At 61.2% G+C, this 57,671-nt stretch carries 46 protein-coding genes and 2 tRNA genes (1 of these 48 running past the window's edge); 26 read left to right on the top strand and 22 right to left on the bottom strand.

From position 1 onward, the window contains the following. Positions 1-14: 14 nt before the first annotated feature. Both HWW83_RS20695 and HWW83_RS20700 read left to right on the top strand, forming a co-directional pair. Positions 15-91: transfer RNA gene (locus tag HWW83_RS20695), tRNA-Asp, on the top strand. A gap of 51 nt (positions 92-142) precedes the next feature. Next, positions 143-218: transfer RNA gene (locus tag HWW83_RS20700), tRNA-Trp, on the top strand. A 269-nt stretch (positions 219-487) separates the two neighbouring features. Here HWW83_RS20700 and hdfR read toward each other — a convergent pair. After that, positions 488-1,315 (bottom strand): HTH-type transcriptional regulator HdfR, encoded by an 828-nt coding sequence (gene hdfR / locus HWW83_RS20705; protein ID WP_033645382.1) that lies wholly within the window; start codon positions 1,313-1,315, stop codon positions 488-490. A gap of 119 nt (positions 1,316-1,434) precedes the next feature. Between hdfR and HWW83_RS20710 the strand changes: the two genes are divergently transcribed. Then, the gene (locus HWW83_RS20710; RefSeq protein WP_004929946.1) at positions 1,435-1,773 is read left to right on the top strand and encodes a MaoP family protein; all 339 of its coding nucleotides are present in this window, start codon (positions 1,435-1,437) and stop codon (positions 1,771-1,773) included. A 28-nt stretch (positions 1,774-1,801) separates the two neighbouring features. Here the strand turns inward: HWW83_RS20710 and HWW83_RS20715 are convergent, their stop codons facing one another. Then, positions 1,802-3,325 carry a YifB family Mg chelatase-like AAA ATPase gene (locus tag HWW83_RS20715; RefSeq protein WP_089195299.1) on the bottom strand — a complete coding sequence of 508 codons (1,524 nt, stop codon included), beginning with the start codon at positions 3,323-3,325 and terminating at the stop codon, positions 1,802-1,804. Positions 3,326-3,666: 341 nt separating this feature from the next. Between HWW83_RS20715 and HWW83_RS20720 the strand changes: the two genes are divergently transcribed. The 10 genes from HWW83_RS20720 (at position 3,667) to HWW83_RS20765 (ending at position 14,041) form a co-directional block, all read left to right on the top strand. After that, positions 3,667-4,899 carry an MFS transporter gene (locus HWW83_RS20720; RefSeq protein WP_033645380.1) on the top strand — a complete coding sequence of 411 codons (1,233 nt, stop codon included), beginning with the start codon at positions 3,667-3,669 and terminating at the stop codon, positions 4,897-4,899. Positions 4,900-5,032: 133 nt separating this feature from the next. After that, positions 5,033-5,131 carry an ilv operon leader peptide gene (gene ilvL, locus HWW83_RS20725; protein ID WP_013814970.1) on the top strand — a complete coding sequence of 33 codons (99 nt, stop codon included), beginning with the start codon at positions 5,033-5,035 and terminating at the stop codon, positions 5,129-5,131. Between the two features lie 142 nt (positions 5,132-5,273). Beyond that, entirely contained in the window at positions 5,274-6,920 is a 1,647-nt protein-coding gene (gene ilvG / locus HWW83_RS20730; RefSeq protein WP_176589525.1) for an acetolactate synthase 2 catalytic subunit, read from the top strand. Continuing rightward, positions 6,917-7,174 (top strand): acetolactate synthase 2 small subunit, encoded by a 258-nt coding sequence (ilvM, locus tag HWW83_RS20735; protein WP_004929955.1) that lies wholly within the window; start codon positions 6,917-6,919, stop codon positions 7,172-7,174. The genes ilvG and ilvM overlap by 4 nt, the downstream gene beginning before the upstream one ends. 23 nt (positions 7,175-7,197) lie before the next feature. Beyond that, on the top strand, positions 7,198-8,124 hold the full coding sequence (locus HWW83_RS20740; RefSeq protein WP_033645378.1) for a branched-chain amino acid transaminase: 927 nt from the start codon (positions 7,198-7,200) through the stop codon (positions 8,122-8,124). Positions 8,125-8,231: 107 nt separating this feature from the next. Beyond that, entirely contained in the window at positions 8,232-10,082 is a 1,851-nt protein-coding gene (gene ilvD / locus HWW83_RS20745) for a dihydroxy-acid dehydratase (protein WP_096242675.1), read from the top strand. Positions 10,083-10,087: 5 nt separating this feature from the next. After that, positions 10,088-11,632 carry a threonine ammonia-lyase, biosynthetic gene (gene ilvA, locus HWW83_RS20750; protein ID WP_015379394.1) on the top strand — a complete coding sequence of 515 codons (1,545 nt, stop codon included), beginning with the start codon at positions 10,088-10,090 and terminating at the stop codon, positions 11,630-11,632. A gap of 112 nt (positions 11,633-11,744) precedes the next feature. Further along, the gene (ssp4, locus tag HWW83_RS20755) at positions 11,745-12,740 is read left to right on the top strand and encodes an Ssp4 family T6SS effector (RefSeq protein WP_033654501.1); all 996 of its coding nucleotides are present in this window, start codon (positions 11,745-11,747) and stop codon (positions 12,738-12,740) included. Further along, positions 12,740-13,318 carry an immunity protein Sip4 gene (gene ssi4, locus HWW83_RS20760; protein WP_099784568.1) on the top strand — a complete coding sequence of 193 codons (579 nt, stop codon included), beginning with the start codon at positions 12,740-12,742 and terminating at the stop codon, positions 13,316-13,318. Before ssp4 ends, ssi4 begins: the two co-directional genes overlap by 1 nt. A 21-nt stretch (positions 13,319-13,339) precedes the next feature. Then, positions 13,340-14,041 (top strand): DUF2461 domain-containing protein, encoded by a 702-nt coding sequence (locus HWW83_RS20765; RefSeq protein ID WP_033645375.1) that lies wholly within the window; start codon positions 13,340-13,342, stop codon positions 14,039-14,041. A gap of 10 nt (positions 14,042-14,051) precedes the next feature. Here HWW83_RS20765 and ilvY read toward each other — a convergent pair whose 3' ends face one another. Further along, entirely contained in the window at positions 14,052-14,942 is an 891-nt protein-coding gene (ilvY, locus tag HWW83_RS20770) for an HTH-type transcriptional activator IlvY (protein WP_004929971.1), read from the bottom strand. 168 nt (positions 14,943-15,110) lie between these two features. On the opposite strand from ilvY, the gene ilvC reads away from it, so the two are divergent. After that, on the top strand, positions 15,111-16,586 hold the full coding sequence (ilvC, locus tag HWW83_RS20775; RefSeq protein ID WP_033636408.1) for a ketol-acid reductoisomerase: 1,476 nt from the start codon (positions 15,111-15,113) through the stop codon (positions 16,584-16,586). Between the two features lie 54 nt (positions 16,587-16,640). Here ilvC and kdgK read toward each other — a convergent pair whose 3' ends face one another. Then, positions 16,641-17,576: a 2-dehydro-3-deoxygluconokinase gene (kdgK, locus tag HWW83_RS20780; protein WP_033645373.1), complete on the bottom strand. Its 936-nt coding sequence runs from the start codon at positions 17,574-17,576 to the stop codon at positions 16,641-16,643. Positions 17,577-17,812: 236 nt separating this feature from the next. On the opposite strand from kdgK, the gene pdeH reads away from it, so the two are divergent. Together pdeH and HWW83_RS20790 are read left to right on the top strand one after the other, a co-directional pair. Further along, a complete protein-coding gene (gene pdeH, locus HWW83_RS20785; protein WP_047573347.1) occupies positions 17,813-18,604 on the top strand; it encodes a cyclic-guanylate-specific phosphodiesterase in 792 nt (263 codons plus the stop codon). Between the two features lie 91 nt (positions 18,605-18,695). Further along, positions 18,696-20,735, top strand: a complete 2,040-nt coding sequence (locus tag HWW83_RS20790) for an AsmA family protein (protein WP_033645371.1) — start codon at positions 18,696-18,698, stop codon at positions 20,733-20,735. On the opposite strand, the gene HWW83_RS20795 is transcribed toward HWW83_RS20790, so the two are convergent. The 3 genes from HWW83_RS20795 to yhjD all read right to left on the bottom strand — a co-directional run bounded on the left by HWW83_RS20795 (position 20,736) and on the right by yhjD (position 24,276). Further along, positions 20,736-21,503, bottom strand: coding sequence for a CDP-diacylglycerol diphosphatase (locus tag HWW83_RS20795; RefSeq protein ID WP_033652698.1), 768 nt, complete (start codon positions 21,501-21,503; stop codon positions 20,736-20,738). It lies immediately after the preceding gene. A 101-nt stretch (positions 21,504-21,604) separates the two neighbouring features. Beyond that, positions 21,605-22,927: an MFS transporter gene (locus tag HWW83_RS20800; protein ID WP_016930463.1), complete on the bottom strand. Its 1,323-nt coding sequence runs from the start codon at positions 22,925-22,927 to the stop codon at positions 21,605-21,607. A 329-nt stretch (positions 22,928-23,256) separates the two neighbouring features. Then, positions 23,257-24,276, bottom strand: a complete 1,020-nt coding sequence (gene yhjD / locus HWW83_RS20805; protein WP_021505224.1) for an inner membrane protein YhjD — start codon at positions 24,274-24,276, stop codon at positions 23,257-23,259. 341 nt (positions 24,277-24,617) lie between these two features. On the opposite strand from yhjD, the gene HWW83_RS20810 reads away from it, so the two are divergent. After that, positions 24,618-25,484, top strand: coding sequence for a crotonase/enoyl-CoA hydratase family protein (locus HWW83_RS20810; protein WP_033652699.1), 867 nt, complete (start codon positions 24,618-24,620; stop codon positions 25,482-25,484). A gap of 16 nt (positions 25,485-25,500) precedes the next feature. Here HWW83_RS20810 and pdeR read toward each other — a convergent pair whose 3' ends face one another. Beyond that, on the bottom strand, positions 25,501-27,495 hold the full coding sequence (gene pdeR / locus HWW83_RS20815; protein WP_033645368.1) for a cyclic di-GMP phosphodiesterase: 1,995 nt from the start codon (positions 27,493-27,495) through the stop codon (positions 25,501-25,503). A gap of 542 nt (positions 27,496-28,037) precedes the next feature. Here pdeR and spy point away from each other — a divergent pair. Continuing rightward, on the top strand, positions 28,038-28,529 hold the full coding sequence (gene spy, locus HWW83_RS20820; RefSeq protein WP_033645367.1) for an ATP-independent periplasmic protein-refolding chaperone Spy: 492 nt from the start codon (positions 28,038-28,040) through the stop codon (positions 28,527-28,529). A 91-nt stretch (positions 28,530-28,620) separates the two neighbouring features. Here spy and HWW83_RS20825 read toward each other — a convergent pair whose 3' ends face one another. Continuing rightward, on the bottom strand, positions 28,621-29,838 hold the full coding sequence (locus HWW83_RS20825; protein WP_042785546.1) for a Tm-1-like ATP-binding domain-containing protein: 1,218 nt from the start codon (positions 29,836-29,838) through the stop codon (positions 28,621-28,623). Between the two features lie 263 nt (positions 29,839-30,101). On the opposite strand from HWW83_RS20825, the gene HWW83_RS20830 reads away from it, so the two are divergent. From HWW83_RS20830 to HWW83_RS20845, 4 genes are all read left to right on the top strand, one after another. Beyond that, positions 30,102-30,740 carry a TetR/AcrR family transcriptional regulator gene (locus HWW83_RS20830; RefSeq protein ID WP_033645365.1) on the top strand — a complete coding sequence of 213 codons (639 nt, stop codon included), beginning with the start codon at positions 30,102-30,104 and terminating at the stop codon, positions 30,738-30,740. 480 nt (positions 30,741-31,220) lie between these two features. Next, the gene (locus HWW83_RS20835) at positions 31,221-34,244 is read left to right on the top strand and encodes an autotransporter serine protease (RefSeq protein ID WP_218035860.1); all 3,024 of its coding nucleotides are present in this window, start codon (positions 31,221-31,223) and stop codon (positions 34,242-34,244) included. Positions 34,245-34,362: 118 nt separating this feature from the next. Continuing rightward, positions 34,363-37,467 carry an autotransporter outer membrane beta-barrel domain-containing protein gene (locus HWW83_RS20840; RefSeq protein WP_439794917.1) on the top strand — a complete coding sequence of 1,035 codons (3,105 nt, stop codon included), beginning with the start codon at positions 34,363-34,365 and terminating at the stop codon, positions 37,465-37,467. Positions 37,468-37,923: 456 nt separating this feature from the next. Continuing rightward, entirely contained in the window at positions 37,924-38,775 is an 852-nt protein-coding gene (locus HWW83_RS20845) for a helix-turn-helix domain-containing protein (protein WP_033645361.1), read from the top strand. Here the strand turns inward: HWW83_RS20845 and HWW83_RS20850 are convergent. From HWW83_RS20850 to HWW83_RS20865, 4 genes are all read right to left on the bottom strand, one after another. Next, positions 38,765-40,549, bottom strand: coding sequence for an ATP-binding response regulator (locus tag HWW83_RS20850; protein WP_116286893.1), 1,785 nt, complete (start codon positions 40,547-40,549; stop codon positions 38,765-38,767). The two genes, HWW83_RS20845 and HWW83_RS20850, sit on opposite strands and share 11 nt — an antisense overlap. After that, positions 40,546-41,040, bottom strand: coding sequence for a putative pterin-binding protein (locus HWW83_RS20855; protein WP_033645359.1), 495 nt, complete (start codon positions 41,038-41,040; stop codon positions 40,546-40,548). Before HWW83_RS20855 ends, HWW83_RS20850 begins: the two co-directional genes overlap by 4 nt. Before the next feature lie 159 nt (positions 41,041-41,199). Beyond that, entirely contained in the window at positions 41,200-42,552 is a 1,353-nt protein-coding gene (gene gorA, locus HWW83_RS20860; protein WP_033645358.1) for a glutathione-disulfide reductase, read from the bottom strand. 130 nt (positions 42,553-42,682) lie between these two features. Beyond that, positions 42,683-43,525: a 23S rRNA (adenine(2030)-N(6))-methyltransferase RlmJ gene (locus tag HWW83_RS20865; RefSeq protein ID WP_033636386.1), complete on the bottom strand. Its 843-nt coding sequence runs from the start codon at positions 43,523-43,525 to the stop codon at positions 42,683-42,685. Between the two features lie 135 nt (positions 43,526-43,660). Here HWW83_RS20865 and HWW83_RS20870 point away from each other — a divergent pair, with 135 nt between their 5' ends. The 4 genes from HWW83_RS20870 (at position 43,661) to rsmJ (ending at position 47,459) form a co-directional block, all read left to right on the top strand. Continuing rightward, a complete protein-coding gene (locus HWW83_RS20870; protein WP_047026522.1) occupies positions 43,661-44,065 on the top strand; it encodes an ASCH domain-containing protein in 405 nt (134 codons plus the stop codon). Positions 44,066-44,081: 16 nt separating this feature from the next. After that, entirely contained in the window at positions 44,082-44,543 is a 462-nt protein-coding gene (locus HWW83_RS20875; protein WP_176589527.1) for an HIT family protein, read from the top strand. 118 nt (positions 44,544-44,661) lie between these two features. Continuing rightward, positions 44,662-46,704, top strand: coding sequence for an oligopeptidase A (prlC, locus tag HWW83_RS20880; protein WP_033645356.1), 2,043 nt, complete (start codon positions 44,662-44,664; stop codon positions 46,702-46,704). 8 nt (positions 46,705-46,712) lie between these two features. Beyond that, positions 46,713-47,459 carry a 16S rRNA (guanine(1516)-N(2))-methyltransferase RsmJ gene (rsmJ, locus tag HWW83_RS20885; RefSeq protein ID WP_099784600.1) on the top strand — a complete coding sequence of 249 codons (747 nt, stop codon included), beginning with the start codon at positions 46,713-46,715 and terminating at the stop codon, positions 47,457-47,459. Between the two features lie 28 nt (positions 47,460-47,487). On the opposite strand, the gene HWW83_RS20890 is transcribed toward rsmJ, so the two are convergent. The 9 genes from HWW83_RS20890 to HWW83_RS20930 all read right to left on the bottom strand — a co-directional run. Continuing rightward, a complete protein-coding gene (locus tag HWW83_RS20890) occupies positions 47,488-48,087 on the bottom strand; it encodes a KpsF/GutQ family sugar-phosphate isomerase (RefSeq protein ID WP_170853399.1) in 600 nt (199 codons plus the stop codon). Beyond that, positions 48,087-49,724 (bottom strand): FGGY-family carbohydrate kinase, encoded by a 1,638-nt coding sequence (locus HWW83_RS20895; protein ID WP_042785537.1) that lies wholly within the window; start codon positions 49,722-49,724, stop codon positions 48,087-48,089. Before HWW83_RS20895 ends, HWW83_RS20890 begins: the two co-directional genes overlap by 1 nt. A gap of 10 nt (positions 49,725-49,734) precedes the next feature. Beyond that, positions 49,735-50,688 (bottom strand): ABC transporter permease, encoded by a 954-nt coding sequence (locus tag HWW83_RS20900; protein WP_015379368.1) that lies wholly within the window; start codon positions 50,686-50,688, stop codon positions 49,735-49,737. 1 nt (position 50,689) lies between these two features. Further along, on the bottom strand, positions 50,690-51,679 hold the full coding sequence (locus HWW83_RS20905; RefSeq protein ID WP_015379367.1) for an ABC transporter permease: 990 nt from the start codon (positions 51,677-51,679) through the stop codon (positions 50,690-50,692). Beyond that, positions 51,672-53,171 carry a sugar ABC transporter ATP-binding protein gene (locus HWW83_RS20910; RefSeq protein WP_176589528.1) on the bottom strand — a complete coding sequence of 500 codons (1,500 nt, stop codon included), beginning with the start codon at positions 53,169-53,171 and terminating at the stop codon, positions 51,672-51,674. Before HWW83_RS20910 ends, HWW83_RS20905 begins: the two co-directional genes overlap by 8 nt. Positions 53,172-53,276: 105 nt before the next feature. Further along, positions 53,277-54,263, bottom strand: coding sequence for an autoinducer 2 ABC transporter substrate-binding protein (locus tag HWW83_RS20915; RefSeq protein WP_033636379.1), 987 nt, complete (start codon positions 54,261-54,263; stop codon positions 53,277-53,279). 329 nt (positions 54,264-54,592) lie between these two features. After that, positions 54,593-55,936 carry an NADP-specific glutamate dehydrogenase gene (gene gdhA / locus HWW83_RS20920; RefSeq protein WP_016930438.1) on the bottom strand — a complete coding sequence of 448 codons (1,344 nt, stop codon included), beginning with the start codon at positions 55,934-55,936 and terminating at the stop codon, positions 54,593-54,595. Positions 55,937-56,136: 200 nt separating this feature from the next. Next, complete coding sequence (uspA, locus tag HWW83_RS20925) at positions 56,137-56,574, bottom strand: universal stress protein UspA (protein WP_004930988.1); 438 nt, start codon at positions 56,572-56,574, stop codon at positions 56,137-56,139. A gap of 267 nt (positions 56,575-56,841) precedes the next feature. After that, a protein-coding gene (locus HWW83_RS20930) for a LysR family transcriptional regulator (RefSeq protein WP_033645350.1) crosses the window boundary here: on the bottom strand, positions 56,842-57,671 show its 3' portion. It continues 79 nt past the right edge of the window; only the last 830 of its 909 coding nucleotides appear in the window; its start codon lies beyond the right edge, outside the window; the stop codon is at positions 56,842-56,844.

A 57,671-nucleotide genomic window follows, 5' to 3' on the forward strand; every position in this document is an offset into this window, starting at 1 on the left:
GTAAAAGAATCGGTGGAGCGGTAGTTCAGTTGGTTAGAATACCTGCCTGTCACGCAGGGGGTCGCGGGTTCGAGCCCCGTCCGTTCCGCCACTTATTTAATTGTGCCTGCTTTTTTAGCAGGCATAATGTTAAGCGAGATTTAGGGGCGTAGCTCAGTTGGTAGAGCACCGGTCTCCAAAACCGGGTGTCGCGAGTTCGAGTCTCTCCGCCCCTGCCATATTAAGAACCCTTTGCGAAAGCAAAGGGTTTTTTTTTACCTACTATCCCTTCCCTTGGAGCATTCCCGCTTTGGAAAAGAGCGCATTGGCTGCTCTATGCTGATGTCTATCTGATCCGAGTTGCCTTATGATCTTTCGATCTTTACCCCCGCAGACCTCCTGATTCTCCTACCGTTTTGCATTTTCTTCTCTCAGAAGCCGATGGGCGGTTTTTGGCATGATAGACAGCCATGACCACGGCGGCGGCTTTTAAGGCCGCCATAGCGCTTTAGGCTGCGGTATTTAAAGGTATTTTAAGTAATTGCCGAATCAAAGGCTGTTGATCGCTGTTTTGCAACCAGACGGCATACAGTGGGCGGACAATCGGCGGGATCTCGGCGGCGGCAAGCAACTGCGGATACTCTTTTTCCCACTGGCTGGGCAGGAAAGCGCATCCGCCTGTGGTTTCCAGCAACTGACGCGTCAGGTGTGCCGAGGTGGTCGTGAGTACCGGCACGTTATCACCTTCCAACATGCGGTTTTCCTGTTGGTGGAAGTCGGCCCCCCATTCCAGCTTGATGTACGGCATGGGGGATTGCTTGTCACGACGCGCGGATGAGAACAGGCGTAATGAGAAATTGCCCAGCTGCTGGCTGGCCAGTTCGTCCATCTTTGGCGGCTCAGTGGTGATCAGTAAATCGAGCTGCCTTTCATGCAGTTGCTTTACCAAAGAGTGCCTTAAGGCCACCCTGGCTTCGAGCTGCAGCGCCTCTCTTTGTTGATAGAGAGATTGCAACCAGGGGGTCAAATAAGCCTCCCACAACGAGGCAGTGGCGCCGATCGACAGCTCGGTATGTTGCAGTGAACGCACGACCTCTTTCTTCGCCAACTGCCAGGTGTTCATCAGGCTTTCGGCATAGGGCAGAAGCCGCTCGCCGGCAGGCGTCAGGCGGATGTTATTGCGATGACGGGTAAATAAATTTGCGCCCAACTGGTTTTCTAACTGACGGATGCGGAAACTGACCGCGGACTGCGTTAAGTACAAAGATTCTGCGGCTCTGCCAAAGTGACGCGTTCTACTGACCTCCAAAAAGGTTTTCAGTAATTCGGTATCCACACCTATCTCCAAAAAAATTTGTCGTTAAGATTTAAATGTTTTGTTTTACACGCTGTCAAGCCTATCTAATACTCCGCGCCATAAACAGCACGGCCATAAGAGAATTAGGAGCGTGTCAGATGGCGGATAGCTTCACCACGACCAATCGTTTTTTTGATAATAAACATTACCCTCGCGGGTTCTCCCGTCACGGCGATTTCACCATTAAAGAGGCGCAATTGCTAGAGCGCTTCGGCTACGCGTTTAACGAGCTGGACTCGGGCAAACGCCAGCCGGCCACTGAAGAAGAACAGCTGTTCGTCGCAGTGTGCCGCGGTGAGCGCGAAGCGGCTACCGAGCAGGAAAAAGTATGGGCTAAATATCTGGCGCGCACACGTCGCCCGAAGAAATTCCATACGCTGTCCGGCGGTAAGCCGCAGGCTGACGCAGTAGAAGATTACAGCGACAGCGAAGACTAAAGACGATGGGGCCTTCGGGCCCCATTTTCTATTCCAGACTACGATGCAGTTGTAACAGCAGACGGTCCATACTGCGATAGCTCAGCGCTTCGCTGAGGTGGCGCCTGCCGATCTCGGCATCCCCCGCCAAATCCGCCAGCGTGCGCGCCACTTTCAAGATGCGCTGCCAGGCGCGGACCGATAACCCCAACGCGTTTAATGTCGCTTCCAAAAACTCGGCGTCTGCCGCCTGCAACACGCAATCCCGTTCCACTTCACGGTTGGTTAACAGCGCGTTGATTTTACCGGCGCGTTCGAGCTGCCGGGTGCGTGCCTGTCGCACTCTTTCCCGCACCTGCTCGCTGCTTTCTCCCTGAGTTTGCCGCTTACTGAGCGTACCTGGAGGTAACAGCGGCACTTCGATAGACAGATCGAAACGATCGAGAAAAGGCCCTGACAGCCGGGCCAGGTAGCGCAGCACCTGCTGCGGCGAGGCGCGATTATGCATACCCTGGTAATGCCCGGTTGGGCTGGGATTCATCGCCGCGATCAATTGCACCTTGGCCGGGAAGCAGACCTTGGCGTTGGCACGTGAAATCACGATCTCGCCGGATTCCAGCGGTTCACGCAGCGCATCCAGCACCTTACGCTCGAATTCCGGCAGCTCATCCAGAAACAGCACGCCGTTATGCGCCATAGATATCTCACCCGGGCGCGGCAGTGAGCCGCCGCCGACCAACGCCGCCATCGATGCGCTGTGATGCGGTGCGCGAAATGGCCTCTGGCGCCATGGCAAAGCGGTGAGAACAGGATGCTGCAAGCTGGCGACCGCCAGGCTTTCCAGCGCCTCAGGTTCCGTCAGCGGCGGCAGTAAGCCCGTCAGTCGGCTGGCCAGCATGGTTTTACCGGTGCCCGGCGGCCCAATCAGCAGCAGGTTATGCCCGCCGGCGGCGGCGATCTCTAATGCCCGCTTGGCCTGCTCTTGGCCGATGATGTCGCGCAGATCGGCGTTTTCATGCGGGTTGTCTGCCGCGGGAGGCGTGATGGCTACCGGCAGCTCGCCCTGACCGAGCAAAAAGGCACAGACCTCCAACAGGTGTTGGGCTGTATGGGATTGTGACTGCGCAATCAGGCCGACCTCGGCGGCGTTGTCCGTCGAGAGGACCAATTGTCGCCCGGCGTCAGCCGCCGCCAGCGCCGCCGGGATGGCGCCTCTGACCGCGCGCAGCGCGCCGGACAGCGCCAGTTCGCCAAGAAACTCGTAGCGTGCCAACGGGGCGAGGGGCAGTTGCTCGGAGGCGGCGAGGATCGCCAGCGCAATCGGCAGATCGTAGCGCCCGCCTTCTTTCGGCAGATCGGCCGGTGCCAAATTGACGGTGATGCGGCGGGCGGGAAAGGTGAAACCGTTGTTGATCAGGGCGCTGCGCACCCGATCGCGCGCCTCTTTTACCGTGGTTTCCGGCAGGCCAACCAGCGTCAGGCCGGGCAGGCCATTGCTGATATGCACCTCTACCGTTACGGAAGGGGCCTGAACGCCGATGATGGCGCGGCTATAGATTACCGCCAGTGACATATCGCTCTCCTTGCTGAGGGTGGCATGATGCGCGATTTATCCAGGTGCCGCGCGGCGTTCTTGGCATTTTTTCCATGAAACTCGCAGCATAATCACTGATTTTCATCGAATTGAAAAAGATTGTGCGAACCGCCTCGCAGCCTGTGGCAATACCCATTAACAATTCGCTGAAGCCTGCAACACATTAGCGGCCTGTACGCATTGCAGCCATAGGCTTGATGGGTGTATTTAACAATTGATTAAAAGAAAAATCACTTCTTTAACACACTCCGACCGCCGCGGCAGTCTGCCCGGCAGCCGCTAAATCTCCTGACTTCGTACTCTACGGTAGGGATAACACTATGTTTGGTTGGACCCCGCTGCAACGCAATGCGGCAATCGCCAGTTTTTCAAGCTGGACGCTCGACGCTTTCGATTTTTTCGTACTGGTATTCTTACTCAGCGACATCGCACAATCCTTTCACGTCGGCCTGGAACAGGTCACGTTGGCGATTCTGCTCACGCTGGCGGTGCGGCCGATCGGCGCGCTGATCTTCGGGCGCGCTGCGGAAAAATATGGCCGCAAACCGATCCTGATGCTGAATATCGTCTTCTTCTCGGTGTTTGAGCTGCTCTCCGCCGCCGCGCCCTCGCTGACGGTCTTCTTGCTGTTACGAGTGTTGTACGGCGTTGCGATGGGCGGTATCTGGGGCGTGGCTTCATCATTGGCGATGGAAACCATACCGGACCGCTCGCGCGGCTTGATGTCGGGCATTTTCCAGGCCGGCTATCCGTTCGGTTATCTGCTGGCGGCGGTGGTGTACGGCCTGCTGTTCGAAACGGTCGGCTGGCGCGGCATGTTCGTCATCGGCGCGGCGCCGATCCTGCTGCTGCCGTTTATTTATTATTGCGTGCAGGAGTCGCCGGTGTGGCTGGCGGCGCGTGAACGTAAAGAAAGCAGCGCCTTGCTGCCGGTGTTGAAGAGCCACTGGAAGCTGTGCTGCTATCTGGTGCTGCTGATGGCGGCGTTCAATTTCTTCTCTCACGGCACGCAGGATCTGTATCCGGTATTTCTGAAAGTTCAGCACGGTTTCGATCCGAAAACCGTCAGTATCATCGCCATTAGCTACAATATCGCGTCAATTATCGGCGGCGTTTTCTTCGGTTCGTTATCGGAAAAAATCGGCCGCAAAAAAGCGATTATCATCGCCGCATTGTTGGCGTTACCGGTGATCCCGCTGTGGGCGTTTTCCAGCGGTTCGCTGATGCTCGGGATCGGCGCTTTCCTGATGCAATTCATGGTGCAGGGCGCCTGGGGCGTGGTGCCGACCTACCTGACCGAGCTGGTGCCGGCCAACACCCGCGCGGTGCTGCCGGGGTTCGTGTATCAGCTGGGCAACCTGATCGCTTCGGTCAACGCCACGCTGCAAGCCACCCTGGCCGAGCATCATGGGCATAATTACGGCCTGGCGATGGCCATGGTTGCCGGGACGGTGGCAGTGGCCATCGCTCTGTTGGTGTTCTTCGGCAAGGATACGCGCGGCAAGGCCATCACCGGCGCGGTGAAAAATCCAGGTATGCGCGCCAACGTGTGAAATCCGGGCGATTCGCGTGAGGTATGACCAGATTGCGCCGAATAATAACGCAAAAAAAGTGTTGTCATGTCGCGCGCGGCTGTGGTACCTCTGTAAGCATTAGTTCTGAATGAGCACAGTGAACAAACCCATTATGAAAGCCTTTGCCCAAGTGATTAGCCTAGTCGTGATTAGCGTGGTGGTGATTATTATCCCACCGTGCGGGGCTGCACTTGGACGAAGAAAGGCTTAGCAAACAAGCCGGAATCGCAAGAGAACCCCCGCACCGTCAGGTCCGGGGGTTTTTTATTGGCAAGAGAAAAGTGGAGCAAGGGGCAGAGCATGAAAAACAGAACAAAATCCTGCGATTGTCGAAGTAAGGCGGGGAAATAACTATGAATGGCGCTCAGTGGGTAGTTCAAGCGTTGCGTGCGCAGGGTGTGGATACCGTATTCGGCTATCCGGGCGGGGCAATCATGCCGGTGTACGATGCGCTGTACGACGGCGGCGTGGAACACCTGCTGTGCCGCCATGAACAGGGCGCCGCCATGGCCGCCATCGGTTACGCCCGCGCCACCGGCAAAGTCGGTGTCTGTATCGCCACTTCCGGTCCCGGCGCCACCAACCTGATCACCGGGCTGGCGGATGCGCTGCTCGATTCCGTTCCCGTTGTCGCCATCACCGGTCAGGTGGGGTCCGCGCTGATCGGCACCGATGCCTTTCAGGAGATCGATGTTCTCGGCCTGTCTCTGGCCTGCACCAAGCACAGCTTCCTGGTGGAATCGCTGGATGCCTTGCCGGGCATCATGGCGGAAGCTTTCGCCATCGCCGCCGGCGGCCGTCCTGGCCCGGTGCTGATCGATATCCCGAAAGACATCCAGCTGGCGCAAGGCGACCTGCATCCGCATTTGATGCCGGTCGATGAAGCGCCGGCGTTACCGACGGCGGCGTTGGCTGAGGCGGCTGAGCTGCTGGCGCAGGCGCATAAACCGATGCTGTACGTTGGCGGCGGCGTGGGCATGGCGCAGGCGGTGCCGGCGCTGCGAGAGTTCATCGCCGTGACCCGCATGCCGAACGTCGCCACCCTGAAGGGGCTGGGCGCGCCGGATGCGCAAGATCCGCTGTACCTTGGCATGTTGGGCATGCACGGCACCAAGGCCGCTAACCTGGCGGTGCAGGAGTGCGATCTGCTGATCGCCGTCGGCGCGCGTTTCGATGACCGCGTGACCGGCAAGCTGAATGCCTTCGCGCCGCACGCCAAAGTGATCCACATGGATATCGACCCGGCGGAGATGAGCAAGCTGCGCCAGGCGCATGTGGCCCTGCAGGGCGATCTGAAAGCGTTGCTGCCGGCGTTGCAGCGCCCGCTGAACATCGCCGCCTGGCGGCAACGGGTGACGGCGCTGAAAGCCGATCACGCCTGCCGCTACGATCATCCCGGCCAGCCGATTTACGCGCCGCTGTTCTTGCGCCAGCTGTCCGCCCGCAAGCCGGCCAACAGCGTGGTGACCACCGACGTCGGCCAGCACCAGATGTGGAGCGCGCAGCACATGACGTTCGAGCGCCCGGAGAATTTCATCACCTCCAGTGGCCTCGGCACCATGGGGTTCGGCGTGCCGGCGGCGGTCGGGGCCCAGATCGCGCGTCCGCAAGATACGGTGATCTGTGTCTCGGGCGATGGCTCCTTCATGATGAACGTGCAAGAACTGGGCACCATTAAGCGCAAACAGCTGCCGCTGAAGATCGTGCTGCTGGACAACCAGCGCCTCGGAATGGTGCGCCAATGGCAGCAGCTGTTCTTCGACGGCCGCTACAGCGAAACCAACCTGTCCGATAACCCCGACTTCCTGATGCTGGCCGCCGCCTTCGGCATTCCCGGCCAGCGCATCAGCCGCAAGGATCAGGTGGAGTGCGCGCTCGAGGCGCTGTTCAACACCGAAGGCCCTTATCTGCTGCAGGTCTCTATCGACGAACTCGAAAACGTCTGGCCGCTGGTGCCGCCGGGCGCCGGCAACGAAACCATGTTGGAGGAAATATCATGATGCAGCATCAACTCTCGATCCAGGCGCGTTTTCGCCCCGAAATGTTAGAGCGCGTATTGCGGGTCGTGCGTCATCGCGGCTTTCAGGTTTGTGCTATGAATATGGTTTCCCCGGCCAACGCCGACAGCATCAATATCGAATTGACCGTTGCCAGCCCGCGTCCGGTCGCCCTGTTGTCATCTCAATTAAGCAAACTGATGGACGTCTCCTGCGTCGAGATCCAGCAGCCAACATCACAACAAATACGCGCCTGAGGCGCCGAGAAGGATAAATAACAATGACAAAGAAAGCCGATTACATTTGGTTCAATGGTGAGATGGTTCCTTGGGCCGAGGCCAAAGTGCACGTGATGTCGCACGCGTTGCATTACGGCACGTCGGTGTTTGAAGGCGTACGCTGCTATGACTCGCACTTGGGGCCGGTGGTATTCCGTCATCGCGAGCATATGCAGCGCCTGCACGATTCGGCGAAAATCTACCGCATGCCGGTGTCGCAAAGCGTCGACGAGCTGATGGAAGCCTGCCGCGCTACGCTGCGCAAGAACAACCTGGTCAGCGCGTACATTCGTCCGCTGGTGTTCGTCGGCGATGTCGGCATGGGCGTCAACCCGCCGGCCGGTTATAAAACGGACGTGATTATCGCGGCGTTTCCTTGGGGCGCTTATTTGGGTGAAGAAGCGCTGGATCAAGGCATCGATGCGATGGTCTCCTCCTGGCACCGCGTCGCACCAAACACGATCCCCACTGCGGCCAAGGCCGGCGGCAACTATCTTTCCTCCCTGCTGGTGGGCAGCGAAGCGCGCCGCCACGGCTATCAGGAAGGCATCGCGCTCGACGTGCACGGCTACATTTCCGAAGGGGCGGGCGAGAACCTGTTTGAAGTGAAAGACGGCGTGCTCTATACCCCGCCGTTCACCTCGTCGGCGCTGCCGGGCATCACCCGCGACGCGATCATTAAGCTGGCGAAAGACATGGGCTTCGACGTGCGCGAGCAGGTGCTGTCGCGCGAATCGCTGTACCTGGCCGACGAAGTGTTCATGTCCGGCACCGCGGCGGAAATCACGCCGGTGCGCAGCGTGGACGGCATTCAGGTCGGCATCGGCAAATGCGGCCCGGTGACCAAACAGATCCAACAGGCGTTCTTCGGCCTGTTCAGCGGCAAGACCGAAGACAAATACGGGTGGCTGGATCCGGTAAACCCGTAACGACAAGGCTCGCCGCGCAGCGTGGCGGACGACAAGACAGACAAGATAAGAAATATCCAGGCGGTTCGTTCGCCGCCTGCCATAAATACATTTGGAGTGAAAAGAGCATGCCTAAGTACCGTTCCGCCACCACCACCCACGGCCGCAATATGGCGGGTGCCCGCGCATTGTGGCGCGCGACCGGGATGACCGACGCCGATTTCGGCAAGCCGATCATCGCCGTGGTCAACTCCTTTACCCAGTTCGTGCCGGGCCACGTGCATCTGCGTGATCTGGGCAAACTGGTCGCCGAACAGATCGAAGCTTCAGGCGGCGTGGCCAAAGAGTTCAACACCATCGCGGTGGATGACGGCATCGCCATGGGCCACGGCGGCATGCTCTATTCCCTGCCGTCGCGCGAGCTGATCGCCGACTCGGTCGAATACATGGTGAACGCCCACTGCGCCGACGCGATGGTGTGCATCTCCAACTGCGACAAAATCACCCCGGGCATGCTGATGGCGGCGTTGCGCCTGAACATTCCGGTGATCTTCGTTTCCGGCGGCCCGATGGAAGCCGGCAAAACCAAACTCTCCAACCAGATCATCAAGCTGGATCTGGTGGACGCGATGATCCAGGGCGCGAACCCGAACGTCAGCGACGCCGACAGCGAGCAGATCGAGCGTTCCGCCTGCCCGACCTGCGGCTCTTGCTCCGGCATGTTCACCGCCAACTCGATGAACTGCCTGACCGAAGCGCTGGGCCTGTCGCAGCCGGGCAACGGTTCGCTGCTGGCCACCCACGCCGATCGTAAGGAACTGTTCCTCAACGCCGGCAAGCGCATCGTCGAGCTGACCAAACGTTATTACGAGCAGGATGACGAAAGCGCGCTGCCGCGCAATATCGCCAACAAGGCGGCGTTCGAAAACGCCATGACGCTGGATATCGCCATGGGCGGTTCGACCAACACCGTGCTGCACCTGCTGGCTTCGGCGCAGGAAGGCGAGGTGGACTTCACCATGGAAGACATCGATCGCCTGTCGCGCAAAGTGCCGCACCTGTGCAAGGTGGCGCCGAGCACGCAGAAATATCACATGGAAGACGTGCACCGCGCCGGTGGCGTGATCGGTATCCTCGGCGAGCTGGATCGCGCCGGCTTGCTGAACCGCGAGGTGAACAACGTGCTGGGGCTGACCCTGCCGCAGACGCTGGAAGCCTACGACGTGATGCTGACCCGCGACGAAAGCGTCAAGAAAATGTACTCCGCCGGGCCGGCCGGTATCCGCACCACGCAGGCATTCTCTCAGGACTGCCGTTGGGATTCGCTGGACACCGACCGCAAGGAAGGCTGCATCCGCACCCGTGAGCACGCCTACAGTCAGGACGGCGGATTGGCGGTGCTGTACGGCAACCTGGCGGAAAACGGCTGCATCGTCAAAACCGCCGGCGTGGATAAAGAAATCCTCACCTTCCGCGGCCCGGCCAAAGTGTATGAAAGCCAGGATGACGCGGTAGAAGCGATCCTCGGCGGCAAAGTGGTGGCGGGCGACGTGGTCGTTATCCGTTACGAAGGGCCGAAAGGCGGGCCGGGCATGCAGGAAATGCTTTATCCAACCACTTACCTGAAATCGATGGGGCTGGGCAAGGCGTGCGCGCTGATCACCGACGGGCGTTTCTCCGGCGGCACCTCCGGGTTGTCCATCGGCCACGCTTCGCCGGAAGCGGCCAGCGGCGGCCTGATCGCCCTGGTGCAGGACGGTGACATGATCGCAATCGACATTCCTCATCGCGGCATCCAGCTGGACGTCAGCGAGAAGGAGCTGGCGGCGCGGCATGAGGCGGAACTGGCGCGCGGCGACGCGGCCTGGACGCCGAAAAATCGTGAACGTCAGGTGTCCTTCGCGCTGCGCGCCTACGCCTCGTTGGCCACCAGCGCCGACAAAGGCGCGGTGCGCGACAAGAGCAAACTGGGGGGATAAGCAGCATGGCGGTCTCTCAACCCCTACCCAGCGCCCCCTGCGGCGCGGAATATCTGCGAGCGGTACTGCGCTCGCCGGTTTACGAGGTGGCGCAAGTCACCCCGTTGCAGGCCATGAGCAAAATCTCTTCGCGCCTCGGCAACACCATTTTGGTGAAGCGCGAAGATCGCCAGCCGGTGCACAGCTTCAAGCTGCGCGGGGCCTATGCGATGATCGCCGGGCTGGACGAAGAGCAGAAGGCGCGCGGCGTCGTGACGGCTTCGGCCGGCAACCACGCGCAGGGCGTCGCCTTCTCCGGTAAACGGCTGGGCATCAAAACGCTGATCGTGATGCCGGTGTCCACCGCGGACATCAAGGTGGATGCGGTGCGCGGCTTCGGCGGCGAAGTGTTGCTGCACGGCGCCAATTTCGACGAGGCAAAAGCGAAGGCGATCGAGCTTTCCCAACAGCAGGGCATGACCTTTGTGCCGCCGTTCGATCACCCGACGGTGATCGCCGGGCAGGGCACGCTGGCGATGGAGCTGCTGCAGCAAGACGCGCATCTGGATCGGGTTTTCGTGCCGGTCGGCGGCGGCGGCCTGGCCGCCGGGGTGGCGGTGCTGATCAAACAGCTGATGCCGCAGATCAAAGTGATCGGCGTCGAAGCGGAAGACTCCGCCTGCCTGCGCGCGGCGCTGGATGCCGGCCATCCGGTGGATCTGGCGCGCGTCGGGCTGTTCGCCGAAGGCGTGGCGGTGAAGCGCATCGGCGACGAAACCTTCCGCCTGTGCCGTGAGTATCTGGACGACGTGATCACCGTGGACAGCGACGCCATCTGCGCGGCGGTCAAAGATCTGTTCGAGGACGTGCGCGCCATTGCCGAACCTTCCGGCGCGCTGGCTTTGGCGGGGCTGAAAAAGTACGTCCAGCAGCACAACATTCAGGGTGAGCGTCTCGCGCACGTGCTGTCCGGCGCCAATCTCAACTTCCACGGGCTGCGCTATGTTTCCGAGCGTTGCGAACTGGGCGAACAGCGCGAAGCGCTGCTGGCGGTGACCATTCCGGAACAGCAGGGCAGCTTCCTCAAGTTCTGCCAACTGCTGGGCGGGCGCTCGGTGACCGAATTCAACTACCGCTACGCCGATGCCGACAACGCCTGCATTTTCGTCGGCGTGCGGCTGACGCGCGGCCACGCCGAACGGCGGGAGATCATCGACGAACTCAACGCCGACGGTTATCAGGTGGTGGATCTGTCGGACGACGAGATGGCTAAACTGCACGTGCGCTACATGGTGGGCGGGCGTCCGTCGAAGCCGCTGCGCGAACGGCTGTACAGCTTTGAGTTTCCGGAGTCGCCGGGCGCGCTGCTGAAGTTCCTGCAGACGCTGGGCACGCACTGGAACATCTCGCTGTTCCACTATCGCAGCCACGGCACCGACTTCGGCCGGGTGCTGGCGGCCTTCGAACTGGCGCAAAGCGAGCCGGAATTCGAGCGGCACCTGCAGGCGCTGGGCTACGATTGCCACGACGAAACCGACAACCCGGCGTTCCGCTTCTTTTTGCAGGGGTGAGTCGGATTGATAAGTAACCGTGACGCATTAGTCAGTTTATGGGTTGCGCGGTTGTGATTTTGTCGTGCATTTTTATACTGCCAAGACTTCTGACGTATAGGGATGCACGACAATGAAAACTGCTTTTTCTACGCCGTTCGGTTCTCCCGAAGACGATTTGACCAACGCCGAGTTTGCCCGCCTGTTGGGCAATACCGGCGTACAAGAATTCTATCGCGATATTAATCTGCAAGCCCTGCAGGACTCTCTGGACTGCAGCCTCGCCTTTCATGGCGTGGGGATTATTTTTTCCGACGGGCAAAACTCATTTTTAGTTCGTCCGACGCAGCACACCGGTTATTCGAACGCTTCGCAGGTCACTCATGTGGTCATCAGCAAAACGGTGGCTCATACTTCGCGCGTTGCCGCAACCAATACGCTGTCGGAAGCGCTGAGCAAACCCAGCGTCAGCAAAGAGTTGGCCTCGGCCGCGCTGTCGTGCGGAACGCTGCTGGTATCGGTATTTTTACTGGCGTCGGGCAGCGTCGCCGTGCCGTTTACCGGCGGCACCAGCTCAGCGGTGGCTTATCTGGGCTATGCCGGCATGGCCGCCAGCGCGCTGCAGTGCGGCAATGGGCTGTACCGCGTCAACAAGCTTTATGACGGGAAAGGGGATGAATTGGCTCAGCTCGATTCAGAGCAGTGGTATATCGCCACCAGTACCGTGCTCGATGTGATCTCGCTGGCCAGCGCCGGGGCCGCCCTGAAGGAAGCGACGATGACCTATCGCGCCATGCGCCGCATTTCGGCGCGCAAGGCGACGGAATGGCTGAAAAGCATGCCCCGCAGCGAAAGGAAGCGGCTGACCGAAAACATCATTCGGGCGGAAAACCCGGGGATTTCCAATAACGTCTTGAAAGAGATGGTGAAGAACGGTTTATACCCGAAGCGCTATCCGACGGAAGCGATCCAAAACGGGTTGCGTCAGCAATTGCATTCGGCGCTCAATAACTCATTGACGTTCGTGGGCAGCGGCATCAGCGGCACCCTGTCTGCACCGGTGAATGTGAAAACCACCGGGCAGTATTTTGTGGGCATTATGCAGAAATTGCCGCAGATGGTGAGGTAATGGCGGACTGGATGATTAAACGCCTGATCGTGCAGGGCCGGGAGATGGAAAGCCAAATCGCGGCGCGCGATCGTGCGCTTTTCGCCGGCGTGGATGCGCAGCTCGAGCAGCATTTCATGACGCCGGGCCAGCGGCTGTCACCGCCGGGCGTCGGCAACGTCATGCTGCTGATGGTGTGCCTGATGCTGGGCCTGGCGGGCGTGATGGGTCTGGTCACGGATGTGGCGGCCGCCTGGAGCGGCAAGACCTCCGCCGCCGTGTTGATGGGCAGCGGCGCGATCGTGGCGGTGTGGATGACGCTGATCCTGTTCCAACTGGTGCAGGGTAAAAACAGCGGGGTGGTATTGCTGCAATATTACCTTGGCATGCTCGGTCTGTGTTGCCTCGGCGCCGCGGCGGCGTGGGCGGCGGGCATGACCGGCATCGCCACCGGCGCCCTGCTGCTGGGGGGCGCGGTTGGCGGGGCGCTGTTCAGCAACCGGGCGGCGTTCTACCTGTATGTCGCCTATTTCCGCACGCGTCGGCGCGTGTTTATCAAACGCCGTTGGCAGAGGGAAGATCTGCGCAATACCCGATAAACCGTCAGAACGGAAAAACTTATGACGCAACCTTTCTCCGGCTTTAGCCAGCAGGGCCTGAATTTCCTGCAGCAGGTGCGGATCGAGAACGATAAGGCGTGGTTCGACGGCAACCGCGACATCTACGATCGCGAGCTGCTGGCGCCGTTTCGCGCGCTGGTGGAGCAGCTTGCTCCCGGCATGCTGGCGATCGATCCGCAGTTCGAGACCCGCCCGGCGATCGGCAAAACGCTGTCGCGCATTCATCGCGATACGCGGTTTTCTCACGACAAGTCGCGCTACCGCAGCCGCATGTGGCTCACGTTCAAGCGCCCGAGCAAAGACTGGAAAGATGCGCCGGTCTACTTTTTCGAACTGGGGCCGGACATGCTGCGCTATGGGCTCGGTTACTACAGCGCCAACAAGCCGACCATGGATCTGTTCCGCCATACGCTGAAACAGCGGCCGCAGCTTTTCCTGGAGGTGGCCGCCTGTTGCCGGCCGCCGTTCGAGCTGGTGGGCGAGAGCTACAAGCGTCCGCTGGTCAAGGAGCAGGCGGCGGAGATCGCCACCTGGTACAACCGCAAATCGTTCGCGGTGATGGTGACGGACAGCGAAGTGGAAAAGCTGTTCAACGCCGATCTGGCGCCGCTGCTGGCCGGGGCATTTTTGCAGCTTGAGCCGCTCTATCACTGGCTGATGCAGGTGGAGGCGATGAAGCAGGTCGATCCGGCCGACCTGTAAAAACCCCGCGTCAGCGGGGATGCAGCAATCGCCAAAAGGCGTCGATCAGCGGATCGCTGAGGCGTTTTTTCTGGACGCAGACCCCCAACTCGAACGGTTCGACCATCGAGATGTTATCCAACTGCGAGATGCGGTTGCGCACCGGTTCCGGGCTGTTGTCCACCACTACGCTCGGGATCAGCGCGATGCCGCAGCCCAGGGCCACCATCGACACGATGGCTTCGTGGCCGCCGACGGTGGCGTAAATCAGCGGATTGCTGATGCGGTGACGGCGGAACCACAGTTCGATGCGTTTTCGCGAAGGGCCGTGCTCCGGCAAGATGAAGGGGATCTCGGCCCAGTCGGGCTTGTCGGCGAACGCCTGGCTGCGCACCGCGCAGGGCAGCGCCGGCGCGATCAGCACCAGCGGAATTTCGCCGATTTTGGTGAACGCCACGCTGGCGGGCAGCGTTTCCGGCCGGCCGGCGATGCCGAGATCGGCCTCGTTGGACTGCACCTTGTCGACCGCGTCGGCGGCGTCGCCGGTGGTCAGCTTGATCTCTACCAGCGGGTGCTGTGCGCGGAAGCGATCGAGGATCGGCGGCAGGTGGCTGTACGCGGCAGTCACCGAGCAGAACAGCCGCAGTTCGCCGCTCAGCGAAGGGCCGTGCTGGCCGAGCGAGTGCTTGAGCTGCTGATATTGCAGCAGCGTTTGCTGGGCGAATTCTTTCAGCTGTTCGCCGGCGTCGGTGAGCTGCACGGTGCGGTTATCGCGCAGGAACAGCGGCTGCCCGAGGATCTCTTCCAGCCGCTGGATCTGGCGGGAGAGCGTCGACGGGCTGACGTGCATCGCCTTGGCGGTGCGCCCGAAGTGATGGCTTTCGGCCAGATGCAGGAACAGCTTTAAATCACGTAAATCCATATCGATACGCTCGCAGTGAGAGTGTTGCAAAAATTGCAATATCACGTTCTCAATATATCAATTTAAGCAACGCATTTCCTGTTATACATTGAGTTTAACGAATCTCCGCACAGACAGGGCGGGGAATGAAAATAACAATGCAAGACAACATCAAACCGGAGTACCACCATGGCTAACTATTTCAACACATTGAACCTGCGTCAGCAGTTGGCGCAATTGGGTAAATGCCGCTTTATGGCGCGCGACGAATTTGCTGACGAAGCCGGCTACCTGAAAGGTAAAAAAGTGGTGATTGTCGGCTGTGGCGCCCAGGGGCTGAACCAGGGTCTGAACATGCGCGATTCCGGTCTGGATGTCGCCTATGCCCTGCGCAAAGAAGCGATCGACGAGAAGCGCGCTTCCTGGCGCAAGGCGACCGAAAATGGCTTCAAGGTCGGCACCTACGAAGACCTGATCCCGCAGGCAGATCTGGTGGTCAACCTGACGCCGGACAAGCAGCACTCTTCCGTAGTGCGCGCGGTGCAGCCGCTGATGAAAGACGGCGCGGCGCTGGGTTACTCCCACGGCTTCAACATCGTTGAAGTGGGTGAGCAGGTGCGTAAAGACATCACCGTGGTGATGGTCGCGCCGAAATGCCCGGGCACCGAAGTGCGTGAAGAGTACAAGCGCGGCTTCGGCGTGCCGACCCTGATTGCGGTTCACCCGGAAAACGATCCGAAAGGCGAAGGCATGGCGATCGCCAAGGCCTGGGCGGCGGCGACCGGCGGCCACCGCGCCGGCGTGCTGGAGTCTTCCTTCGTTGCCGAAGTGAAATCCGATTTGATGGGCGAGCAGACCATTCTGTGCGGCATGCTGCAGGCGGGTTCGCTGCTGTGCTTCGACAAGCTGGTTGCTGAGGGCACCGATCCGGCTTACGCCGAGAAACTGATTCAGTTCGGCTGGGAAACCATCACCGAAGCGCTGAAGCAGGGCGGCATCACCCTGATGATGGATCGCCTGTCCAACCCGGCCAAGCTGCGTGCCTATGCGCTGTCCGAACAGCTGAAAACCATCATGGCGCCGCTGTTCCAGAAGCACATGGACGACATCATTTCCGGCGCGTTCTCCAGCGGCATGATGGCCGACTGGGCGGAAGACGACGTGAAACTGCTGACCTGGCGCGAAGAGACCGGCAAAACCGCATTCGAGAATGCGCCGCAGTTTGAAGGCAAGATCAGCGAGCAAGAGTACTTCGATCACGGCGTGCTGATGGTGGCGATGGTGAAAGCGGGCGTTGAGCTGGCGTTCGAAACCATGGTCGATGCCGGCATCATCGAAGAGTCGGCTTACTACGAGTCGCTGCACGAGCTGCCGCTGATCGCCAACACCATTGCGCGTAAGCGTCTGTATGAAATGAACGTGGTTATCTCCGATACCGCAGAGTACGGCAACTACCTGTTCGCCAACGCGGCGGTGCCGCTGCTGAAGGACTTCATGACCACCCTGCAGGCGGGCGATTTGGGCAAAGCCGTGGCGGGTACGGCGGTGGACAATGCGCAGCTGCGCGACGTGAACGAAGCGGTGCGCAGCCACCCTATCGAAACCGTCGGCCGTAAACTGCGCGGCTACATGACCGATATGAAACGCATCGCCGTCGCGGGCTGATTTTCCGCAAGGCAAAGCACAAAGAGAAAGAGCCGGCAGCGATGCCGGCTTTTTTTATGCCTCCGGCATCATTGCGGCGGGAATGATGGCGCCGCGATGCTGGATCACCGTAGCGGCCAGCAGATGGCCGCGCTGCGCCGCCCGTTGGGCGCTGCCGCCGTTCAGGCGGGCCGCCAGGTAACCGGCGCTGAAAGAATCGCCCGCTGCGGTGGTGTCGACGACACGCTCTGGCGGCAGCGCGATCGCCGGCACCTCAAGTTTCTCCCCTGCCATACTGAACACCAGGCAGGCGTGCGCGCCGCGTTTGATGACGATCTCGCCGACGCCGAGCGCCTGCGTGCGAGCTACCGCCTGTTCGATAGGCTGCGCTCCCCACAGCAACTCTTCGTCATCCAGCGTCAGAAAAGCGATGTCGGTACAGGCCAGCACCTCGCGGTAGGCCTGCTGCGTTTCCTCACGGCTTTGCCACAGGCGCGGACGGTAATTGTTGTCGAAGATCACCTTGCCGCCGTTGGCGCGACAGCGGCGCAGCAGCGCCAGCAGTTTCATGCGATCGGCAGGCGCGAGGATCGCCAGGCTAATGCCGCTGAGGTACAAGTAATCGAACTGCGCCAGCCGTTCGCACAGTGCGTCGGCCTGCGGTCCCGCAAGCCAATACCGGGCGGCGGCGTCATTGCGCCAGTAGTAGAAAGTACGTTCGCCGGCGGCGTCGGTTTCGATGAGGTACAGGCCCGGCAGCTTGTTGTCGAATTGCTGAATCAACCCGGTCTCGATCTTCTCCTGCCGCCAGGCCTGCAGCATGTCGCCGCTGAAACTGTCGGTGCCGAGTGCGGTGACATAATGCACCCGTAGCGTCTGTTCCGGCATTTGGCGGGCGAGGTAGACGGCGGTGTTGAGGGTATCGCCGCCAAAGCCGCGCGTCAGCTGTGCGCCCTGCTGCGACAGCTCGATCATGCATTCGCCGATCACGGCGAGATTTCGGATAGTCATCGTCAATAAGCCCTGGCTAAAGAAGAAGCAATAGCTGTCAGTCTCCACGCAAGGCGGTCAGGGAGTCAATAAATTAAAACGGCGTTTTAATTTTTTATGATCGCGATCGGCGAACGCGGGCAGGACGGAGGCGAAACGGGCGGCAATTCGGCTTAAAGTTTTACGCTGCGTTGCCGATAAGCTGGGTAAAGAAACAGCGGCAGCGCTCTCATTTCCCCGCCACGGCGATAGTACCGATGATAACCAATCTGATCTCTGGTCTGCTGGCGCCTTGTTTTGCCCTCTATGCCTGCGCCAAATCGCGGCGCTACTGGCGGCAATGCCGGCGCTTGTATACCTTCCAGCCGATTTATCGCACCAGCGGCGCGCTGCTGGCGGTGGAACTGCTGACGGCGGTGTATCACCCGAATGAGCCGGACAAGCGGCAATCCCCGGAGCATTATTTTTCCGCGCTCGGCGTCGCCCAGCGCTTGCGGGTGATCCAGGAACAGCTGGCGCTGTTGCAGCGCTGGCAGGCGTTGTTCATTCGTCACGCGGTGATGGTGTCGGTCAATATCGACGGCATCGCGCTGCAAGCGTTGCAGCGCCATAGCGCGTTGCAACGGCAGATCGCCGAGATGCCTTATCTGCGCTTCGAGCTGGTGGAGCACGCCGAAACGGCGTCAAACCGCCCGCTGCAGCAGATCGTCGGCGGCGAGCGGCTGTGGCTGGACGATTTCGGCAGCGGGCTGGCCAACTTCTCCGCCGTCGGCGCCTGGCGTTATCAATACATCAAGGTGGCGCGCGAATTGTTTACCTTGCTCAAACAGTCGGAAGAGGGTGTCCAGCTGCTCGGCACCCTGATCAAGATGATGAACCAGCACAGCGACGGGGTGATCGTCGAGGGCGTGGAAACCGAACAAGAGTGGCGGCTGGTGCAGCGTTCCGGCGCGTTGGCTGCCCAGGGCTACTACCTTTCCCGCCCGGCGTGCTTTGAAACTCTGCACAGCGTGCCGACGCTGTTCGCCGCGCCCGGCACGCCGGCGTGAACTCCGGCCTATCCTCAGCTAGGCTTAAACGGGGCTGCTAACTCCTTTTCCTTTCATTCGGCAGCCCGATTTATGCGCTGAGGGAGCCGCTATGACAAGAACAGGAAAGGTTTTCAGCTGGCTGGGCGGCATTGTGCTGCTGCTGATCGTCGCGCTGGCGATCTTCATTGCTACCTTCGACTGGAATCGACTCAAGCCCACCATCAACGACAAAGTGTCGGCCGAACTGCGGCGACCGTTCGCCATTCGCGGCGATCTGGGCGTCGACTGGTCGCGCAATCCGGATGAGGGCGGCTGGCGCGCCTGGGTGCCCTGGCCGCATATTCACGCCGAAGACGTGTGGCTGGGTAACCCGAAAAACATGCCCGGCGACAGCATGGTGACGCTGCAGCGCGTCGACGCCAGCATTGCGCCGCTGGCGCTGCTGGGTAAAGAACTGCTGATCCCGCGCATCTGGCTGAAGCAGCCGAATGCTTCGTTGCAACGTCTGGCCAACGGCGACAACAACTGGACGTTTGACCTGGCTGCCGGCCAGGATCCCAAGCAGCCGCCTTCCGACTGGTCGTTCACCGTTCACGACATCGTATTCGACAAGGGGCAGATCGCCTTTAAAGACGCCACGCTGAAGGCGGATTTCCGCGCCGTCATCGATCCGCTCGGCAAGCCGTTGCCGTTCAGTGAAGTGACCGGCAAACAGGGCGGCGACAAGACCGCGACCCCCGATTACGTTTTCGGCTGGCAGGTGAAGGGCAAATATAACGGCGAACCGTTGAGCGGCAGCGGCAAGATTGGCGGCATGCTGTCGCTGCAGAGCGCCGATTTGCCGTTCCCGCTGCAGGCCGATGTGCGCTCCGGCAGCACCCGGGTGGTGGTCGCGGGCACCTTGTCCGATCCGCTGAACCTCGGCGGCCTGGATGTACAGCTGAAATTTTCCGGTGAAAGCCTGAGCAACCTCTATGGCCTGACCGGCGTGTTGTTGCCGAATACCCCGCCGTATGCGACCGATGGCCATCTGACCGCCCGTCTGCATCAGCCGGGCGGCGCGGTGTTTGAGTACCAGAAATTCGACGGAAAAATCGGCGATAGCGACATTCACGGCAGCTTGAAGTACGTTGCCGGTAAACCACGGCCCACGCTGAGCGGCGCGGTGAACTCCCGGCAGCTGAGGTTGGCGGATCTGGCGCCGCTGATCGGCGCCGACTCCAACGCCGCCAAAGCCGGGCGCGGCGAGAAAAGCCGTCAGCCGGCGGATAAGGTGCTGCCGGTCGAACAGTTCGATACGCAAAGCTGGAGCAAGATGGATGCGGACGTGAAGTTTGCCGCCGCGCGCATTGAACGCGGCAGCGATTTGCCGCTGAGCGATCTGGCCACGCACCTGAAGCTGAACAATGGCGAACTGCGCCTGGATCCGCTGCGCTTCGGCATGGCGGGCGGCAGCCTGAACGCCGTCGTACGCCTCGACGGCGGCAAAAAGCCGATGCGCGGGCAGGTGGATATGCATGCACGCAAACTTCAGCTTAAACAGCTGTTGCCGAATGTGGAGGCGATGAAGCGCAGCCTCGGGCAGATGAACGGCGACGCCAGGCTGACGGGCAGCGGCAATTCGGTGGCCGAGCTGCTGGCGACCAGCAACGGCGATCTGCGCCTGCTGATCAATAACGGGGTGATCAGCCGTAGCCTGATGGAGATCCTCGGTCTGAACGTCGGTAACTATCTGGTGGCACAGCTGTTTGGTGACGACGTGGTGGGCATCAACTGCGCGGCGGCGGACGTCGGCATCCGCAGCGGCGTCGCCGCGCCGCGACTGTTCGTGTTCGACACCGAAAACGCGGTGATCAACATCACCGGCAACACCAACCTCGCCACCGAACGGCTGGATTTATCCATCGATCCGGAAAGCAAGGGCATGCGCGTGCTGACCCTGCGATCGCCGCTGTACGTGAAAGGCACCTTCAAGCATCCGGACGCCGGGGTCAAAGCCGGGCCGCTGATCGCGCGCGGCGCGGCGGCGGTGGCGTTGGGGGCGGTGCTGACGCCGGCGGCGGCGCTGCTGGCGCTGGTCTCGCCCAGTGAAGGCGGCGAGGAGAACCAGTGCGGGCAGATCCTGCGGGAGATGAAAGGCAAAAAATAATCAGGCGCGCGGCGGCGGCGTGAGCAGCCGGCAGTCGTGATCCTGGATCTCTTCCGCCGAGGCCAGGGTGAACGGCAGCAGGCTGCGCTCGGTTGCCAGCAGCAGGAAATCCCCGTCCGGCAGCGCGGTCATCGCCAGGCCGAAGCTGCCCATGCGCCCGTCGGCGCGCGGCAGGCCGGAGGCCAGCAGGCGGAAGGCGCCCTGTTGCTCCAGCTCGGCAGGGGTTACCCGCCGCCCCAGATAGTCATGCCCCAACAGGCCGCCGGGCAGCGGTTGCCATTGCTCGATGAAATGGGGGCCGATCTGCGCCAGCCGCTGTTTTACTGCCGGCAGCAGGCAGGAGATATGAATGTGCAGCTGGTTTTGCGTGCGGCCATATTCCGAATTGATCGCCAATGAAATATCGCCGTCGTCGATCGGTTTGCCATAGCGTTCCGCCATCACGTGGCGCGCGCGCCAGGCCTGGGCGAAGAAATTCGGCGTGGCGGCGTCCAGCACTGCCGGGCTTTCGATACCGGTGATTTTGGCGCTGGGCATCAGCAGGTATTGCAGCGGCCCGTTGCGATCTTTAAACACCACGAAACCGGCCTGCACATCCACCTGCGCGCAGGGCGCCGGGTTGTCATGCGCTTGCTGATTGGGCAGACATTGCTGGCTGACGATGCGCCACAGCGCATCGGGATGGTCGGGTTTCAACCCGTAATAGAGCGCGATGGCGAGAGCCGCCAGCAGCGCCACGCAGACAAATACCCCACGACGCAGAGACATCGGCCGATCCTGTTACCGAGAGAAACGTCCAGCATAGCCCGGTTTTATGACAGGAAACGAACAACGCGTGCGGCCCCCCGCAGTGAGGGGGCCGCAGAGGATCACAGCGACTGGTGGCGGGTTTCTTTCATCAGCAGGAGGGCCAGCAGCGTCAGCCCGGCCATCGCCGCCAGGTACATGCCGACGTAAAACAGCCCGTAGTGGGCCGCCAGCCAGGTGGCGATGTAAGGCGCCACGGACGCGCCGAGAATCGACGCGACGTTGTAGGAGAACGATGCGCCGGTATAGCGCACTTCGGTGGGGAACAGCTCCGGCAGCAGCGCGCCCATCGGGCCAAAGGTCAGCCCCATGATGCTCAGGCCGCACAGCAGGAAGCCCATCACCAGCGCCTGGTTGCCGGAACCCAGCAGGGTCGGGAACAGGAACGCGAAGCCGATCATCAGCAGGGTAATGGCGATCATGGTCTTGCGACGGCCGAACGCGTCCGCCAGCAGGCCGGCGATGGGCACCATCACGCCGAAACCGATCACCGCCACCATCAGCATCCACAGGAAGCTGTTGCGGGAGTAACCGAGCCCCAGCGGCTGCGGCGCAGTGCCGTAGGTCATCGAATAGACCGTCATCAGATAAAACAGCGTGTAGGTCGCCAGCATGATGAAGGTGCCGAGGATGGTGGCTTTCAGATGCTTGCTCAGCAGCGTGCCGAGCGGCACTTTCACCTGTTTGCCGGCCTTGGCCGCTTTGGCGAACACCGGCGTTTCATGCAATGACACCCGGACGTACAGGCCAATCAGCACCAATGCGGCGGAGAGGATGAACGGCACGCGCCAGCCCCATTCCATAAATTGCTGGTCGCTCAGCAGCCACGAGAGCAGCAGGAAGGTGCCGTTGGCGAAGAAGAAGCCGATCGGGGCGCCCAACTGGGGGAAGGAGCCGTACAGCGCACGTTTTTTGGCCGGCGCGTTCTCCGTCGCCAGCAAGGCGGCGCCGCCCCATTCGCCGCCCAGCCCCAGCCCCTGGCCAAAGCGCGCCAGCGCCAGCAGGATAGGGGCGAAGATGCCGATGGTTTCATAGCTCGGCAGCAGGCCGATCAGCACGGTGGAAATCCCCATGGTCAGCAGCGAGGCGACCAGCGTCACCTTGCGCCCCACGCGATCGCCGAAGTGGCCGAACAGCGCAGAGCCGATAGGGCGCGCGACAAAGGCGACGGCGAAGGTGGCCAGCGACTGCAGCGTCGCGGTGGTCGGGTCGCCCTGCGGGAAGAAGATGTGCGGGAACACGATCACCGCGGCGGTGGCGTAGATGTAAAAGTCGAAGAACTCGATGGCGGTGCCGACCAGCGAGGCGACGATGACTTTCCCGCGGGAATTCACCGGTGTAGACGCGTCGTCGGCGTCGAGTGGGGGTGCGATGGTGGCTTGCATATCTATTTCTTATTGTTGGAGGGGGTAAAAATCCATCTTAGTGACAGCATTCCGCCTTTTCAACGCTGGAACTCTGGGCAGCGCCGCCGCTAACCGGTTAAAAAGACTAATGTTTTACCTGGCTTCTTTTCTGTAGCGTTAAACGTTGAGAAATGGGGTTCATACAGTGTGAATGGCTGTAAAAACGGGAAAGAAAAGTGACTGGGTAGTTTGTTATGCTGGTTTTTCGAATGCCATGCCGCATGACTTAGAGGGATTGACTGGTTTTCTGCTTATTAACCAGAGGAAAGTGCCGGCGCGTGCGATAACACCGGCACGATTGCATGGCTTCAGCGCGCCGGCGGCTCGCGTTCCGGCAAGGCTTTGTCGCCTTTGTAGTCGGCCGTTGCGATCCAGGCGGCGCAAAACAGCGTCAGGCGGGCGAAGAAGTAGAAGAACGCCATCAGCCCGATCACTGAGCCGAAGGCCGCGCCGGAAGGCGATTTCGCCACCTGCGGCAGCGTCATCGTCATCACGAACTTGATCACCTCAAAGCCGATAGCCGCAAGCAAGGTGCCGCGCAGCAGCGCTTTTTTCTTCGGTTTGTGGCGCGGCAGCATCCAGAAAATCCACAGGAACAGCAGATAGTTGGCGAAAATCGAGATCGACAGCGCGATCGTCGTCAACGCCGGCCGCAGCCATTCGATGCCGTCCAGCCCCAGCGCGTTGACGATCGCCGCCTGCGCCGAGCCGGCGACCGAGGTCAGCGACAGCGTGATAATCAGCGCGACCACCAGGCCGGTCAGCGAGATGAAGTCGCGGGTGTACTTGAAATAGATTTTCTCCTGATCCTGCGGATTGCGTTCCCAGACGTCACGCGATTGCGCGCGGATCGCTTCGCGCAGGTTGCCCATCCAACTGATGCCGGAATAGAGCGCCAGCGCCAGGCCGGTCAATCCCACGGTGGTGCGCTGCTGAATGGCGGTGTTGACGGTGTTCTTCAGCGTGCTGGCCAGCGTCGGATCGCTGATGCTGCCGACGATCCGGTTGATCAAACGGGCCAGCAGATCCGGGTTGGAAGCCAGCACGAAACCAGCGGCGGCGAACGACACCATCAGGATCGGGATCAGCGAGAGGAATGAAAAATAGGTGATGGCGGCGCCGAACTGGCTGCCCAGCCGATCGTTAAAGCGTTCGGCGGCGCGCAGCAGGTGCGCAACGCTCGGCCAGGCTTTGATGCGTTCAATCAGACGTGAAAAACCGCTGATGCGGCGGTCGAGCGTTTCATGGCCGGTCTTGATGGCGATAAGCGGCTTCGGCGGCGTGTCTTGTGCGGGCTGGCGGCGTTCCTGGTCTGGTCCTGTAGGCATTACTTCACGATTTCCTTAACGTTAAACGGCATGTATCCGCGTTGATTATAGCCAAAGCCCCGCGGCGTTTTGAGCGCCGGGGCGGCAAACGGTCATTTTCCGAGCTTAACGCGTTAGCGCCCGGCATGAAATGCCAGGAGGCGGTCGATAGGTAAAATTCCTATGAAAACCCCGCCGCGCCTCGGTTTTTTTCACTTCCCTACCTCCAATTTTTATCTGTTTCGTCGGCGAGAAAGCGTTTACTCATGATGTGGCGCCACGCGTTGCCGAGCGCCGCTCCGCTGCAGCCGTAGGGGCTGGAACGGTCTCACCCGTCATCAACAGAAAAACTGGAAGGTCTTATGAAATTGCTCAATCACCCCACCTGCCGTCCGTTTACCGAAGCGGGCAATCTGTCGCAGCTTTCCGCCTACTATGAAGAGGAGAGGCATATCATGTGGATGCTGCTGCGAGCTGCGCCGCGTCCTTGCTTTAATCAGGCGCTGATCGAAGACATCATGACGCTGGCGCAGGCGGCGAAAGAGTCTTCGCTGCGGTTCGATTTCTGGGTCACCGGCTCGCTGGTGCCGAACATGTTTAACGTCGGCGGCGATCTGCAGTTCTTCGCCGAAGCCATCAAGAACCGCAAACGCGAGGCGATGATGGCCTACGCGCGTGCCTGCATCGACTGCGTGCATGCGGCGGCGCGCGGTTTCGATACCGGCGCGGTCAGCATTGCGATGGTCGAAGGCAGCGCGCTGGGCGGCGGCTTTGAAGCGGCGCTGGCGCACCATTTCGTGTTGGCGCAGAACAATGCGCGCATGGGGTTCCCGGAGATTGCGTTCAACCTGTTTCCCGGCATGGGCGGTTACTCGCTGGTGGCGCGCAAGGCGGGCATGCGCTTGGCCGAAGAACTGATTTGGGGCGGCGAGTCGCACACCGCAGAGTGGTTCGAGAGCCGTGGGCTGGTGGATCAGCTGTTCCAGCCCGGCGACGCCTACATGGCGACGCGCACTTTCATCGATACCATCCGGCCGAAGCTCAACGGCATGCGCGCCATGTTGCGGGCGCGTCAGCGCGTGCTGCAGCTGACGCGTTCCGAGCTGATGGACATTACCGAGGATTGGGTGCACTCGGCCTTCACCATTGAGGAAAAAGATCGCGCCTACATCGAGCGGCTGGTGATGTTGCAGGATCGCCACACCCTGAACCTGCGTCGTGCCGGCTAACGTTAACGCGCCCGCCTCACGCGGAAGGTGAGCGCGGGCGATAGGACTGCAGCCAATGCTCCAGCTGTTCCGGGAGCATTGGCCGCGCAAACAGAAAGCCCTGCTTTTCGTCCACGCCGACCTCGTCGAGGAACTGATTTTCGCTCTCGGTCTCCACCCCTTCGGCGATCACGCGGAAGGCCAGCGCCTCCGCCGCCGCGACGATCGCGCGCACCAGCGATTGCGAAACCGGGTTGAAATTCACCCCGCGCACGAAGCTTTTATCCAGCTTGATGGCGTCCAGCGGAATACGCGCCAGCTGCGCCAGCGACGAATAGCCGGTGCCGAAGTCGTCGAGATGCACCTGCGCGCCCAGCTCGCGTAGCCGGGTGATCAGCACGCGCGCGCGGTTTTCGTCTTCAATCAGGCTGCTTTCAGTCAACTCGAAGTCCAGCAGACAAGGGGCCATGCGGTGACGGCGCAGCACCCCGAGCAGATCGTTGACGATGCCGTCGTCTGCCAGCTGCCGGGCGGAGAGGTTGACCGCCACCCGCAGATTCAATCCCCGCTCTCGCCACTGCGCCGCCTGGCAGGCGGCGGTCTGCAACACCCATTGGCCCAGCGGGCCGATCAGGCCGGACTCCTCGGCATAGGAGATGAACTGCAGCGGCGGGATCAGGCCGCGCTCCGGCGAATCCCAGCGCACCAGCGCTTCCACGCTGTGCACTTCACCGCTGCGCGCGTCGATTTTAGGCTGGTAATACAATACCAGCTGATTTTGCTCCAGCCCTTTACGCAGGTTGGTGTCCAGCCACATGTATTCGGCGACGCGCTTGTTCATCTCCGGCGAGAAGACGGTATAGGTGCGCTTGCCGTGCTCCTTGGCGACGTACATGGCGGTATCGGCGCTGCGGATCAGGCTGTCGAGATCGTTGCCGTGCTCCGGGCACAGCGCGATGCCGATCGAACAGCCGGTATACACTTCGATCAGGCCGATGCGGAAAGGGGTCTTCAGCCGATCGATGATGCGCTGCGCCAGCGTTTGCAAACGTTCGCGATCGGTCTGAGGCGCCAGCACCAAAAATTCGTCGCCGCCGAGGCGGGCGAGCACCTGATCCGGGCTCAGGCAGCCGAGGATCGCCAGCGAGACCTCAACCAGCAGCCGATCGCCGAACATATGGCCGTAGGCGTCGTTGACCTTTTTGAAGTTGTCGAGATCGAGGTACACCAGGCCGAAACTCTCTTCGCCGCGCGTGGCGATGGCGTGGTTGATCTTGTCCTGGATGGCGTTACGGTTCGGCAGGCCGGTGATGATATCGGTGTTGGCCAGCACCCGCAGCCGTTCCTGCGCGCGACGCTCTTCGGTGATGTCGGTTCCTGAGCAGATCAGAAACACCTCGTTCTTACCGCTGCCGCTGTGCACGAACTTATTGCGAAACAGGAACAGCCGCTCGCCCTTGACCGTCTTTACCCAGCGTTCCACCTCATACGAAGAGCCGTTGCGGAAGAAGCCGGCGATGTTGCGCCGCGAGGCGGCGGCTTCTTCCGGGCTCATAAACAGCTGGAAAACGTTCTTGCCGATCACCTCGTGTTCGTGCAGCCCGGTGTACTCCTCGCTCAGCCGATTGAAGCGCTGGATGCGGCCGTGCTGGTCGACGATCACGATCACCGAGTTGGCTTCGGACACCACCTGCTCGGCGAAGGAGAGCCCATGCACCAGATCGCGCGCCACGGATTGGGTATCGCTGAACGCGGACGCGGTGCCCGCCCATTCGAGGTTATTGACGCGGCGCCCGACCAGATGCAGATGCAGCGGTTCGCCGGCCAGCGTGATGGTGAGTTCAAGGCTGGCGGTCACGCCGGTCAAACGGCGAATTTTCGCCGCGTCCATGGCGCTCAGCGCCACCGCGACGTGGGCTTTGCCCTTAACGGCGGACAGCTCCAGGGCATTGCTGTCAAACGCCAGCCGCCAGTGGGGGCTCTGGGTGCCGAAGTGGGCGTTAAGAAGCTCAGGGCCTTGGTCTGCGGACATGATGATTCCTCAAAAGAGCACGGGCGGCCGGTCAGCACGAAGAACCGCTGGCGGCCTGTGGGCCCGAAAGTGGTCGCCGTGCGCGTCTGTGCATCATATAACAGGTTTTCACAGGCGGGGCGGGTAATGGAAACTATTCTATAAGCAATGATTAGTTTTGCGGTGTACGCGCCACCCGGCGACCGGTTGCCTTAAAGTGTAGGAGGAGAACATCGGGTCGTGCGAAGTTTGTACCGGCTTCCCCGCTAACGAAAAACGGTTGATGCAAGGTTGCCTTGTGGGCGAGTAAATTATAGCGGTGAGAGGGCGGCTGAAAAATAACCCTGTCGGGGAGATTTTTGCCGGGAAATTAAAATTTCCATCAAATAAACGCCTTCTTCATAGTTTTCTCATAATTGGTGAATAAACCCGTGACGGGTTTTAAAAAGTTTACACACCCTCGCATTACTTGAATTTTATCAGCCTATTATTATCTTCGACGAACGAATGAGCCTGTTAACGTACAGCGCTCCTGATGAAGAAAAATTTTTAAGGAAATGATTATGCGTAAATTGACGGCTTTATTTATTGCTTCCACGCTGGCTCTGGGTTCTGCTTCTGCGGCGTTCGCCGCTGATACGACGGCGGCCCCGGCTGCGGATGCCGCGCCGATGAAAATGATGCATCACAAGGGTGAAGGTAAAGGCGGCCCGTTCGCCGGGCTGAACCTGACCGAGCAGCAGCGCCAGCAAATGCGCGATATCATGAAAGAGTCGCACTCGAAACGCGGTCCGGGCATGAAAGAGGAACGCCAGGCGCTGCATAATCTGGTGGCTTCCGACAGCTTCGATGAAGCGAAGGCGAAGGCGCAAATTGACGCGATCGGCAAAGCGCAATCCGAACGCATGCTGGAACGCGCCAAGGCGGAAAATAAAATGTATAACCTGCTGACCCCTGAGCAGAAAAAACAATACAATGAGAATTATCAGAAACGTGAGCAAAAGATGATGGACCATATGAATAAAATGAAGGAGCAGATGTCCTCCGGTCAGTAATATACGCTCGCGGTAAATAAAAAAGGGCCAGACTATTTGTCTGGCCTTTTTTTTCGGCGTTATCTCCGGCAGGCCCGGCAGCGAGTGATTATCATTCCCCAGCGGCAATATGTCGGAACTGTTCGGCAACGGCCTGCGCAAAGCGCGGATCGTTAATATGGTAAGGCGTTTTTATTAACCGGCGCTTATGGGTGGCGTGCACCGTCTCCTCCAGCGTTTGCGTAAAGGCGGCCAGCGCTGCGGGATCCCAGAACGGTTGCCCAGGGGCATCCAGAGCCGACACGCCGCCCGCCGGTATCACGAAGCGCACTTCGCCCGCGCAGGCGTTGATTTTCTCGCCAATCCAATGACCGATTAGCGCATTTTCCCGTGGGCTGGTGCGCACCAGCGTCACTTGCGGATTGTGATGATGGCGCAGGCGGTTCGCGTAGCGAGCCGGCACCGTATTCAGCGCGCCGAAGTTGATCATGTCGATCGCGCCGCAGGAGAGTACGCACGGGATGCCGGTACGCGCGATAGCACCGAAACGATCTGCATTGCAGGGCAGCACACCGCCAAACAGGTAATCGGTCACTTCGGTGGTGGTCAAATCGATGGCGCCGTGCAGTTGCCGGCTATCGATCAGTTTTTCCAGCGCTCTGCCACCGCTGCCGGTCGCGTGAAACGTCAGGCAGTCCCATTGCGGTTCAAGGTCGGCAACCAGCGCCTGAATGCAGGGGGTGGTGACGCCAAACATCGTCAGGCCGATTGCGGGCTTGTCGTCGTGATGATCGACGGCGGCGAAGCGGACTGCACCGGCTATCTGGCGCGCCGCATTGCCCAGCACCCGGCGCGAGATACGGTTCAGGCCAGCGAGATCGGTGACCGAATACAACATGCTGATATCACTGGCGCCGACATAGGCGGAAACGTCTCCCGCCGCCATGCTCGAGACCATCAATTTCGGCAGGCCAATCGGCAACTGCTGCATTGCCGGCGTGATGATGGCGGTGCCGCCGGAGCCGCCCAGGCCAAGCAGGCCGGCGATATCGCGGCGCGTCAGGATAAAACGTTCGAAAGCGGTCGCCATGGCGGCGATTGCCTGGCCGCGGCTGGCTAGAAAGACCGCGCCTGCGCCCGCCGGATGGTGGCGAGCGACCTCTTCTGGGCCGATATCGGCCGGGGAGTCAAACGGCAAGCTTCGGGTGGAGAGATCGACGGTTCGCGTGGGTAAATTCAGGCTGGCAATCAGCCGCCGCACATACTCCAACTCTTGTCCTTTGGTATCTGCTGTGGTAGCAATATAGACAAAATTTGAAGTATCTTTCATGGATTTTTCCGAGGTGTTTCTAATTTTTATTTAAAAATTAATGTATTATGTTTTTTTGGGTGCCCTGGTGTTGGCATTTAAATTAAATTGATTAATGTATTTATATAATGAGACGGCAGTATCATTTTTGCAAGGGCAGCTCAGTGCAAAATGGGACTCCTGTCTCATTTTTGAGCTTTTTGCGCGGCCAACCCTTTGTCGTCAACCTGTCGGCAGTGGCGTCTCGCCTGTCGCGCAAGCGTGTACAGATGTATGAGGTTTAAGTGCCGATAAATGCTTTTCCCACCCCGTCCGACCTTTCTCTGACCTCCGCCCGGGCGAAAACACATCGTTTGTTGCTGGCCAGCGCAATGACGCTGTATGGCGAGGGCGCGTTTCCATCGATCACCGATCTGGCGGCGCATGCGCAGGTATCGCGCGCGACCGCCTACCGCTATTTCCCGACCCAAAGCGCATTAATTACTGCGGTGGTGGCGGAAAGTCTGGGGCCTATTCTGGCGTGGCGCCCGCAGGACGATGATGCCCTGAAGCGCATCCAGCAGTTGCTGACGTTGGCCTATCCTCAGATGGAGCGACACGAAGGGGCGCTGCGCGCCGCATTGCAGCTCTCTTTGCAGCAGTGGGCGCACGCCACGCCGGGCGAAAAGTTCGTGCGCGGCAACCGCAAGCGGCTGCTGGCGCTGGCTGTAGAGCCGTTGCAGGGTAAACTGCCGCCAGATTCTTTACAGAGAGTGATTCATGCTTTCTCGCTGATTTACGGTTCTGAGGTGTTCCTGGTGCTGAAAGATATCTGGGGGCTGGAGCTTGAGGGTATCCAGGATGTCACGCAATGGATGGCCAAAGCCATCCTGCGTCAGGCGGAAGAGGATGCGATGAACAGCAAAAAAACATCAGCAGGATAATCCAATTTTTGCCGCTGCCTGAGTGAAAAACCAGCATAATTCACTGAGTAAATATTGGCAAAAGTTATAATTAAAAGTGATAAAAAGCGCCTGTTAAGCACTTTTCAGGCGACGTTTTCCTTGGTTGCCTTTTAATTAAATATCATTATTTATCATTGTATTAATTTAATTATCCCCCGCGAATAAATACCGCCTCAGCGCTGAGCGAGATCATTCTCTTTCCTTATCGTCCCCCGTCTGATTCATCCCTGAAACGTTCTCTCCGCCCACCGAACTGCCGAGTGACACATTAAGCGCACTTGAGATTGTTGTGCTTTATTTATTTGGTGTTACCAAACTGTTACACAAAAAATCTTATAAAACATTTGCAAACAACAACGGACGGTATCTGGGATGGAGAAGAAACTTAGAGGAGTCAAATCCGCTCGGGCGGCCTTCGGCTGGCCTGAAATCGGAGTTCATCGCGCACAATGGAGCGCGATGCTGATCTGCCTGACGGCGATCGGCGGCGCGCAGGCCTCCAGCTATATAGAGAACGGCAAAGCGGGCGATCCGGCCAGCTGGCGCAGCAGTGAGTTCAACGCGGAATGGGGGCTGGGGGCGATCCACGCCGACCAGGCCTACGCCACCGGTTATACCGGAAAAGGCATCAAACTTGGCATTTTCGATCAGCCGGTCTACGCCAAGCACCCGGAGTTTGCCGGTGAGAATAAGGTGATCAATCTGGTTACCGAAGGCATCCGCGAATACACCGATCCCTATATTCCGGTGAAAAAAGGCGACACTTTCCGCTATGACGGTACGCCGAGCGTGGACTCCGATGGCACGCTCGGTTCGCACGGTACCCACGTGGGCGGCATCGCCGCCGGCAGCCGCGACGGCGGCGCCATGCACGGCGTGGCGTTCAATGCGCAGATCATCAGTGCCGAAAACGGCGATCCCGGCCCGGAGGACGGCATCATCCTCGGCAACGACGGCGCGGTGTACCAGGCCGGTTGGGATGCGCTGGTGGCCAGCGGCGCGCGCATCATCAACAACAGCTGGGGCATCGGCATTACCGAAAAGTTTGATGAGGGGGGTTATGACCCGGCTTATCCGCATTTCACAGTAAACGATGCGCAAAAGCAGTTCGATCAGATCAAAACGATCCTGGGCACCAAGCCCGGCGGCGCCTATCAGGGCGCGATCGACGCGGCGCGCAGCGGCGTGGTCACCATCTTCGCCGCCGGTAACGACGGCAATCTGAATAACCCCGATGCCATGGCCGGCCTGGCCTATTTCGTGCCGGAGATTGCACCGAACTGGCTGTCGGTCGCCAGCTTGCAGGATCCCACCAATACCGGCGACTACAGCATCAGCACCTTCTCTTCCCGCTGCGGCTACACCGCCAGCTTCTGCGTTTCGGCGCCGGGCACACGGGTATACAGCTCGGTGATTGAAGGCACCAGCGTGGAGAATCTGACGACCGGCTACGCCAAATACAGCGGCACCTCGATGGCGGCGCCGCACGTGGCCGGCAGCGTTGCGGTGCTGATGGAGCGTTTCCCGTATCTGAATGGCGCGCAGGTGGCGGAAGTGCTGAAAACCACCGCCACCGACATGGGCGCGCCGGGCATCGACGCGCTCTACGGCTGGGGGATGATCAACCTGGGCAAAGCCATCAACGGTCCGGGCATGTTTTATACCGTCGAGGATATTCCGGCGGAGTTCCGCATCCCGGATCCGGCGGGGGTGGCTTACGGCCCGACCCAGTTCGTGGTGGATTTACCGGGCGTCGGCGCGGTGCTGGACAAGGGCAAACCGACCGAGCGCGTCTGCAGCGATGTGCTGTGCGGGCTGGACGTCTGGAGCAACGATATCTCCGGCCACGGCGGCCTGACCAAGCAGGGCATCGGCACCCTGGTGCTGACCGGTAACAACACCTATGCCGGCCCGACGCTGGTCAATCAGGGCCGACTGGCGATCAACGGCTCGGTCACCTCGGCCGTCAGCGTGCAGAACGGCGGTATCGTCGGCGGCAGCGGCACGGTCGGTTCGCTGACCGCCCGCCGCGGCGGCACCGTGGCGCCGGGCAACTCGATCGGCACCCTGAACGTGGCGGGCAACGTCAGCTTCGAACCGGGTTCGCGCTATGCGGTGGAAGTGGGGCCGAACGGCCAGAGCGATCGGATCCAGAGCAGCGGATCGGCGACGATCGGCGGCGGCGAGGTGGCGGTGACGCTGGAGAACAGCGCCAACCTGCTGACGCAAAGCGAGGTGCGCAGCCTGCTGGGCCAGCAGTACACCATCCTGAGCGCGCAGCAGGGGGTGAGCGGGCAGTTTGACGCGGTGGCGCCGAACTACCTGTTCCTCGGCACCGGGCTGAGCTACCAGCCGGCCGGGGTGACGCTGAGCGTCGGGCGCAACGGCACGAGCTTCGCCAGCGTGGCGCAGACGCCGAACGAGCGGGCGGTGGCGGCGGCGGCGGATGCGCTGGCGGCGGGCAACCCGGTGTACGAAAGCGTTCTTAACAGCGGTACGGCGGGCGAGGCGCGGCAGGCGTTCCGTCAGCTGTCGGGGCAAATCCATGCGGATATCGCGTCGGCGCTGGTGAACGACAGCCGCTACCTGCGTGAGGCGCTGAACGGGCGGCTGCGTCAGGCGGAAGGGCTGGCGAGCTCGTCGGCCATCAAGGCGGACGAGGACGGCGCCTGGGCGCAGCTGCTGGGGGCGTGGGACCACGCGTCGGGCGACGCCAACGCCACCGGCTATCAGGCCTCGACCTACGGGGTACTGGTGGGGCTGGACTCGGCGGCGGCGGCCGACTGGCGGCTGGGGGTGGCGACCGGCTACACCCGCACCTCGCTGCACGGCGGCTACGGGTCGAAGGCGGACAGCGACAACTACCACCTGGCGGCGTACGGCGACAAGCAGTTCGGGGCGCTGGCGCTGCGTGGCGGGGCGGGCTACACCTGGCACCGCATCGACACCAAACGGTCGGTGAACTACGGGATGCAGTCGGACCGTGACACGGCGAAGTACAGCGCGCGCACCGAACAGCTGTTCGCGGAAGCGGGCTACAGCGTGCAGGGCGAGTGGCTGAACCTGGAGCCGTTCGTCAACCTGGCGTACGTGAACTTCGAAAACAACGGCATCGCGGAAAGCGGCGGCGCGGCGGCGCTGCGCGGCGACAAGCAGCACACGGATGCGACGGTGTCGACGCTGGGGCTGCGTGCGGACACCGCGTGGCAGGTGACCCCGGGCACGACGGTGGCGCTGCGTAGCGAGCTGGGATGGCAACACCAGTACGGCGGGCTGGCGCGTGGCACCGGGCTGCGGTTCAACGGCGGCAACGCGCCGTTCGTGGTGGACAGCGTTCCGGTATCGCGTGACGGTATGGTGCTGAAGGCGGGGGCGGAAGTGGCGGTGAACGAAAACGCCTCGCTGTCGCTGGGCTACGGCGGGCTGCTGTCGCAGCACCATCAGGACAACAGCGTCAACGCCGGCTTCACCTGGCGTTTCTAAGCAACATCGACTCAATCCTTGTACGGGAACCGCCTGCGGGTGGTTCCTTTTTCACATCCTGCTAATGAGAACCCGGCGCACCTGGGGCGTCGGCCAATAACAAGCAAAAGGTAAGGAAATGACAACAACAATGGGTTTTGATAGCAAAGGAAACGTTCGTCGCTCGCCGTGGCGGCTGAATGCGCTGGTCTGCTGCATGGCGCTGGCAGGGTATGCGCAGGCGGCGCCGCACGAGGTGAATGGCCAACCCGGCGATCCGGCCAGCTGGCGCAGCGCTGAATTCAACGCCAACTGGGGGTTGGGGGCGATCCACGCCGATGAGGCCTACGCCGCCGGCTACACCGGCAAAGGGCAAAAGGTGGGCATTTTCGACACTCCGGTTAACCGCCATCCCGAATTCGCCGGCGACGGCAAACTGATCAACGTCGTCACCGAAGGCTACCGCGCCTATACCGATCCGCACCGGCCGGGAATTAACGCCGGCGATCGCTTTTACTTCGACGGCACCTTCCACTTCTACAGCGGTTCGCAGGGCATGCTGAGCAATCACGGGGTGCACGTCGCGGGGATCAGCGCGGCGAATCGCGACGGCGTCGGCATGCACGGCGTGGCCTTCGATTCGCAGGTGATCAGCGTCGATAATGACAACGACGGCCCGGCGTACGGCGAATTCCTCGGCCTGGACGGCGCCGTCACCAATGCCGGCTGGCAGGCGATGATCAAGAGCGGCGTGCGGGTGATCAACAACAGCTGGGGCGTCAGCATTCCCGATTTCCTGTCCGACGGCGGCCGCGATCCTAACGCGCTGCACTTTGAGCTGAAGGATGCGCAGGAGCAATTCGATCAGGTCAAGCCGCTGCTCGGTAGCCTGGCCGGCGCAGGCTATCAGGGCGCCATCGACGCGGCGCGCAAAAATATTCTGGTGCTGTTCGCCGCCGGTAACGACGGCAATTACAACCAACCGGATGTGATCAGCGGGCTGGCCTACTTCGTGCCGGACATCGCGCCGAACTGGCTGTCGGTCGCCAGCGTGGCGCAGGATGCGGCATCGGCCAACAGCGTGCCTTACACCATCAGCAGCTTCTCGTCCCGCTGCGGCTATACCGCCAGCTTCTGCGTCTCGTCGCCGGGCAGCAAAATCTACAGCACCGTGGCCAACGGTTCCGATCCGGCCAATCTGGTGTCGGACTACGGCAATAAAAACGGCACCTCGATGGCGACCCCGCACGTCACCGGCGCAGTGGCGGTGTTGCTGCAGCGTTTCCCGTACATGAACTCGGCGCAGATTGCCGACGTGCTGAAAACCACCGCCACCGACATGGGCGCGCCGGGCATCGACGCGCTCTACGGCTGGGGGATGATCAACCTGGGCAAGGCCATCAACGGCCCGGGCATGTTCTATACCGTCGAGGATATTCCCGCAGAGTTCCGCATCCCGGATCCGACGGGCGTGGCCTACGGCCCGACCCAGTTTGTCGTCAATATTCCGGGACTGGGCGCCGAGGTGGATGCCGGTACGTTGCATGCCAGGAAGTGTGACGATATCAGCTGTGAGTTGGACGTTTACTCCAATAACATCTCCGGCCACGGCGGCCTGACCAAGCAGGGTATCGGCACCCTGGTGCTGACCGGTAACAACACCTATTCCGGCCCGACGCTGGTCAATCAGGGGCGGCTGGCGATCAACGGCTCGGTCACCTCGGACGTCAGCGTGCAGAGCGGCGGCATCGTCGGCGGCAGCGGCACGGTCGGTTCGCTGACCGCCCGCCGCGGCGGCACCGTGGCGCCGGGCAACTCGATCGGCACCTTGAACGTGGCGGGCAACGTCAGCTTCGAGCCGGGTTCGCGCTACGCGGTGGAAGTGGGGCCGAACGGCCAGAGCGATCGGATCCAGAGCAGCGGATCGGCGACGATCGGCGGCGGCGAGGTGGCGGTGACGCTGGAGAACAGCGCCAACCTGCTGACGCAAAGCGAGGTGCGCAGCCTGCTGGGCCAGCAGTACACCATCCTGAGCGCGCAGCAGGGGGTGAGCGGGCAGTTTGACGCGGTGGCGCCGAACTACCTGTTCCTCGGCACCGGGCTGAGCTACCAGCCGGCCGGGGTGACGCTGAGCGTCGGGCGCAACGGCACGAGCTTCGCCAGCGTGGCGCAGACGCCGAACGAGCGGGCGGTGGCGGCGGCGGCGGATGCGCTGGCGGCGGGCAACCCGGTGTACGAAAGCGTTCTTAACAGCGGCACGGCGGGCGAGGCGCGGCAGGCGTTCCGTCAGCTTTCGGGGCAAATCCATGCGGATATCGCGTCGGCGCTGGTGAACGACAGCCGCTATCTGCGTGAGGCGCTGAACGGGCGTCTGCGTCAGGCGGAAGGGCTGGCGAGCTCGTCGGCCATCAAGGCGGACGAGGACGGCGCCTGGGCGCAGCTGCTGGGGGCGTGGGACCACGCGTCGGGCGACGCCAACGCCACCGGCTATCAGGCCTCGACCTACGGGGTACTGGTGGGGCTGGACTCGGCGGCGGCGGCCGACTGGCGGCTGGGGGTGGCGACCGGCTACACCCGCATCTCGCTGCACGGCGGCTACGGGTCGAAGGCGGACAGCGACAACTACCACCTGGCGGCGTACGGCGACAAGCAGTTCGGGGCGCTGGCGCTGCGTGGCGGGGCGGGCTACACCTGGCACCGCATCGACACCAAACGGTCGGTGAACTACGGGATGCAGTCGGACCGTGACACGGCGAAGTACAGCGCGCGCACCGAACAGCTGTTCGCGGAAGCGGGCTACAGCGTGCGGGGCGAGTGGCTGAACCTGGAGCCGTTCGTGAACCTGGCGTACGTGAACTTCGAAAACAACGGCATCGCGGAAAGCGGCGGCGCGGCGGCGCTGCGCGGCGACAAGCAGCATACCGACGCGACGGTGTCGACGCTGGGGCTGCGTGCGGACACCGCGTGGCAGGTGACCCCGGGCACGACGGTGGCGCTGCGCAGCGAGCTGGGGTGGCAACACCAGTACGGCGGGCTGGCGCGTGGCACCGGGCTGCGGTTCAACGGCGGCAACGCGCCGTTCGTGGTGGACAGCGTGCCGGTGTCGCGTGACGGCATGGTGCTGAAGGCGGGGGCGGAAGTGGCGGTGAACGAAAACGCCTCGCTGTCGCTGGGCTACGGCGGGCTGCTGTCGCAGCACCATCAGGACAACAGCGTCAACGCCGGCTTCACCTGGCGTTTCTGACGTTCAGCGGTCATTACAACGACAACGGAGCCGGCATGCCGGCTCCGTTTTTATTTGCGGCGGTGGGGGGAGAACGTATGATGGCGCGGCGTCAGGACAATAAAAAACCGGGACCCTGACGGATCCCGGCTCAAAAGTGGGTAAAACAGATTAGCGCTAAAGGCTCAAGCCCCGTTTTGCTTATGCAGTCCGAGCGATGTGGACATCGTCTCAGTAGCGGCAACGGAACAAATTTTCCCTGGTGTTACTATGGTTATTATTAAAAAACGTGCTGGTGTTGTTTTTTTATAGTGTATTGCTGTATGTCTCTTTTGATACCATGTTTGACGATGCAACATGGTATGTCAAGCAACGTTTTTAACGCATAATTGCATGGGATGCTAGTTTTAGATGTGGCTTTTTCAGCAGAAATAATCAAAACGACTGATAAATCAGTAAAAAAAATCGAAGGAACAAATGGATAACAATCACCAAAAATTCGATTCACAGTCGATTGCCAATCGGGTCAGAGAGCTGTTTTTACATTACGGGATTGGAAAACGTCAGCATGCCCGAGAGCTCAGCCGCATCTTGGATCTGAGTTTTTCACATGCGCACCGCAAATTGAAAGGGCAAAGCCCCTGGACGCTGGAACAGATCAACAGCGTCGCGGCCGCGCTCGGAGAAACGCCGGCGGCGATCGCCGATTTGAGCGCCGAACACGAGGCGGCCGAACCGAACATGGCGCGCGATGCCATCTTTTTTGTGGCAGGGGTCGCGATGCCTTGCGTCGGGCACATCGGCGACGAGCTTCCCGCCGGGCGGCCGGCGGAATTTGTGGCGCTGCGCATCGAGGGGCAATGGCATATCTATCGCGCCGATGAGGCGCCGGCAGGGCCGCGTTATGGCGTCGAGCTGATCGAAATCCGGCCCGGCTATGGCGACGACGAGCGTCTGAGCATTGCGGTATTGGACGATTCGCATCAGGCGGCCGATGAGTTGGCCAAGTATCTTGGCGGCTGCGGTTTCAACGCGGTGGCGTTTTACGACGTCGACAGCTTCTGTCAGGCGTTGCAGCAAAGCCTGTTCGACGGTTACGTGGTGGACTGGCTGATCGGTGAAGAAACGGCGGATCGCTGTATCGCCACCATCCGCGCCTCCGACAACCCGGACGCGCCGGTACTGGTGCTGACCGGTGAGCTGGGCACCGATCGACGCGAATCGGAAATCGCTCAGGCGATGCGCGAGTACGATGTGCTCGGCCCTTATGAAAAACCGGTGCGGCTCCATGTGATCGAAGCCGCACTGCAACGCTGTTTTAATCTTTAGCGGGGAACACCTCGGCCAGCGCGTTCGACAGCGCATCCAGCCGAACCGGCTTCATCAGGTAGTTGTCGAACAGCGCGCGCTGATCCGCCGTGAGTTGCTCCGGCGTGTAGGCGCTGATGCCGATGATCGGCACATGGCGGTTGGGGCCGCGACGATTGCGCAGCTGCCTGGCCAGGGCGGCGCCGTCGATGCCCGGCATCTGCAGATCCAGCAACAGCGCGTCATAAGGGCGCCTGAGCAGTTTCTGCAGCGCGCGCTCCGGCGAGTCGCACAGTTCGTGCTGGTAACCCAGCTTATCCAGCAACGCCGCAAAGGCGTCACCCACCGACTTGTTGTCATCCACCACCAGCACCTGCTGCGGTTTCTGCTGCAGAGAGGTATTGGCGGTGGCGGGCTCGTCGGCGCGTTCTTCTTCACTGATCTGCACCGGAATGCTGACGATAAAGGTGCTGCCCTTCTTGATTTCGCTGTACACCGTGATGGTGCCGTCGAGCAGCGTCACCAGGCCGTGCACGATCGCCAACCCCATCCCCACGCCGGCATATTGCTTGGTATGCGACTGATCCAACTGGGTAAAGGGTTTGAAGATCTGATCGAGCTGGTCTTTTTCGATACCGATGCCGGTGTCGGTCACTTCGATAATCAGCGAACTGCCGCCGGGTTGACGGCGCAGACAGCTGTGCAGCGTAATGCTGCCGCTTTCGGTGTATTTGTAGGCGTTGGTCAGCAGGTTGACGATAATCTGCCGGATGCGCAGCGGGTCGGAATGCACCAACAGGTGGCTGCACTCCACCTCGCAGCTTAGCTTGACCTGCTCTTTGCGGGTCAAAGTAGCGATTTCGTTGGCGGTCTCCGCGATCAGCTTCTGCGCGTCGAACGGCACGATGCGCAGCTCCATCATGCCGCTGTCGAGGTGCGCGTAGTCGGTCAGATCTTTCATTTGGCTTTCGATCTGCTGCGCGGCGGTCTCCAGCCGCTGGAAGGTGTCCGCATGCTCCGCCGATACCCGGGTATTCACCAGCACGTCGATGGCCGACATCACGCTCTGCAATGAGGTGCGCAGTTCGTGGCCGATGGCGCCGAGGAAGGCGTTTTTGGTGCGGGTCGCTTTCTCCGCCTCGATCGCCTTGGCCTGCTGGCGAATGGTCAGCCGCTGCTGACGGAACACGATCAGGGTGATGGCGATCAGCGCGATCACCGAGAACATGACAATCACCAGCCCATAGAAAATGATGTGCCGTTTCTCGATGTAGTCCTCATAGGCGGCGGTGCGCTGCTTCACCTCGGCGTGGTCGGTCAGGTTGGCCATTTCGATGGCGTAAGGCTTAATGGCCTTCATGGCCGCGAAAACCTGATTGAAGTCGATTTTCGGGTTATCCAGCAGTTTATCGATGCGATCCATCTGCAGGCGCATCTGCTTGACCACTTCCGGGTAGCCCGGCTCGGCGTACAGCGGTTGCGTGGATTCGGAGACGGTTTCCAGCACGTAAAAGCGCGAATAGAGGATTTCGAACCGCAGCCGCAGGTTGTCGTTGTCCACCTGCGGCGCGTGGCTCTGCTGCTCGACGAACGTGTCGAATTCCGCCAGCTTGATGGAGAACTTGGCGATCGACCAGGAGTAGTTCTCCTGCGTGCCGGCGATGGCATACAGCCCTTTCTTCGACAGGGTGGCGCTGTAGTAATAGAGCGTGACGGTCGAAGCCACCAGAAACAGCGCGGCGAAGATGGCCGGTATCGCCAGCCTGCTGCCGTTCTTAAAGGTCGTCAGCTTCATTTGATCACGATCCTGTCGACTTGCCAGATAAAGCGCGAGTTGTACAACGGCGAGTTCAGCTCAGGCCCGGCGGCGTCACGCGGGTAAACCAGGAACAGCGGGCCGAAGTTTCTGAGCTTCAGCATCTCCCCGTCCATCTTGTAGGCCAGGATCATGTTGTACTTCTTGACGTCGGACAACGGCACGTCGATGTAATAATCGTTCAGCGCGTAGAAGGTTAGCGTCTCGCCCTTGGCGCCGACGCGCTCCAGGATGTCGGCCACCGAAATCCCTTCAAACTTCCTCTGCGGCGTCCAGGAGGTGGAGGTCGTGATGCTGTGCACCGGCATCGCCAACAGCTGTTTATCGGTGAACAGATAGCTTTTTTTGACCGGATCGGTCACGTTGTCGATCTTGCCCGCCACTTCCAGGGTAAAGCTGAGCGCGCTGCTCTGGGCGATAATCAGGGCCACGCAGGCCATCGCAAGGGTTTTGCATAGTTTGAACAGCATCGGCGTTCTCCAGAGGCGCGGGGAGGTTTGTATCAGTCCCGCTAATTTATCAGGCAGAATAATGGCAGAAAAAGCAGGCGGGTGCGAAGGGAATAGTAAACCGCACAAAAAGAACAGGCCGGTATTTACCCCGGCCTGAGAGTGGGATAAACGTAGCGCTTAGCGCATGGTGACGAACTCTTCCGCCGCAGTCGGGTGGATAGCCACGGTGTTGTCGAAGTCCTTCTTGGTGGCGCCCATCTTCACCGCCACCGCGAAGCCCTGCAGGATCTCGTCCATGCCGAAGCCGATGCCGTGCAGGCCGACGATTTTCTCTTCTTTACCCGCGCACACCAGCTTCATGCGGCACGGCTGGCGGTGCTGCGTCACGGCGCTGTACATGGCGGTGAAGGAGGACTTGTACACCTTCACGTTGTCCGCGCCGAATTTCTCGATGGCTTCCGGCTCGGTCAGGCCGACGGTGCCGATCGGCGGGTGGCTGAACACCACGGTGGCGATGTTGCTGTAGTCCAGGTGCTCGTCCGGCTTGTTGTTGAACAGGCGCTCGGACAGGCGGCGGCCGGCGGCCACGGCGACCGGGGTCAGTTCTACCGCGCCGGTGTTGTCGCCCACCGCGTAGATGCCTTTGACGTTGGTGTTCTGGAACTTATCGACGTCGATGTAGCCTTTCTCATTGGTTTTCACCCCGGTCACGCCGAGGTTCAGGTTGTCGGTCGCCGGTTCGCGGCCGATGGCCCAAATCAGGCAGTCGACGGTGAATGCCTTGCCGTTTTCCAGCTGCAGCGTCAGGCTGCCGTCGGCGTTCTTGACGATCGCTTTCGGCACCGATTCGGTATGCAGGCTCGGCCCCTCGGTGTTCATCACTTCCACCAGGGTGTCGACGATCATCGGATCGAAGGTGCGCAGCGGCGCGTGCTTGCGCACGAACAGGTGCGTTTCCGCACCCAGCGCGTTCAGCACGCCGGCGATCTCCACGGCGATATAGCCGGCGCCCACCACGGCGACGCGTTTCGGCATGGCGTCCAGCTCAAAGAAACCGTCGGAGTCGATACCGTATTCCGCGCCCGGAATAGCCGGATGGCTCGGGCGGCCGCCGGTGGCGATCAGGATGTGGTCGGCGGTGATGGTTTCGCCGTTCACTTCCACGGTGTGCGCATCCACGAAGCGCGCGAACCCTTTGATCACGTCGACCTTGTTCTTGCCCAGCACGTTATCGTAGGAATTGTGGATGCGGTCGATATAGGCGGTGCGGTTGGCGACCAGCTTTTTCCAGTCGAAGGCGTTGACGGTGGTGTCGAAGCCGTAGTCCGGGCCGTACTGATGGATGGCCTCGGCGATCTGCGCCGCGTGCCACATGACTTTTTTCGGTACACAACCCACGTTTACACAGGTGCCGCCCAGTTCTTTGGCTTCAATCAGCGCACACTTTTGGCCGTACATGGCTGCCCGGTTGATCGATGCGATACCGCCGCTGCCGCCGCCAATTGCTAGATAATCGTAATGTTTCGTCATCTGGGATTTCCATGAGTTGTGAATTTGAAGAGGGTAAGAGTTTAACGCCTGACCGGGGTTTGTCGCAAAGATTGCGTCGATGGCTGCGATAGGCGGACGCAGGGCGCGGCAAAGCGCGCCCTGCCGGGGATTATTCCGGTACCACCCAGTTGACCAGATGGTGGCCGATGCCCGACGGCACCAGCACCTTGTGCAGCCACGGCAGCACGTTTTTCATCTGCTGTTCCAGCTTCCACGGCGGGTTGATGACGATCATGCCGGAAGCGGTCATGCCGCGCTGATCGCTGTCGGGTTTTACCGCCAGCTCGATCTGCAGGATGCGGCGAATGCCGGTGGCTTCCAGATCGCGCAGCATGCGTTTGATCTGCTGGCGCATCACCACCGGGTACCACAGCGCGTAGGTGCCGGTGGCGAAACGCTTGTAGCCTTCCTGAATGCCTTTGACCACGTCCTGGTAATCGGTCTTCATTTCATACGGCGGGTCCATCAGGATCAGGCCGCGGCGCGACGGTGGCGGCAGCTGGGATTTCAGCTGCTGATAGCCGTCGGCGCGCTGCACTTTGGCGCGCTCGTCTTTCTGGAACTCGCTGCGCAGCAGCGGGTAATCGCTCGGGTGCAGCTCGGTCAGGTGAATTTTATCCTGAGGGCGCAGCAGCTGGCGGGCGATCAGCGGCGAACCGGGGTAGTAGCGCAGCGTGCCGGAACGGTTGAAGTTGTGCACCACGCTCATGTAGGCCGCCAGCTCCTCGGGCAGATCGTCGCGTTGCCACAGCAAGCCGATGCCTTCCAGGTATTCGCCGGTGCGCTCGGCGTGTTCGCCGCTGAGCTGATAACGGCCCGCGCCCGAGTGGGTATCCAGATACAGGAACGGCTTCTCTTTTTCCTTCAGCGACTCGATGATCAGGCTCTGAACGGTGTGTTTGAGCACGTCGGCGTGGTTGCCGGCGTGGAAACTGTGGCGATAACTTAACATGACGGGTGGCGGTTCCTTGTGCTCCGCAGACGGAGCATTCAATGCAATAAGGCTTATAATCTGCACAGTATAAACTGTCTGGCCGGGAAAAACCGGACTCCGTTGCCGCAGACGTTAACAGAAAGGGACAGGACGATGAGCAAACAGGCGATTTTGGCGAATTACCCCGACGCGGCGCGCTGGGCGTTCGGCGACGGCCCCGCGTTAGCCGACGAACTGCTGGGGTTGGTGCTGAGCGGGGATAAAACCGCCACCTGCAGTTCCTATGCGAGCTATCGTCGGGAACAAACCCCGAGGATCGGCGATTACAACATCGTTCTTGATGGCCGCGGCGAACCGGCCTGCGTGATCAGGACCCTGGCGCTGCGCCTGGTGCGCTACGACCAGGTGACCGCCGAGATGGCGGCCAAAGAGGGCGAAGGCGACAAAAGCCTGGCATTTTGGCGCGAGGGGCATCAGGCATTCTTTACCCGCGAGGGGAGCTTTGCGCCGGACATGTGGCTGGTATTCGAAGAATTCGAACGGGTTGAAACGCTGTGAATCACAAGGAGAAAGGATGAGCTGCATTTTTTGCGACATCGTGGCGGGCAAGGCGCCGTGCCATAAAATCTGGGAAGACGACGACCATCTGGCGTTCCTGTCCATCTTTCCCAACACCGACGGCTTCAGCGTGGTGATCCCCAAGGCGCACCACCCGAGCTACGCGTTTGATCTGCCGGACGAGGTGCTGAGCGCGCTGATGCTGGCGACCAAGCGGGTGGCGCGGCAGCTGGATCGCGCGTTCGACGACGTCGGCCGCTGCGGCATGGTGTTCGAGGGCTACGGCGTCGACCATGTGCATGCCAAACTGATCCCGCTGCACGGCACTGCGTCGCTGGAGCAGTGGCGGCCGATCGAATCGACCTCGCCGAAGTTTTTCACGCGTTACGAAGGCTACATTTCCTCCCACGACGCCGCGCGCGCCGACGACGAACAGCTGGCGGCGCTGGCCGCCCACATTCGCCAATGCGCCGTTTAAGGCACGAACGATCAACGCCGGGCATTGATTTTCCTGTTGCCCGGCTCCATGTTAGAGATTCATACGCATTTTAAGGCTCGCCCTCGCGGCGGGCCCCAACGCTAATCAGGACTGCCCTATGACAAATCCGTTGCTGACCCCGTTTTCCCTGCCGCCGTTCTCGGCGATCCGCCCTGAAGATATCGTGCCTGCGGTGCAATCCGCGCTGGCGGACTGCCGCGCCGCGGTAGAGCGCGTGGTCGCGCAGCCGGGGCCGTTCACCTGGGACAATCTGTGTCAGCCGTTGGCGGAGTCGGACGATCGCCTGTCGCGCATTTGGTCGCCGATCGGGCACCTGAACTCGGTGAAAAACAGCCCGGAGCTGCGCGCCGCCTATGAGCAGGCGCTGCCGCTGCTGTCCGAGTACGGCACCTGGGTCGGCCAGCACGAAGGGCTGTACCAGGCCTACCGCAGCCTGAAAGAGGGCGCGGCGTTCGAAACGCTGAGCGTGCCGCAGCGCAAGGCGGTGGACAACGCGCTGCGCGATTTCGAACTCTCGGGCATCGGCCTGTCGGCGGACAAACAGCAGCGCTACGGCGAGATCGTCGCGCGCCTGTCCGAACTGGGCTCTACCTACAGCAACAACGTGCTCGACGCCACTATGGGCTGGAGCAAACTGATTACCGACGAAGCCGAGCTGAGCGGCCTGCCGGAAAGCGCTCTGGCGCAGGCCCAGGCGATGGCGCAGGCCAAAGAGCAGGACGGCTGGCTGCTGACGCTGGACATGCCGAGCTACCTGCCGGTGCTGACCTACGCCGACAACCGCGCGCTGCGCGAAGAGATGTACCGCGCCTTCGCCACCCGCGCCTCCGATCAGGGGCCGAACGCCGGCAAATGGGATAACAGCGAAGTGATGGCGGAAACGCTGGCGCTGCGCCATGAGCTGGCTCAGCTGCTGGGCTTTGACACCTACGCCGACAAGTCGCTGGCGACCAAGATGGCGGAAAGCCCGGAGCAGGTGATCGGCTTCCTGAGCGATCTGGCCAAGCGCGCCCGCCCGCAGGCCGAGCAGGAGCTGGCGCAGCTGCGCGCCTTCGCCAAACAGCACTATGGCGTGGACGAGCTCGACGCCTGGGACATCACCTATTACGGCGAAAAACAAAAGCAGCACCTGTTCTCCATCAGCGACGAGCAGCTGCGCCCGTACTTCCCGGAACAGCGGGTGGTGGAAGGGCTGTTCGAGGTGGTGAAACGCATCTACGGCATCACCGCCAAAGAGCGTAAAGACGTGGATACCTGGCATCCGGACGTGCGCTTCTTCGATCTGTTCGACGCCGACGGCGAACTGCGCGGCAGCTTCTACCTCGATCTGTACGCCCGCGAAAACAAACGCGGCGGCGCCTGGATGGACGACTGCGTCGGCAGCCTGCGCAAGGCCGACGGCACGCTGCAAAAACCGGTCGCTTACCTGACCTGCAACTTCAACCGCCCGCTGGGCGACCAGCCGGCGCTGTTCACCCATAACGAAGTGACTACGCTGTTCCACGAGTTCGGCCACGGTCTGCACCACATGCTGACGCAGATCGATACCGCCGGCGTCTCCGGCATCAACGGGGTGCCGTGGGATGCGGTCGAGCTGCCGAGCCAGTTTATGGAAAACTGGTGCTGGGAGCCGGAAGCGCTGGCGTTTATCTCCGGCCACTACCAGAGCGGCGAGCCGCTGCCGAAGGCCATGCTCGACAAGCTGCTGGCGGCCAAGAATTACCAGGCGGCGCTGTTCATTCTGCGCCAGCTGGAGTTCGGTCTGTTCGATTTCCGCATGCACTTCGAATACAGCCCGGAGAAAGGGGCGCAGATCCTGCCGACGCTGGCGGAAGTGAAGAAAATGGTGGCGGTGGTGCCTTCGCCGAGCTGGGGCCGCTTCCCGCACGCCTTCAGCCACATCTTCGCCGGCGGCTACGCGGCGGGTTACTACAGCTACCTGTGGGCGGAAGTGCTGTCGGCCGACGCCTACTCGCGCTTCGAAGAAGAGGGGATTTTCAACGCCGAAACCGGCAAATCCTTCCTCGACAACATCCTGTCGCGCGGCGGGTCGGAAGAGCCGATGGCGCTGTTCAAACGCTTCCGTGGCCGCGAGCCGCAGCTGGATGCTATGCTGCGCCATTACGGCATTAAAGGATAACCCGACACGTGAGCGTGTGTTTATTGTGTGAAGCAGGCGCCGATCCCGGCGCCTTGTCTGTTTTGGCGCAGCGCTGGCGGCTGACGTCCGACGACGACGCGCCGATGGCGCTGGTACTGACCCCGCAGCGGCTGGAGCTGCGCAAGCGCGACGAGCCGAAGCTCGGCGGGATCTACGTCGATTTCGTCACCGGTGCCATGGCGCACCGGCGCCGTTTCGGCGGCGGCCGCGGCGAGGCGGTGGCCAAGGCGGTCGGCATCAAGGGCAGCTACCTGCCGGACGTGGTGGACGCCACCGCCGGGCTGGGGCGCGACGCCTTCGTGCTGGCGGCGCTGGGCTGCCGGGTGCGGATGCTGGAGCGCAATCCGGTGGTGGCGGCGTTGCTGGACGACGGCCTGCAGCGCGGCTATCAGGATGCGGAAATCGGCCCGTGGCTGCGCGAGCGCCTGACGCTGCTGCACGCCTCCAGCCTGACGGCGCTGGCGGATCTCAGCCCGCGCCCCGAGGTGGTGTATCTCGATCCGATGTTCCCGCACAAGCAGAAAAGCGCGCTGGTGAAGAAAGAGATGCGGGTGTTCCAATCGCTGGTGGGCAGCGACGATGACGCCGACGGCCTGCTGGAACCGGCGCGCCGTTTGGCGACCAAGCGCGTGGTGGTGAAACGCCCGGACTACGCGCCGCCGCTGGCCGACGTGCCGGCGCACGCCGCCACGCTGACCAAAAGCCACCGTTTCGACATCTACATGCCGCTGTAATGTCTGCCGGGCCCGCCGTGTCGGGCCCTCAGTTTTCCTCCCGCAAACTTTTCCCCACGCCGCCGGCCGGATGCACCGCCAGCAAGGCGGCCTTGTCATAGCCGCTGCGCGTCATCAGGCAGGCGCAGGCGGCGTCGAAGATCGCCAACACCAGCACAATCGAGGTGGTGGCCAGCATGTTCAGCGGATCTATCTCCCGTTGCACCCCGGAGGCGATTGTCAGCTGCGCCGCCTGTGCGATGGCGGAATGCGGGTTTTCCGTCACCGCGATCAGCGTCACCCCCTTGGCCTGCAGCGTCGGCAGCAGGCGGGTCAGCTCGTCGGAATTGCCGCCGCGCGAGATCAGGATCAGCAGATCGTCGGCGCGCAGGAAGCCCAGATCGCCGTGCGCCGCGCCGGTGGCGTCGAGATAGACCGCCGGCCGCTCCACGCAGGCCAGCATATGGGCTATCTTGCGCGCCGCAATCCCCGAGGTGCCGACGCCGGTGACGGCGATTTTACCGCGGCAGTCGGCCAGCAGCGCCAGCAGCCGTTGCCAGGTGCGCGCGTCGAGGCGTTCGCCCAGCTGCGCCAGCTCCTGGCTGTAGGTTTGCCAGCCCTGCACGGCCTGCCGCCACTCTTGCTGCATCACGCCTCCTCCTGCATCAACCGGCGGTATTTCATGTGGTCGTTGTACAGCTCGTGGAACACCCGGTATTTGCGATCGTAGTAGCTTTTTATCTGGTTGGTCTGCGGCGTCACCGTCTTGCCGATGCGGCTCATGGCGCTCATCGCCTCCGGCAAGGTGTCGAACACGCCGGCCGCCACGGTGCCCATCATCGCGCCGCCCAGCAGCATCGCTTCGCTCTCCTCCGGCAGCAGCATGGCGCAACCGGTGGCGTTGGCGTGCTCTTGCACGAAGATCGGGTTCTTGGTGCCGCCGCCGCTGGCCATGATGGTGTCGATGCTGTAGCCGCTGTGGTTCATGGTTTCGATGATGTGGCGGGTGCCGAGCGCGATGGCCTGAATGGTGGCCAGGTAGTGCAGCGCCATGTCCTCCGGCGTGCGCGACAGCTTCAGCCCGGTCAGGATGCCGGTCAGCGTCGGGTTGGCGCGCGGCGAGCGGTTGCCGTGGAAGTACGGCAACATGTGAATGTCCTGCGTCAGGAAGGCGATGTTCTCCGGCTCGCCGGCCATGCGGCGCAGAATGGCGTTCAGCACCTCATAGATGGTCTGGCCCTGAGTTTTCGCCTGCGCCAGCAGATCCTGATAGCACGGGTGCGACTGGATGACGTGGTCGATCAGCGCGCCGGTGGCGGACTGGCCGCCTTCGTTCAACCAGTATTCCGGCAGGATCGCCGAGTAATACGGCCCCCAAACGCCGCCGATAAAGCGCGCGGTGCGCGACATCGCCATATGGCCGGTGGAGGTGCCGCCGATCAGCGCGACGCGGCGGTTGAAGTCGGCCACCTCGCCGGAGACGCCGGTGGCGCCCAACGTGCCGAGGGTGCCGGCGTGGGCGTCGATGATTGACACGCTCACCGCCGTGCCGGCGATCAGCCCCATCTCGCTGGCGGCGCGCTGAGTCAGGCCGTGGCCCAGCGGCTCGCCCATCATTTTAACGTCGCTGCCGATCTTGGCGGCGTCGTGTTCCAGCACGTCTTCCAGCCCGATCTGCTGGAAGTAGCTCTTGTCCCAACGCTGCTCGTGGCCGAGATAGGTCCACTTGCACACCGTCGAGCACAGCGAGCGGGTGGCGTCCTGGGTGGCGCGCCAGGTGAGGAAGTCCGGCAGATCGAACAGGTAACCGGCGTTGGCCCAGGTGGTGGGCATGTGTTGCTTCAACCACAGCAGTTTCGGCGTCTGCATCTCCGGCGAAATGATGCCGCCGACGAAGTCCAGCACCCGGTGTTTGGTGGCGTTGATGCGCTCGGCCTGGGCGATCGCCCGGTGATCCATCCACACGATGATGTTCTGCTCGGTGCGGCCGGAGGGGCTGACGGTCAGTGGTTTGCCTTCTTTATCCAGCACCACCAGCGAACAGGTGGCGTCGAAGCCCAGCCCTTTGACCTGGATCGGGTTGATGTCGGCCTGGTTGACCGCATCGCGCACCGCATTGCACACCGCCTGCCAGATGTTATCCGACGACTGCTCGACGAAATCCGCCTTCGGCCGGTACAGATCGATGGCCCGGCTGGCCTGGCCGACCATGCGGCCATTGAGATCGAATACGCCCGCGCGCGCGCTTCCGGTGCCCACATCTACGCCAATAAAATAGCTCGCCATTATTTTCTCCTCAGGCTTTTCGATTCTGTAACGCGATAAACAGGATCAGCACGCCGCCCCACAGGGCCATGGTCAGGTAGCTGCTGACCCCCAGCAAATTGAGGCCGCTTTCCAACATTTGCAGCACGATCAGCGCCAGCACCAGCCCCAGAATACGGCCGAAACCGCCGTCCGGGTTAATGCCGCCCAGCACCGAGGCCAGAATGGTCACCAGCAGATAAGATTCGCCGTAGCCGGCCTTGGCCGAGTTGAACTTGGCCATCATCAGCAGGGCGGCGCCCCAGCCGAGCAGCGCCGACAGGATATACACCGCGATCTGCACCCGCGCGGTGTTCACGCCGCTGAAGCGGGTGGCCTGCTCGTTGGAGCCGATCAGGTACAGGCTGCGCCCCAGCGTGGTGTGCTCCAGCAGCAGCCACAGACCCACCGCCACCAGCAGGAACAGGATCAGCGCCACCGGCACGCCGAGCACGGCGCCGTTGCCGAGAAATTGAATCGCCGCCGGGAAGCCGGAGATCACCGCGCCGTTGGACAGCAGAATATTCAGGCCGGTGATCAGGGTCATGGTGCCGAGCGAGGCGAGGATGGGCGAGACGCCTATCCAGGCTACCAGCACGCCGTTGAGCGCGCCGATCGCCACCGCCACCAGCAGGCCGGCCAACAGCGCCAGCGCCAGGAACAGCGGCTGGTCGGGATGGCTGACGATGATCGCCGCCATCACCAGCGAACAGGCGTTGGCGCCGGCGATGATCGACAGGTTGATGCCGCCGGTCAGCATGGTGATGCCCATGCCGAGCGCCAGCAGGCCGAGGATCGGCAGCTGCGAGGCGATCGACTGGAAGTTGCCGAGGCTGAAGAAGCGCGATCCGAGCAGCCCGGCGAACAGCAGCGCCACCGCGATGATGATCGCGCCCTGCAGGCGAATGATCCGATCGTTTGGGATCAACCGAGTTAACTGCGTCATGTCAGATCTCCTTGAGCAGCTTGCGTTTTTCGTTCCAGGCGGTGGTGCTGATGCTGATCAAAATGATCGCGCCGCTGAATACCTGGTGCCAATAGGCCGAGACGCTGAGCAGCGTCAGCCCGTTTTGCAGGAAGGCCAGCAGCACCACGCCGAGCAGGGTGCCGGTCAACGATCCGCGGCCGCCGCTCATGCTGGTGCCGCCCAGCACCACCGCCGCCAATACCGTCAGCTCGAAGCCGAGCAGCGAGTTGGGCGCCACCGACTGGGTGATCTGCGCCTGCACCACCGCCGCGACGCCGGCCAGAATGCCCATATAGCCGTAGACGCAGAAGTGCAGCCGCAGCAGGTTCAACCCCAGGCGCGACGCCGCGTCGCGGTTGCCGCCCATGGCGTAGATCTGGCGCCCCAGCCGGGTGCGGTTCATCAGCACGCCGGTGACGACGATGGTCGCCAGCAGGCACAGCAGCGGCAGCGTCAGGCCGTAGTCGTAACCGTCGGCGCCCTGGAACGAGAACCAGTTGATGCCGTTCATGAACCAGTCCGGGAAGCCGTACAGCCAGGTGCCGTTGGTGGCGTACACCAGCAGGCCGTAGAACAGGTTAAGGGTAGCGATGGTGATGATGATCGCCGGCACTTTCAGCCAGTACACCAGGAAACCGTTCACCAGCCCGAGCAGCAGGCCGACGCCAATCGCCAGGGCGAACGCCAGCGGGAAGCTGCCGCCGTGCTGGATCACCCAGCTGGCCATCACATACTGCGCGATGGCGGTGACTGCCGGGAACGAAATGTCGATGCCGCCGGCGATCAGCACCACGAACAGCCCGCAGGCCAGGATGCCGAGAATGGCGTAGCTGGTGGCGACGTCGGTCAGGTTGCCGAGCGTCAGAAACTCATCGGTGCCGGCGCTCAGGCCGATCGCCAGCAGCAGCACCAGCAGGCCGAGATAAAACTCGTGCCGCCCGGCCAGGCGGGCCAATAATGACTTATCCATTCACCACCTCGGCGATCTGTTGTTCGGTACTCTGGTGCGGCGCGAATTCGGCGATCAGCTCGCCTTTGCGCATCACCATCACCCGATGGCTGTTGTAATAGGCTTCCGGGATCTCGTCGCAGATCATCAGCACCGCCATGCCCAGCTGCGCCAGATCGCGGGCGATCTGGTAGATCCCCTCTTTGTTGGCGATGTCCACGCCGACGGTGGGCGAGTCGAGGATCAGGATCTTCGGCTGGGTCGCGACCCATTTGGCGATGGCGATGCGCTGGGCGTTGCCGCCGGACAGGGTTTTCACCGGCAATGCGCTGTCGGACACCTTGATGTTCAAATCGCGGATCAGCCGGTTAACCAGCTCGGTCGCCTTGGCGTGATCCAGCAGCCCGAGCGAGGTATGCAGCCGATCGAAGACGGTGACGATGGTGTTGTCGTAGATCGATTGCTCCATGATCAATCCCTGCGTCAGACGATCCTCCGACACATAGCCGATGCCGTGGCGCACCGCTTCGCGGTTGTTGTGCAGCTGCACCGGCCGGCCCTCGATGCGGATCTCGCCGCTGTCCGGCCGCGTCATGCCGAACAGGCTGAGGCACAGTTCGGTGCGGCCGGCGCCGAGCAGGCCGACGATCGAGACGATCTCGCCGCCGCGCAGCGCCAGATTGACGTTGCGGTATTTCTCGCCGCGGCTGAGGTTGCGCACCTCGAGCAGCGGCGCCTGTTCGGCCGGCGGCAGCGGGGGCAGCGGGCTGTAATGGAAGCGTTGGCCGGTCATCAGGAACGCCAGTTCATGGCTGTCCAGTTCGCTGGCCGGCCAGGTGCCCACCAGCTTGCCGTCGCGCATCACGCTGATGCGATCGGCGACTTCCATCACTTCATCCAATCTGTGGCTGACGAACACCACGCAGATGCCGGCTGCTTTCAGCTCGTTGACCACCCGCAGCAGGCCGTCGACTTCCTGGCGGGTCAGCGAGGCGGTCGGTTCGTCCATGATAACCAAGCGCGCTTCGGCGGCGATGGCGCGGCAAATCGCCACCAGCTGCCGATCGGCGATCGACAGTTTTTCCACTTTTTTATCGGGATCGATGTGTACGCCGACCCGCGCCATGGCGTCCAGCGCCGTCTGGCGCATCACCCGCTTGCGCACCCAGAAGTGGCCGCCGGGCAGGTAACGGTGGATGGCGATGTTTTCCGCTACCGTCAGGTTAGGGAACAGCGACAGGTCCTGGTAGATCACCTGTATGCCGTAATAACCGGACAGCTGCGGCGTCAGGGCGTGGAAGAGTTTGCCTTCCAGCGAAATATTGGCGCCTTTTTCCGGCTGATAGACGCCGGAGATGATTTTAATGATGGTGCTTTTGCCGCAGCCGTTTTGTCCGGCCAGGCAGTGCACTTCGCCTTTATTCAGCGTCAGGTTGATCTGGTCTAATGCCAGCACGCCTGGGAATCGCTTGCTGATATTCTCCAGGGTGATAAATGCGGGGGAGGCTGTCATAACGTTAACCTGTGCTTGCGTAGCGGCCGAAGCCCTGGGCGCAGCAACGCTGCGCCCCTACGAGGGTTTAACTACTTTCCCGGTGTGGCGAAATTACGCGAAAAATCAGAATCCGAGCGATTGGGCGTTGTCTTTGGTCACTTCCAAAATCTTATTAAACCGAATCACTTTGTGTTCCATATCGACGTCGGCTTTGCCGAGGCCCTCGATCGACAGGTCCTTATTCACTTCTTTGCCCTGCAGCAGCTGGTCGGCCACCGTCACCAGCGCATAACCGGCGTCTTTCGGATCCCACAGCAGCGCTTTCTTGATGTCGCCGCGCATCAGGTAAGGAGCGGCCTGCGCCGGCATGGCGATGCCCACCACCGCGATTTTGTCCTTGGCGCGTTTCTTGGCCACCGCCTGGCCGGCGCCGATTGGGCCGAGCGAACCGAAGCCGATGATGCCCTTCATCTGCGGATAGGTTTTCATCAGATCCAGCGTGGTGGCGTAGGATTTGTCGATGCTTTCCGCCACCGGCAAGCGCGAGGTGACTTCAAACATGTCCGGGTATTTTTCTTTCTGGTATTTGATGGCGGAATCGGCCCAGGCGTTGTGCAACGGCACAGTCAGCGAGCCGACGTAGATCGCGTAGCCGCCTTTGCCGCCCATGTCTTTCGCCAGCTCATCGACGTTGGCCTGCGCGTATTTCTCGCTGTCGATGGTCTCGATGTCCCACTGGCCGATCTGCTGGTCCGGGGATTCATGGGTCAGCACCACGATGCCTTTGTCGCGCGCTTTTTTCAGCACCGGCTCCAGCACCTTGGCGTCGTTCGGCACCACGATGATGGCGTTGACGTTCTTGGCGATCAGATCCTCAATCACCTTGACCTGCGCAGCCGGATCCGGCGTAGACGGGCCGGTCTGGTAAGCGTTGACGTCGAGTTTTTTCGCCGCTTCGTTGACGCCCACTTCCATGCGGTTGAACCACGGAATGCCGGTCACTTTGGCGACCACGGCAATCTCATATTTATCAGCGGCGAACACAGGTGTTGTCGATAACATGCACGCAGAAACCACACATGCATTTAATAATGCGAGGTTAAATTTCATTAGCTGTACCTTTTTTTATCTGTAGGGGTGGCGGTTTTTCCACCGCTGCAGATTACAAAGGAATGGAAGAGGGAGCGTAGCCGAAGTTAATGAAATGTGATCTGCGCACATTTAAGTAAAATACTGGCGTATTTAGTGTTAAATAAATGTTTAATTATTTGGCGGTGGTAAATTTACTACCAATTAAACGGCTATGAATAACCTTTTATTAACTTTTAATTAACGTTTGCGCATCATTTTGATGGCTTGGACGCGGAAAAAAATGCCGGCGCAGAGGCCGGCATTGAAGCATTTAATCGATGTGTGAACAAGATCACCTTTGCGCCCGATTACAGCACGCCCTGGGCCAGCATCGCCTCCGCAACCTTAACGAAACCGGCGATATTCGCGCCGTGTACATAGTGGGTTTGCTTGCCCTCGCCGCCGTATTCCACGCAGGCATGGTGAATATCCGCCATGATATGTTGTAAACGTACATCCACTTTTTCCGCCCGCCAGCCGATGCGCGCGGCGTTTTGCGCCATCTCCAGCCCCGAGGTGGCCACGCCGCCGGCGTTGGCCGCCTTGCCGGGCGCGAACAGCACCCCGGCGTCGAGGAAGGCGTCGGTGGCCTGGATGGTGGTCGGCATGTTGGCGCCTTCCGCCACCGCTTTCACCCCGTTGCGGATCAACGTCTGCGCCGCCTCGAGATCCAGTTCGTTCTGGGTGGCGCACGGCAGGGCGATATCCACCGGCACGCTCCACGGCTGCTGGCCCGCCAGGTAGGTCAGGCCGCGTTCGCGGGCGTAGTCCGCCACCCGGCCGTAGCGCTGGTTTTTGATCTCCGCCAGGTGCGCCAGCTTCTCGGTGGTGAAGCCGTCTTCGTCCACCAGAGTGCCGCCGGAATCCGACACGGTGATCACGCGCGCGTCCAGCTCCAACGCTTTCTCGATGGTGTACTGCGCCACGTTGCCGGAGCCGGACACCGCCACCCGCATCCCCTCAAAGCCCAGGCCGTGGCGCTGCAGCATGGCGTCGGTAAAGTACACCAGGCCGTAGCCGGTCGCCTCGGGGCGGATCAGGCTGCCGCCGAAGGAGAGCCCTTTGCCGGTAAACACGCAGGCGGTGTTGTTGGACAGTTTCTTCATCATGCCGGCCATAAAGCCGACTTCACGGCCGCCGACGCCGATGTCGCCGGCCGGCACGTCGGTGTCCGGGCCCAAGTGGCGATACAGCTCGGTCATCAGCGCCTGGCAAAAACGCATGATCTCGCCCTGGCTTTTGCCTTTCGGATCGAAATCGGAGCCGCCTTTGCCGCCGCCCATCGGCAGGGTGGTCAGCGCATTCTTGAAGGTCTGCTCAAAGCCGAGGAACTTCAGGATCGACAGGTTTACCGACGGGTGGAAGCGCATGCCGCCCTTGTAGGGGCCGATGGCCGAGTTGAACTGGACGCGAAAGGCGCGATTGACCTGCACCTGGCCGCGATCGTCCACCCAGCTGACGCGGAACTGAATGATGCGCTCGGGCTCCACCAGGCGCTCCAGCAGCGCCTGTTCGCGATAGCGCGGGTTGCGCTCGATAAATGGCCACAGCGAGGTGAACACTTCGCGCACGGCCTGCAGATATTCCGGCTGGTGGGGGTTATGGCGTTGTAACGAGGACAGGAAAGACTCTACCGATACGGCATATTCCATGGATAACTCCTTTTAGCATTAAATTTTCCCCCGCTATTTCTTATAGATTTGGGTATAGGTGATGCTCGGGGGAGGATGTTGTGTCTTTAGCGACTATATCATCGGAGGGCGGTTGATTATCAAGCGATTAATCGGCGTGGCGGCATGAAAAACGCCCGCAGGGCGCGGGCGTTGGGCAGTTAAGTTAGCAAGCGCTTACTTTATTCGTCTTCTTCGTCGCGCAGCGGCACGATCAGCATATCGATGTGCACGGTATTGATCAGCTGGCGAGCGGAAGACATCAGCTTGCTCCAGAAGTCCTGGTGGTGGCCGCACAGCACCAGGTCCATGTCGTATTTCTTGATGGCGTCCACCAGCACCTGCGCCAGATCGCCGCTGCCGCTCAGGGTCTCGGTGATCGGGTAGCCGGCGTTTTGCGACAGCTCGGTCAGCGCCTGGTGAGTTTCTTCAGAGATGCGCTTTTGCATGTCGCCGAGATTGACGTCGATAAGGCCAGTATAGAGATCGGAATAGTTGACATCGACGTGGATCAGAGAAACTTTGGCGTTATACGGCCGCGCCATAGAGACGGCTTTTTCTACCAGGATCTTGCTTTCCGGGGATAGGTCTACCGCGATCAATATGTGTTTGTAAGCCATAAGAATACTCCTTCCATAAACATGCCGATTAAAAAGGGTTAGCAGGCGTTCCGTGTACCCGCCTGGCGCTTTTGGTTCCATAGTATCATTCGGATAACGCAATGATATGTTGGGGCGATCACACTGCGCCGCATCGAAAATCTCTGCGCACGATACCTTTCGTTGTACACCCGCGCGGCGAAAAAGCCTAAGGGTTATGCGGGTTTTAACGGTCTGACCGCTTGAATTATAAGCGTTATTAAACAAAGTATAGCGCTAAATGTGCAATCAGCGCTCCAGATGCGGTTGCAGCAGGCTTTCAAACCACTCATGAAACACCGCCAAACGGCGGGAACGCTGGCGGCGATGGGGGTAGATCAGGGCGATCGGCATGGAGGCGGCGCGGTAACCGGGCAGGACTTCCACCAGTTCACCGGCGTCGAGCAGGTGTTGCACGTCGTAGCGCGGGATTTGCATCAATCCCAGCCCGGCGCGGCAGCAGGCGATATAGCTTTCGGCGTTGTTGACCACCACCCGGCTGGGCAAGTCGAGCCGCTGGGTGTGGCCGTCGCCGGTCAGGTATTCCCAGGGGGATTCGCGGCCGGTTCTGGGCGAGGCGTAGCCGATGCTCCAGTGCCCCTCGGCGAGATCGGCGGGATGAAGAGGATGGCCGAATTCGCTCAGGTAGGCGGGGCTGGCGCAGTTGATCAGCGCGATATGGCCGAGTGGGCGCATCACCAGGCTGCTGTCGTGCAGATCGCCGACGCGCACCGCGCAGTCGACCCCTTCCTGCACCAGATCGATGGCGCGATCGGCGGAGCCGAGCACCAGCTGCAGATGAGGGTGGCGCCGCAGCAGGCTGGGCAGCGCCGGCGCGATCAGCCGACGGGCGATGCGGCTCGGCACATCGACGCTGAGCCGCCCGGAGGCCTGCCGTTGGCTGGCCTGAAACGACTGATCGATATCTTCCACCTCGGCCAGCAGCGGGCGCAGCCGTTCGAGCAGCTGTTCGCCGTCGGCGGTCAGCCGCACTTGCCGTGTGGTGCGGTGCAGCAGGCGCACGCCCAGCTGCGTTTCCAGTTGCTGAACGGCGGCGGACACCGAGGCGCGCGGCACCT

It is taken from the genome of Serratia ureilytica, from assembly GCF_013375155.1.
Classification (GTDB): domain Bacteria; phylum Pseudomonadota; class Gammaproteobacteria; order Enterobacterales; family Enterobacteriaceae; genus Serratia; species Serratia ureilytica.

Bases quoted from the DNA above. Each gene is read 5' to 3' on its own strand.
- HWW83_RS20710 (WP_004929946.1), top strand. From the start codon at position 1,435: ATGGCGGATAGCTTCACCACGACCAATCGTTTTTTTGATAATAAACAT.
- HWW83_RS20715 (WP_089195299.1), bottom strand. From the start codon at position 3,325: ATGTCACTGGCGGTAATCTATAGCCGCGCCATCATCGGCGTTCAGGCC.
- HWW83_RS20720 (WP_033645380.1), top strand. From the start codon at position 3,667: ATGTTTGGTTGGACCCCGCTGCAACGCAATGCGGCAATCGCCAGTTTT.
- ilvL (WP_013814970.1), top strand. From the start codon at position 5,033: ATGAAAGCCTTTGCCCAAGTGATTAGCCTAGTCGTGATTAGCGTGGTG.
- ilvG (WP_176589525.1), top strand. From the start codon at position 5,274: ATGAATGGCGCTCAGTGGGTAGTTCAAGCGTTGCGTGCGCAGGGTGTG.
- ilvM (WP_004929955.1), top strand. From the start codon at position 6,917: ATGATGCAGCATCAACTCTCGATCCAGGCGCGTTTTCGCCCCGAAATG.
- HWW83_RS20740 (WP_033645378.1), top strand. From the start codon at position 7,198: ATGACAAAGAAAGCCGATTACATTTGGTTCAATGGTGAGATGGTTCCT.
- ilvD (WP_096242675.1), top strand. From the start codon at position 8,232: ATGCCTAAGTACCGTTCCGCCACCACCACCCACGGCCGCAATATGGCG.
- ilvA (WP_015379394.1), top strand. From the start codon at position 10,088: ATGGCGGTCTCTCAACCCCTACCCAGCGCCCCCTGCGGCGCGGAATAT.
- ssp4 (WP_033654501.1), top strand. From the start codon at position 11,745: ATGAAAACTGCTTTTTCTACGCCGTTCGGTTCTCCCGAAGACGATTTG.
- ssi4 (WP_099784568.1), top strand. From the start codon at position 12,740: ATGGCGGACTGGATGATTAAACGCCTGATCGTGCAGGGCCGGGAGATG.
- HWW83_RS20765 (WP_033645375.1), top strand. From the start codon at position 13,340: ATGACGCAACCTTTCTCCGGCTTTAGCCAGCAGGGCCTGAATTTCCTG.
- ilvY (WP_004929971.1), bottom strand. From the start codon at position 14,942: ATGGATTTACGTGATTTAAAGCTGTTCCTGCATCTGGCCGAAAGCCAT.
- ilvC (WP_033636408.1), top strand. From the start codon at position 15,111: ATGGCTAACTATTTCAACACATTGAACCTGCGTCAGCAGTTGGCGCAA.
- kdgK (WP_033645373.1), bottom strand. From the start codon at position 17,576: ATGACTATCCGAAATCTCGCCGTGATCGGCGAATGCATGATCGAGCTG.
- pdeH (WP_047573347.1), top strand. From the start codon at position 17,813: ATGATAACCAATCTGATCTCTGGTCTGCTGGCGCCTTGTTTTGCCCTC.
- HWW83_RS20790 (WP_033645371.1), top strand. From the start codon at position 18,696: ATGACAAGAACAGGAAAGGTTTTCAGCTGGCTGGGCGGCATTGTGCTG.
- HWW83_RS20795 (WP_033652698.1), bottom strand. From the start codon at position 21,503: ATGTCTCTGCGTCGTGGGGTATTTGTCTGCGTGGCGCTGCTGGCGGCT.
- HWW83_RS20800 (WP_016930463.1), bottom strand. From the start codon at position 22,927: ATGCAAGCCACCATCGCACCCCCACTCGACGCCGACGACGCGTCTACA.
- yhjD (WP_021505224.1), bottom strand. From the start codon at position 24,276: ATGCCTACAGGACCAGACCAGGAACGCCGCCAGCCCGCACAAGACACG.
- HWW83_RS20810 (WP_033652699.1), top strand. From the start codon at position 24,618: ATGAAATTGCTCAATCACCCCACCTGCCGTCCGTTTACCGAAGCGGGC.
- pdeR (WP_033645368.1), bottom strand. From the start codon at position 27,495: ATGTCCGCAGACCAAGGCCCTGAGCTTCTTAACGCCCACTTCGGCACC.
- spy (WP_033645367.1), top strand. From the start codon at position 28,038: ATGCGTAAATTGACGGCTTTATTTATTGCTTCCACGCTGGCTCTGGGT.
- HWW83_RS20825 (WP_042785546.1), bottom strand. From the start codon at position 29,838: ATGAAAGATACTTCAAATTTTGTCTATATTGCTACCACAGCAGATACC.
- HWW83_RS20835 (WP_218035860.1), top strand. From the start codon at position 31,221: ATGCTGATCTGCCTGACGGCGATCGGCGGCGCGCAGGCCTCCAGCTAT.
- HWW83_RS20840 (WP_439794917.1), top strand. From the start codon at position 34,363: ATGACAACAACAATGGGTTTTGATAGCAAAGGAAACGTTCGTCGCTCG.
- HWW83_RS20845 (WP_033645361.1), top strand. From the start codon at position 37,924: ATGGATAACAATCACCAAAAATTCGATTCACAGTCGATTGCCAATCGG.
- HWW83_RS20850 (WP_116286893.1), bottom strand. From the start codon at position 40,549: ATGAAGCTGACGACCTTTAAGAACGGCAGCAGGCTGGCGATACCGGCC.
- HWW83_RS20855 (WP_033645359.1), bottom strand. From the start codon at position 41,040: ATGCTGTTCAAACTATGCAAAACCCTTGCGATGGCCTGCGTGGCCCTG.
- gorA (WP_033645358.1), bottom strand. From the start codon at position 42,552: ATGACGAAACATTACGATTATCTAGCAATTGGCGGCGGCAGCGGCGGT.
- HWW83_RS20865 (WP_033636386.1), bottom strand. From the start codon at position 43,525: ATGTTAAGTTATCGCCACAGTTTCCACGCCGGCAACCACGCCGACGTG.
- HWW83_RS20870 (WP_047026522.1), top strand. From the start codon at position 43,661: ATGAGCAAACAGGCGATTTTGGCGAATTACCCCGACGCGGCGCGCTGG.
- HWW83_RS20875 (WP_176589527.1), top strand. From the start codon at position 44,082: ATGAGCTGCATTTTTTGCGACATCGTGGCGGGCAAGGCGCCGTGCCAT.
- prlC (WP_033645356.1), top strand. From the start codon at position 44,662: ATGACAAATCCGTTGCTGACCCCGTTTTCCCTGCCGCCGTTCTCGGCG.
- HWW83_RS20890 (WP_170853399.1), bottom strand. From the start codon at position 48,087: ATGCAGCAAGAGTGGCGGCAGGCCGTGCAGGGCTGGCAAACCTACAGC.
- HWW83_RS20895 (WP_042785537.1), bottom strand. From the start codon at position 49,724: ATGGCGAGCTATTTTATTGGCGTAGATGTGGGCACCGGAAGCGCGCGC.
- HWW83_RS20900 (WP_015379368.1), bottom strand. From the start codon at position 50,688: ATGACGCAGTTAACTCGGTTGATCCCAAACGATCGGATCATTCGCCTG.
- HWW83_RS20905 (WP_015379367.1), bottom strand. From the start codon at position 51,679: ATGGATAAGTCATTATTGGCCCGCCTGGCCGGGCGGCACGAGTTTTAT.
- HWW83_RS20910 (WP_176589528.1), bottom strand. From the start codon at position 53,171: ATGACAGCCTCCCCCGCATTTATCACCCTGGAGAATATCAGCAAGCGA.
- HWW83_RS20915 (WP_033636379.1), bottom strand. From the start codon at position 54,263: ATGAAATTTAACCTCGCATTATTAAATGCATGTGTGGTTTCTGCGTGC.
- gdhA (WP_016930438.1), bottom strand. From the start codon at position 55,936: ATGGAATATGCCGTATCGGTAGAGTCTTTCCTGTCCTCGTTACAACGC.
- uspA (WP_004930988.1), bottom strand. From the start codon at position 56,574: ATGGCTTACAAACACATATTGATCGCGGTAGACCTATCCCCGGAAAGC.